The following is a 57,352-nucleotide window of genomic DNA, read 5'->3' as shown; positions in this document are numbered from 1 at the left end:
CAAGGCGGGTGCTGACGTGCTGGTGGCCCATATGGGGCTGACCACGGGCGGCGCAATCGGCGCGGAGACGGCGCTGACGCTGGATGACTGCATTACCCAGATCAACGCGATCATTGATGCCGCGCGCAGCGTGCGCCCCGACATCATCACGCTGTGCCATGGCGGCCCGATCGCCATGCCCGCCGATGCCCAGAAAGTGCTCGCCGCCTGCCCGGACTGCCACGGCTTTTATGGCGCATCGAGCATGGAGCGCCTGCCGGTTGAAGTCGCGCTGACCGAACAGACCCGCAACTTCAAGGCCCTTACGCGCTGATGATAAAATAACAAATGTTTTTGGGTGCCGCCTTTTTTAAAAAAGCTTCACCAAAAACTTTTATCCGTTTTCAGGTGGTCCCATGGTCCATGGCTGGTGCTCGATTGCAGGGGGGCTCCTGGCGGGGCCGCACAGGGCATAGGCAAAAGCGTGCCGCACCCGCCCGTGCCGCAGGGGCAGCGCAAGCGTTGCCGGCGTCATGCATGCGCCGGGGTCAAACACATTGCCAGAGACCCAGCGCAGGGCGGTTTTCATCTGCCCGCCCGCAGGCAGCACCTTGACAGGCGCGGGCACGGCCTGCTGCCACGTTACGGCAACGGGGTGGTGATGCACATCCTCGAACGAGGGCGGTCCCATCCCCGCAACCGAGCAGGCGCGCGCGCCGGTGTTCCGCACGACAAGCCATGTGCCGCCATGCATCATGCCATTGAATGCGCCCTGCCCGTCATCAAGGCTGACCACCATCTGCGGCACCTTGCAGTCAGGCACTGGCGTGGCCCGCGCCTGTGGCGGCAGGCTCCATGACATGAGGGCCATCAGCCCCGCTATCTTGCCCTTCATGGCCCGACCTGCGCCGGCCCGGTGAGGCTCACGTCAAAATGCGTCGCATGCCCGGTAGCGGGATCAAGATGGCAGGCCCACGAAAAACCCGCCCACTCAAGGCCATTACCCACCCGCAGGAACTGCCCGCGCCCCGATACCAGCGCGGCACTGGCCACGACCTGGCTGCCCGGCCCCACATCCTGCAGGAAAAAACGGTGCGGCTGGCTGCCCATGCGCACCAGCACCGTGCGCGCGGCGTTCTGGCACAGGAAAGTGGTCATCTGCCACGCCATGTCCTGCCCCTGCACGGCGCGCCGCGTGGCGGGATCGGCAATGCGGCTGATCTGCCGGTCAATGATCCGCTTTTCAGCGGCGGAGGGGCCTGCCGTGACCGTAGCGCCCCAGGCCGGGCGCAGCATGGCCAGCAGGCCCAGCATGGCGCACAGGCCGCGTATCGTGTTCATGTTTCTGGTTTCCCCATGCGGGCCTGCCGCAGCGCCAGGCCAATCATGCCGCCCGCCTGATGCCGCTTGGGCACGGCCACGCGCTGCGACAGGTAGATGCCCGAATGGCCCGAGCACATATAGGCCACGAAACAGCCCGTGGCGAAATAGACGATATCCGCCGTGCCGAACAGTTCCACCCCCATGAGCGTGCAGGCCAGCGGCGTATTGGCCGCACCCGCAAAGACCGCGACAAACCCCACCCCTGCCAGCAGGTCCGCCGGAGCGTGCAGCAGGGGAGCCAGTGCATTGCCCAGCCCCGCCCCGATGAAAAACAGCGGCGTGACCTCGCCGCCCTTGAAGCCCGCGGCCAGCACGACCACCGTAAAGACCAGCTTCCACGCCCATGCCACCGGGTAATGCCCGGCTCCGAAGAAATCGATAATGGACGCTCCGCCCACCTCGGGTGCGACAATGCCCAGCCCCAGATAGTCACGCGAGCCGCACAGCCACACCAGCGCTATGGTCGCAATCCCGCCCAATGCGGGCCGCAGCCCCGCAATCGGGCAGACCTGCCGCAGGCGGGCTGCCAGCCGGTGCACCGATTCTGCAAAAACGATGCTGGCCAGCCCGAAGGCAACCGCCGCCACCATGACCTTGCCCAGAAGCAGCAGGTCGGCATGAAAAAAATGCCCATCCGCCCCCGCATAACCCTGAAAGGCCAGATGATAGGGCACATGCTCCATGCCCCATGCATGGCATGTCCAGTCCGCCACGATGGCGCTTACGGCTACGGGCACCAGGGCATCGTAGTCAATGCGCCCTACGCGGATCACTTCCATGCCGAACACGGCACCCGCCACCGGCGTGCCGAACACGGCGGAAAATCCCGCCGCGATGCCTGACATGAGCAGGACCCTGATTTCGTAAGGGTTGGTCAGGCGCCACACCCGCCCCACCGTGCTGGCAATGCTGCCGCCCATCTGCACCGCCGTGCCCTCACGCCCCACCGATGCCCCGAACAGGTGGCTGACCACCGTGCCGATAAGCACCAGCGGCACCATGCGCAGGGGCACGCCGCCCCCGGGTTCGTGGATCTGGTCCACGATCAGGTTATTGCCGCCCTCGGCAGCGCGCCCCCAGACGGAATAAAGCAGCCCCACGGCAACGCCTGCCACCGGCAGGCCGTAAAGCAGCCACGGGTGCAGCAGGCGTGTCTGCGCTGCCCGGTCGAGCAGCCACAGGAACAGGGCGCACAGCGTGCCCACGCAGGCCGCCATGGGCAGCAGCAGGCTGGCCCATCTGAGCAGCCCCCCCGACTGGCGGGCCACGGCCCGCGCAAGTGCAACAATATTCATGATATTTCGGTCAACCCGGCATTCAGGATGGAACAGCAGGCCAGTCCTGTCTGGCCGTGGATCATGGCTGTACGATACGCTACACGGACTCCTCCCCTAGTTGCCATAAAGGCAGTGGGCAGGAATCATCAGCGCCCTTGCGGGCAGCGGTTCGACCAGCATGGTCCGGCAGAATCCATTGCCGTGTTCGTTTAAAAAAGCCTGTATCGCCGTAAGGGTCAACCAGGCAGATACGTGACACGAGCGCATCCATGCCCGCGCCCATAAACTTTTGTTATTTTCCTGACATTTCCCGCAGGCTTCAGTATCCCCGCCGGGGATCGCACAGCAGGGCAGGCCGCTCGTTGCGTTCCATCTGGCCGATCACCTCCACCACATAGCGCGCCTGCGCCTCCCGCGAGGCCTCGGAGGCGACATGCGGGGTAATGGTCACGCGCTCATGGCGCCATAACGGATCATCGGGCGGCAGGGGTTCGGGCACCACCACATCAAGCACCGCGCCGCCGAGCACGCCCTCATCAAGCGCGCGAAGCAGGTCAGCCTGCACGACATGGTTGCCGCGCCCGACATTGACCAGCCCCGCCCCGCGCGGCAGTTGCGCCAGCAGGGCGTAATCGATCATGCCGCGCGTCTGCTGCGTGCTGGGCAGCAGGTTGACCAGAATATCCACATCGCGCAGAAAATCAGGCAGTCCCTCCGGTCCGGCAAAGGTGCGTATGCCCGGCGCCACCTGCGCCGAACGCCGCCAGCCTGAAACCTCGAAGCCGACCTGAAGCAGCACGCGGCCCACATGCGCGCCAAGATGCCCCATGCCCATTATGCCCACGCGGGTCTGGCTGCTGGTGCGTGTGCTGGTGCGCGGGTTGTGCCAGTGATGCGCATTTTGCTGCACCGCCCATGTCCGTGCCCCACGCAACAGGCCAAGCGTGGCCCACAGCACGTAATCAGCCATCAGCACCGCTGTCTGTTCGCCCCCCATGCGCACAAGGGGCACATGCAGCGGAAAGCCAGGGTTATCAAGCAGATGATTGACCCCTGCCCCCGTGCAGATGATGGCCCGCATGCCACCCATGCGGGCAAGGTCATCTGCCGTAGGGTTCCATACCAGCGCATAGTCATCCGCCGTAGTCTTCAACGCCGGGTCATGCCAGTCGGCAAGAAGCAGATCGGGGGCGACATGCGCAAAGGCCGCGCGCCATGTGGCCATGGCGGCGGGTCCGTCCGCGCTGATGACAAGCCTTGGCATTTCTTCTCCCGTTTTGTGTCCCGTAGCCCTTCAGCCGGTGAGAAGAGACTTACGGCGCAGGGGCATGGTCATGCAATGAATACTGCCCCCCCCCTGCGAGAACTGGTCAAGCGCCGGGTCAAGCACACGCAGGCCCTCGGCACGCAACATCTGGTTGATGCGCGTGCAATGGAGCGGGCTGACCACGCGCTCGCGGCCAAGGGCCAGCACGTTGCAGCCCATGTCGCGCATCGCCTCCTTGTAGCTGACCGGCAGCACGCGGATGCCCTGGGCGCGGAACCAGTCAAGGTCTTCATCGGCAATCACATCCACCACTGCTATGGCGAGGTTCTCGGCCACCATGGTGAAGATCACGTCAAGATGGAGGAAGTGTTCGGGGAAGCGGATCATGCGGCACGTCCACCCTGCCGCCTCGAACCAGCTTATGAACTCGGCCGCACCCGCCTCGTCCGTGCGGCCCCCGCTTACGCCCACCGCCAGCAGGCCGGGGCGGATGATATGAATGTCCCCGCCTTCGATATGGCCTGCGGTGCAGGTTTTCCATATCTCATCGGGGGCATAGAATTCATGGATCGGTGTGATCTCGGCCCTGCGCTCGGGGCGGGCAAGGCGGGTGACAACGGTGCCGAATGGCGTGGTCTGTGAACTGTCGCGGGTATAGACCTCGTAGGGCATGCCCTCATGCGGGGTCAGGTAATGGCAGGCGACCTGCTCGCCTTCCAGCGCTGCCACGAGTTCGCGGAACTGCGCGCCCAACGCGGCCTGGTCGAGACGTGCGCCACGGGCCATGCTGCTGATGGCGATGTCATTGCTCGGTATCCACGCATAATGATCGGGTGGGCAGAGCAGCACGTCAGCCAGTTCGCCTGTTTCGCTATCGATAAACCAGCGATTTGCCACCATAATTCCTGTTATCCTGTAACGTACCGTTCAAACGTTACGATAGCGGATAAATCTGCATCTTCAAGATACCAATAATCCGGAGTTGACTTTAGCCGCAGCCAAACTGTGCCCCGGTGCGCAAGACAGGCCGGCCATAAACGCCTGCCTGCCGGGCCGCTACGGGGCGCTCAGCTATTCGCGCCAAAGGCCGGGCGGGTTGCTTCGAACAGGAACCATGTGCGGCGCTCGGTCTCGTCGATCCAGTTTTCAATCAGGCTGGCGGTTGCCACGTCATTGCCTTCGTCGCACACGGCATGGACGGCGCGCAGGCGCGCGGTCAGGGCCATGTTATCCTCGCGCAGTTCGGCGAGCATGTCCTCGGGTGTCACATAATCGGCATCGTTATCGGCCACTTTGGTCAGGCGCGCGATCTCGCCTACCGAATGCAGGGTATTGCCGCCAATCTTGCGCGCGCGTTCGGCCAACGGATCGGTCATGGCGAAGATCTGGCTGCTCTGCTCATCAAGCAGCAGGTGATAATCACGGAAGTGGCGGCCACTCATGTGCCAGTGGAAATTCTTGGTCTTGATATAAAGCGCAAAAACATCGGCCAGGACCGCCTTCAGTCCTGCCGCGATGTCACGCACCGCCTCATGCGCGAGGTCGGTCGGCGTGCCGAGATAGGTCCGCACATGGGCTGCGCCTGCTGCAACTGCCTTGTCTGTCATCATGCTCTCCGTGGTTTGCAATCGGGCCGGACACGCGCTGCCTTGGCCCGTGCGCCCTCAACGCATGCGGCGTGACAGGGTTCATGCCTGCCGTTTTTGTATTGCAATTGATATTCGTTTGCATTATCGATCGGTTTACTCACGGCGTTATCAGGCAGTTTTCCCAACCGTCGATTTCCCAGCACAGAGCCGTGAAAACTCATGCGGCATCGCCACCACATTCCGGCGATGCCGCCCCTTTTCTTTCCCGCAGGGATCATGCCATGAGCGAGACAACAGGCTGCACGGCCGATTGGCACCTCGAACATTCCGCCCCCGAGCAGTTGCTGCATTATCTTGACCCCCATTACCCTTTTGCCCGGCAGGCCAATATGCTGGCCCGGCGCTTTCAGGATGTGCAGGCCCTGTGCGATGGCGGCGAGGCCACGCCCGCGCTGACCCGGCTGCGCAATGCGCTGGCGTTTCATCTGATCAAGCTATCACGGTGGTGGCGGTTTGATTTCTGTCCGCGCGGGGTGACGGGGGTGAACAACCCGCTGTTCCTCACCTACGTCAAGAACCATGCCGAACGCAGTGTTGATGATGAAACCCTGCTCGACGCCTTTACCGCGCAGCGCTACATGCATGCGGGCGACGGTGGTCACATCGTGATGCTGGGTTATGATCCGCTGACCGACCCCACGATTTCCATTCTCTATGGCGTGGACGGGCAGCGTACATTCCGGTTTGCAACCGGCTCGCATGGGGTCGAGCCGTTATGGAACGGCCAGGGCTATCCTGATTTCGCCTCAGCGTGGCTTGCGGCGCGCGCGGTGCATGCGCTCATATGCGATGACAGCACGGACATGCATGAATTCGAGACCGCGCAGCGCGAGCATATGTGGGCACGCGCCTGGCACCGGCAGCACTTTCACCGCAGCCGCAAGCTGCCGCTCATCCAGCTTTATGCACAGGCACAGGCGCAGCTTTCCAACTGCCAGTCGGCTTTTGGCCGCGCGGAAATGAAAACCGTGACTGACCGCCTGGCCTTTACCCTCGCGCAGACCGCCTTCCAGCGGCGCATGACCGTGGCGGACCTGATTGAAGAGAGCGACATGCTGGCCATCAACCTGCGTGCCGCCAACACCATAAAGCAGCATGCGCGGGCCTATGTGGCAACGTGCATCGACCCCCTGCTACGGCCCGAGATGGATATCCTGCTTGACCGCGTGGTCTCCTACGTGCCCCGGCGGTGCCCCTGAGCCCATGACAAAAAACGCTGCCTTTTTAGAAAAAGGCAGCATCCAGCAGCTTTTATTTTACGCGATAGAGGTTTTACTGCGCGGTATAGCCGCCATCAATGACCAGTTCGCTGCCGGTCATGAACTTTGATTCGTCCGATGCAAGAAACACGATGCCGTAGGCAATGTCATCGGGTTCACCCAGATGGCCAAGCGGGTGCAGGTCAATCAGCTTCTGCCGGGCGGCAAGCTGGTCGGAGGTCGCGGCGGTCAGGCCCTGCACCATGGGGGTCCAGATATAGCCCGGGTGCACGGAGTTAACGCGGATCTTGTAGCCCGACTTGGCGCAGTGCAGCGCGGCTGATTTGGTGAACAGCCGCACGCCGCCCTTGCTGGCATTATAGGCGGCAAGCGTGGGGTCACCCACCAGCCCCTCGATCGAGGACAGGTTGATGATCGACCCGCCGCCATGCGGCTTCATGGCCTCGATGGCGTAGCGCGTGCCCAGAAACACGCCATCGAGATTGACCGACTGCACACGCCGCCACTCTTCAAGGCTGGTCTGCTCGACCGTACCGGTATAGGCAATGCCAGCATTGTTGACCGCAATGTCCAGCCGCCCGAAACGGGCCTGCACGGCGGCCATGGCCTGCTGCCAGCTTGCCTCCTCGGTCACGTTGAGTGTTGTGAACATCGCCTCGCCACCGGCGGCTTCAATCTCGGCCACCACGGCCTCGCCTTCGGTTTCCTTGAGGTCGCCGATGACAACTTTCGCCCCCTCGCGGGCCAGAAGCTGGGCGGTGGCCCGGCCAATGCCGAGTGCGGCCCCACTGACAAGGGCGACTTTTCCCGATACGCGTCCCATGAATACTCTCCTGCTTCCATGAACCTGCGCGCAGGCGGCTCAGACATCGAACCACCCTGCCCGCCAGGTTTTCCTTACCCTGCCGGATCTGCCCTCACGCCTCAATGATACGCATCAGGCTCTTTTTAATATGAACGATGGCCTGAACAGCCAGCCCAAAAGAACACCGCCCTTTTTTTGAAAAAAGGGCGGCATCCGAAACCTCTTGTCCTTTATGATCGCATGCCCGTTCAGGCATTATCCCTCGCCATGGGCAATGGCCATGAGCGCCTGGCCCAGTTCGGTCTTGATCATGCGCCTGGCATAGGCTTCAAGCCCCGCGGCATCAATGAACCCCATGCGGAAGGCCACCTCATGCGGCGAGCCAACGAGCAGCCCCTGCCGGGACTGGATGGTCTGCACGAACTGCCCGGCCTGCATCAGGCTGTCGGGCATGCCGGCATCAAGCCACGCACAGCCGCGGCCAAGGCGCTGCACATGCAGTTCATCCGACTGCAGGTAAAGGCGGTTCAGGTCGGTAATTTCCAGTTCGCCACGCGGCGAGGGCCTGAGGCTGCGCGCATATTCACGCACGCGACCATCATAAAAATACAGCCCCGTTACTGCCCAGTTTGACTTGGGTTCGGTGGGTTTTTCAACAATATCGATTGCATGCCCGTCCTCGCCAAAACTTACCACGCCATAACGCTCGGGGTCACGCACCTGATAGGCAAAAACGGTGGCCCCGCTTGGCCGGGTGGCGGCTGCACGCATCTGCTTGCCCAGATGGTCGGCAAAGATCAGGTTATCACCCAGAATAAGCCCGCACGGCGAATCATCCAGCCAGTCATCGGCAATGACAAAAGCCTGGGCAATACCATCGGGCGCGGGCTGCTCGCGGTAGGTGAAGGTAACACCCATATCCGCCCCATCGCCGAGCAGCCTGCGGAACAGCGGCAGGTCGGCCGGGGTGGAAATGATCATGATATCGCGTATCCCCGCCAGCATGAGCGTGGAAAGCGGGTAGAAGATCATCGGCTTGTCATAGACCGGCAGCAACTGCTTGCTGACTGCCAGTGTCATGGGGTGCAGGCGCGTGCCCGACCCGCCAGCCAGAAGAATGCCCTTGGTCGGCTTTGCGCTACCGTGTTCGCTCATGCTGCTGTTCCCATCTTGTCACCTGCCTGGCCAAGGCGCTTGCCATCGTAGCGGGCGGCGCGGATGCCCTCCCACCAGGCGCGGTTATCGAGGTACCACTGCACCGTGCGGCGGATACCGTGCTCAAAATCATGCTTCGCCCGCCAGTCCAGTGCCTGCTCGGCATGGGTGGGGTCGATCTCGTAACGGAAATCATGGCCCGGACGGTCATGCACATGCCGGATCAGGCGTGCATGCGGGCCAGCGAGATCGGGGCGCAGTTCATCAAGAATGGTGCAGATCGCCTCGACCACCTGCATGTTGGTGCGGGGCTGGCGGGCGCCGATGGCGTAGGTCTCGCCAGGCTGGCCGCGCTCGACCGCACGGACCAGCGCTTCGGCATGGTCCTCGACAAACAGCCAGTCGCGCACGTTCTGCCCGCTGCCATAAACCGGCAGTTCACGCCCTTCGATGGCGTTGATGGTCACCAGCGGGATCAGCTTTTCGGGGAAGTGCCACGGGCCGTAATTATTCGTGGTGTTGGTGACAAAGGTCGGCAGGCCATAAGTATGGTACCATGCCCGCACCAGATGGTCGGATGATGCCTTGGAGGCGGAATACGGGCTGCGCGGGTCATAGGGGGTATGCTCGTTGAAGGGCGGGTCACCCGTCTCGAGCGCGCCAAAGACCTCATCGGTCGAGATATGGTGGAAGCGGAAGGCCTTGCGGCGACCCTCGTCCTGCTGCGCCCACCACTGCCTTGCCGCCTCGAGCAGCGTGTAGGTGCCCACGATGTTCGTGCTGACAAACGTGCCCGGCCCATCAATGGACCGGTCGACATGGCTTTCAGCGGCAAGATGCATGACCGCATCGGGCGCAAACTGCTCGAACACCCGGTCCATGGCCTGCCGGTCGGTAATATTGGCCACCTCCAGCCGGTAACGACCGCTATCGGCGGCATCTTCCGTTGCTTTTATACTTGCGGCATAGGTCAGGGCATCCACGTTGAGGATCTCATGCGTGGTGTGCCGGACCAGATGCCGCACGACTGCCGAACCAATAAATCCGCAGCCTCCCGTTATCAGTATACGCATTGCCTACTCCTTCCCCTTGCCACGAGCGCAGGTACGGATACCGCGCGCGACAGGCCAATTATTTCGCATGGACACACCAGATGGAAATATTGGCAATCATATTAAAAACACCATAACTTAACGCGACAGTTAAAGGCGTTTATATGTCATAAATATGAACAAACTTTATTCACCTGTTCAGATTTTGACCGCACGCCGGATCAGGCCATATGCCGCGTGGCCACCATGGCCTCCCGCGCATCAATCCGCTGCATGATACGCCGCCCGAGGCGCTGCGATGGGCGCTCGACCAGATGGTAGCAGACCATCCCCACCAGCAGGCACAGGGCGAATATGGCCACGACCGCCACAAGCCCTGCGGCAGGATCCAGTTGCCGCAGCCACGGTCCCATGCACCAGGCCAGAATGCCGATGATGAGGTAATGCGTCAGGTAAAACGAAAATGATATGCGCCCCAGCCACACCACCGGCGCCGAGGCCAGCAGCGTATTGACCACGCCGCGCTGGTAGGCCAGGCCAAAGACCAGAACAGTAAACCCGAACACGTCACACACCGGCAGGACCGGAAAGAACAGGGTTGCGGCAATGAACCCAACAGCCCCCAGTGTAAGGCCCGCCGCATAACGCTCCGTGCTGTCAGGTGCAAGATGATAGACGCGGTACAGCACGACCCCGGCGGCAAAACAGAAGAACATGCGCACCGCGCCAAACGTGCCGGTGGGATTGTTATTGGCGTGATGCGCCGCAAACAGGATCACCACCAGTGCGGCCAGGCTTGCCGCGCACAGGGCTGCGGCACTGCGCACCGATGTAATGCGCATCGCCACCATGGCCAGCATGGGGAACAGGATGTAGCCCAGCACTTCCGCACTCAGCGTCCATGATACGATATTCCACTCCCCCAGTTTCAGCACCGTCCAGCTCTGCACCAGCAGCAGCGTCTGCACGAAGCCGGGCCAGGACAGGTTATGCGCCCTGTAGGCAAAAGCGGGGTCGGTATAGGCGCGCTGCATGGCCACGTAACTCGGCGCAAACAGCACCAGCGGCACGATGGCCAGCAGAACGACCGTATTGAGCGGATAGACGCGAAAGAAACGGACAATAAAAAAGTCCCGTATCACGCGCCATGTGGGCACGCGGAACTGCGCCTCATGCACATGCATGAGAATGAAGCCCGACAGCACGAAGAACAGGTCAACGCCCCGAAAACCGTTGAACAGGAAAAGCGAGTGTAGCAGCCACGGCATATGCAGAATATCGGCAGCCAGACCGTAGAAATGGGTGGTGAAAACCCATAGCGCCGCAACACCACGCACTCCTGTCAGGCTGGGGATGGAACGGGCCCTGGGCATGTGATTCCCCCTTCAGAGATTGCCTGAACAGCAACTCATCAACACAAAAACTATAAAAGTTTCCGGGCGCCGCCTTTATTTTAAATCAGGCGGCCTGCCCTGAAGCCGCAAGGCACGGACTTCCCCGGAAACTGAATTATGCTGGCACAATGCTTCCGGGCAGCCCCCGGAAACATCCTGCACCCGCCTAGAAGAAGCGTTCTTCAACCGTCACGACATCACCGGGCAGCAGCACCGTCTCGCGTGAGATGCGGCCCTCATGCGCGGGGGTAGCGAGGTCTTCATGGCGCACGTCGGTCGCGTGCCCCGTCACGGCGCGGTAGGTAAAGCCGCCCGCAAGGGCCACGGCGGTGAGCATGGTCATGCCCGGCTGGTAGGGGTACTGGCCGGGATGATTGACCTCACCCAGGATGTAGATCGGCCTGTACTGCGCAATCTCGACCGAAACGCTGGGCTGATACAGAATGCCCTTGCTGGCCAGGTCGGCGGCGATGCGCTGCGCAAGCGCCCCCGGCGCCGAACCCGCCGCCGGCACGACCCCAAGCAGCGGAAAGTCGATATTGCCGTTGTCACTGACCGTAAAGGTATTGCTCAACTGCGGGTCATTATAGGTAATGACACGCACCTGGTCGCCCGGCCCAAGGTGATAGGCCCGGCCATCCACCGGGGCAAAGGACTGTTCCCGCCCCGATGCGCATGAGCCGAGCGCCAGCAGGGCCGTGGCACCGATTGCGTGCAGTATTCCAGGCCGACACGTTTTCCGTATCATTGCAAACATGGCCACTCCCAAATCATTCAATGCTGTTTTTCCTCTTTCCGGGCGCGGGCCATGCGGCTCCCTTAGCCGGAGATGGAAAAACCCAATAGTACCGTATTGCTCGTAAACGTCGAAAGACGCCCCGGGATGTTCAGGTAATTCACGTTTCCGCCCGATGTGGCGTTATTGACATAGTTATAGGTAAGTGAGGCACGCACATGGCGATCGATGTTCCAGAACACCGTTCCGCCAAAATGAATCTGTTTTTGCAGGCGGCTGCCCTCAAGGCTCGCCACGGTCGAGCCCTCCGTCTGCTGGCCGGACTGTGAACTGCTCTCGCCAAACTCGCCATAGGCGCGCACGAACACATTGTGCCGCAGTTCATGATCCCATTGCAGCCGCACGTCGGTAATGACCTGGTTGCGGGCGAAGGGGGTTTCGGGGTCACTGATATGGCGGGCGGCGGTCAGGGTCACGGTATCGATACGGCGCGGCATCCACGCCACGTTGGCCTCGAACGTAGGCGTGCTGACCGAGGGGCTGTAGCCATTCTTGAAGCTGCGCGTCTCGCCACCCACAAGCAGCCGGTACTGCCACACCTGCCCCCGGCGGAAGTCAACGCCCACAAACCCCGCCCCATCGGCATAGTTATTGGTCGATGCCTGAACCGCCTGATCGAACTGCGCGGCCGATCCGCGCAGGACGGCAACAAGCGCATCCCCGCGCGAGAACTCGTAGCGCGACGTCAGCGATCCGGTCTCGACCTTGTGGCTGATCGAATCATAATCAATCGAAATCGGCCCCGGCGCCGTGCCGAACGAGAAATCCTGATAGTCAAATGCCGGGATCAGGCTGAAGCGCCCGAACACCTTGGTATAGCTCAGCCGCCCGTCATTGACCTGGTAGGGCACGGGATAGACCACCCCGTACACGCCCAGGTTGGTGGCCGAAAGGTGGTACTGATAGTGCGAGAATGCAGCGCTGAGCGTGTCACGGCCCAGGTTGAGCGAGCCGCCAATACTGCCATGCCAGTTGGTGTAGCTGGCAATGGACTGGGTGGGGTAGCGGTGATCATCCATCCCCACCGAGGCCCCGAGCGCATGCCGCCGCCAGCGTGAACTGGCGCTGACATTGGCCGAGGTCTGCACCGCCGGGCTGCCGGAGCCGGGAATGCCCAGCGTATTGGTGTTGTAACCCACGTTTTCTGAAGCACTTGGCCTGAGCAGCCAGCTCCCCATGCCGATCCCGTCGCTCTGCTGGCCCATCATCTGGTGGGTCACGACCGAGCCGGTCAGGTCGGTGGAATAACCCGGCACATCGGAGGGAAAAAGCTGCTGGATCAACTGGGCATGGGCCGCCTGCGCATGCAGCCCCACCCCCAATGCCACCATGCTACCCACCGACCCATACCGCAGGCCACGCCGCACCCCGCCGCGACCACGCAACCGCACTACCTTCATACCCTGCCCTAACCTAACCTGTAATCGTAACACGGGGCTTGCCCCCCGCGCGTGGGACCAACCGGTGCACCATGTCATGCAGCCCCGGGTCCAGCCGGTAGGCGGCAAAAGCCATTGCCAGCCCCACCACCGCCGCGGCTCCAGCCGAGACCAGCAGGGTCATGGGAACAAGCAGACTCACAATCAATGCCCCTGTCATAATCATCATACCTGGCACAAGGCGCCAAGTCTGCCGTGACAGGCAATCCGACAACAGGTAAAGCGCAATTAAATTAATCGTGACCCGCAGGGTCCATGCCGCTGCGGCACCCGGCAGCCCCCACCATTTGATGAACAGCCACAGCACGCAAAAGAATGGCAGGATCTCCACCATAGACACCTTGGCCGTGATATGCGGTCGTCCCTGCCCCTGCAAAAGCCCATAGGGCAGGAAGGCAATGCCGTTGGTCCAGGCGCCAAACATCAGGATCTCGGCCACCGGGCGCGACACATCGGCAAAGTTGCCGCCCACCCACATGTGCAGGAACGCGCCCGAAAACACGATGCCCGGCGCGCAGATCAGCCCGAAGCCATAGGTCAGCGACGACGTGGCCCGGCGCGTCAGGTCCACCGCCTCGCCACGCTCGGCGCGTGACAGGCGCGGGAACAGCGTGCGGGCCAGGGCGGTCGCCACAACCTGCGAGCGCATGGCCAGGTTCATCGGCACGGTATACTGCCCCACCGATGTCACACCCAGCGTCGCACCGATGATAAGCTGGTTGGACGTATCAAGCAGCGGGTTGATCAGGCTCGATATGCTGACCCACGAGCCATAGCCCAGCAGGCGCTTGAGCCATGTCACGTCAAAGTCGAGCGGGCGGATGGGCCATTCCAGCGCCATGACCACGCAGTAGGAGAGCATGATCATGCCCAGCCGTGACAGCACGATGGAAGGCAGCACAACCGTAAGCTGTGGCCCCCATATATGGATGCAGATCAGCGGGATGATCTGCCCGGCCATGGTGGTGGAGGAGTTGAGCATGTTGGACAGCAGGAAGCGCTCGCGCGATTCCATCGCCCCCGTGGCCACGCCATTGATCATGCCCAGCGGCAGCATCACCGCCATCCACGGGTAGGCATGCCTTGTTTCGGCCATCAGGTCGGGCGGTATGCGCACGAAATGCAGCAGCACCATGTCGCCAATGGGATACAGGATCAGCCCACCCAGCGCGCCGAGGCCAAGATTGCTGTAAAACGCGGTCATGAGCACGGGCGAGCGCTGGCGCGAGGTGGCCTGCCCCAGCTGCGCCAGCGCATTGGCCGAAGCGCGTGACAGCCCGAAATCAAGAAACCCCAGATACCCCAGCAGGATCCATGAAATGGCGACAATGCCGTACCGGTCCGTGCCGATCAGGTGCAGGTAGAACGGCACCGTGCCAAGCGAGACGATAATGGGGAAGATGGAGCCAAAGACATTGAACAGGAAATTGGTGGAAAACTTGTTCCTGGCCATCACTCCGCCCCTGCTGCGGCCATGTTGGCTTCGGGCAGCGCGCGCCCGAGCACCTGCTGGTACAGCCGCGCATATTCATGCGCCACGCTGTGCCAGTCATAACGGCTGGCCACATCCATGTTGCGCGCCCGCAGGGCGTCCGCCGTCTCGGGCAGGGCGGCGGCCATGTCCTCGGCCTCGCGCGCCCCGGGGGCGAGGTTGTCGGGGTTTACCATCACCCCCGCAGCACCCTGCTGCATGAGCCGCGCGAAGGGCGTGATGTTGCTCAGGATGGGCACAAGCCCCGCCGACATCGCCTCCACCGCCGCAAGGCCAAAGCCTTCATGCGCGGACAGGCAGCCAAAGAAGCTGGCCTCCCCCATCAGCCCGCGCAGTTCGGCGTCCGACGGGCCGGACACGATGCGCAGGCTGTTCTCGATGCCACAGGCGCGGGCCTGCGCGCGCAGGTCATCTGCCGTGAGGTTGGAATCCTGCCCCGCCACGATGATGTTCCAGCCGGAATTATAGGCCCGCAACAGGGCCACAAGCTGGAACAGGAGCTTGAGGCGCTTGTGCACCGCAAAGCGGCCAAAGGCGAGAATGGTGCGGTTGGGCGTACGCGACGCCGCATCACGGAAGCGGGTCTGGTTGATGCCGTTCTCGATGGTAATCAGGCGGCCCGCCGCCACATGACGGAACAGGTCGGCATCGCTGTAGCTGCACGCCACGATTTTCTTATACGCCCGCACCGAGATGGGGGTGATGGTGCGAAACCAGATTTCCTTGATGCGCCTGAGCGCGCCGGTATGAAAAAAGCCGCCATGGGTCGAGGCGATCATGGTCTTGCGGTGCAGTGGCCATGTCCAGGCCAGAAAGTCGAAAAAGAAGTCGATCGCATGCACATGCAGCAGGTCAAACCCGCCGATATGCCGCAGCACCTGCGGCGCCAGCGGGTATTTGGTCGAACCCCGCCACGCCAGGCGGGTAACGGGTATGCCATCGACCACATCGCGGTGCGGCAGCGTACCGGGGCGGCCGAACACCGTGTCGAGCGTCAGCACCTCGGCGTCGATGCCCAGCCGCTGGCGCTGGCTGCGGGCGAGGTTGAGCAGGGAGTCTTCCAGCCCACCGACCGAAGGGCTGAACTGGCGGCAGATATGCAGGACTTTCAATGTTTCATCCCCCCGTTTTTTACTGTTCATCAAAACGGCTCAGGATCCTGATATCCCTGTTGCCGTAACTGTAGCCCATCACGTCCATCGCATTATCCTCCACCATGGTGGCCACCACGCCGGCGAGGTGCGCGCCACAGGCTTCAAGCCGCTCCAGGCAGGCCATGACGGCACGCTGGGCCGTGCTCTTCCACCGGCACACGAAAATCACCTGATCGGCCATGTTCGCGTGCACCAGCGCATCGCTCAGCCCCAGCAGCGGCGGGCAGTCGATGATGATGAGTTCATAGGAATGCTTGAGTTCGACCAGCATCGCGCGCAGGCGACGGATCTCGACGGGGCTGAAGGCGTGCTCGATGGTCCGCCCCGCCGGGATGTAGTCAAACCCGGCCTCGGGGTCGGTGCGGATGACATCGGCCACCCGCGCGCCACTTGTCACAAGGTCGCTCATGCCCAGCGAGGGGCGGCCCGTGGTGCCATCGGTCAGGTAATGGTCGAGCATGCCGCGCCGGTGATCAGCGTCGATCACCAGTACTTTCTGGCCGCCACGCCTTGCCACGGCGGCCATCCACAGCGCCAGCGTGCTCTTGCCTTCCTCCGGCCCGGCCGAGGTAATGGCAAGGCACAGCGGCTGGCCACCTTCATGCACCCGCATGGAAAGCTGCATGACAAGGCTGCGCACGGCCTCGGTCGCGCGGGAATAGGGGTGGTCGAGCACATGGTGGCGCACGGTCTGCTCGCTGCGCCCGCCCACCTTGGGCACCACGGCCAGCAGCGGCAGCGGAATGGCGGCGCGCAGGCGCTCGATCTCGGTAAAGCCCGCCGTGAAGTAATCACGCAGCAGCACAGCGCCTGCTCCCGCGGCAAGGGCCACGGCAATCAGCCCGATGCCAAGCTTCTTGCGGTTGGGGAAGCTTGGCACATCCGGTGCCGAGGCATGCGACACCATGGCGATGGGCGGTTGCAGCAGGGCGGCGCGGTCCACCACTTCCTTGGCGTGCTCGAGGAAGGTTTCATACACCGTGCGCGCGCTCTGCGCCTCCTGGTCGAGCGTGCGGTATTCCGCCTGCGGGCCGCTCTGCCCGCCTGCCTTCTGGCGCAAAAGGTCCAGGTTTTCGTTCAGGCGGTCCACCTCGGCGCGGGCGGAGATCTGGTCCTCGCGGATGGTGTTGAGCGCGGCCTGCGTCTCGGCGGCAAGACTGGCCTTCGTGGTTGCGATCTGCTGGTCAAGCGCGCGCAGGCGGGGGTGCTGGGGGCCGTAGGTGGCCGCCTCCTCCTGGCGCGTGCTTTCAAGCTGCATGAGCGAATTGGCGGTGGCCACCAGGATCGGCTCCTGCGACAGGGCGACGGCTGCACGCGCATCGCCCCGGGCGGCCGCATCCTTCAGGGCATCGGCGCGGGCCTGGGCTGCGGCAAGGCGACCCTGCGCCTGGCTGAGATTGGAGGCCGTATCGGCAATCTGGCGCTCGATCAGCGGGCTTGAGGTGCTGCCCTCGTTCGTATTGGTCAGGCCGTGGGCATTATCAAAGGCGTTGGCCTTCTGCACCGCATCGAGCCAGCGCTGGCGCAGGGCGGCGGTGCGGCTGTCAAGCCACGCGGCCACGCGGTTGATGTCCGCTGTCTGGCGGGCCAGCGCAATGCGCTGGTAGTTGGTCACCACCGCATCGGCCAGCGCCGCCGCGCGCGCCGGGTCGCCATCGACCACGCTGATGTCAAGGATCTGGGTGCGCGGCTCGGGCGTGATGGTCAGGCTGTTGAGGAAGGCGTCCTCCTCATGCATGCGCTGCACCTGCGGGTCCACCGGTTTTGCCACATGGCACATAAAACCCAGCCCCATGTGGCACAGCCGGTCGCGCAGGCCGACATGGGCAGGCTGGGCGGGGGGCGGAAGTTGCGCCAGCACGGCGGCGGCCACATCGCGCGAGTGGATCATCGCAGCCTCGGTCGAGACCAGTTCATCATCCGGCGGGGCCTGGTTCTGCTGCTGGCCGTTGGGCGCAAGCGGATCCTGCTGCGCGTGGCCCGCCACCACGACCGTGGCCGTGGCCGTGTAGCGCGGCTTGAGCGAGAGCGTGACCGCCCCCCCTACCCCCACCACGCCAAGCACGGTCAGGGCAAACAGCATCCGGTGCCGCAGGAAGGCGCGGCATGTCTGGCGAATGACGAGGCCGACATCCTGTGCGGTCCATGACATTGAAGGGTTCCGTCCCTGTATGGAAACATAATTCATGCTGCTTACCCGGCGAGTTTCCGTGAGAGGGGGGAGGCTGCCCGCAGGCGGAGCCTGCGCTGCAGGTAGACAAGGACATAGAAGCCGAACACCGGCAGCCCCAGCACGTAACGCCGCCACAGCCTGCGCGGCTCGCGCATCAGGCGCACCAGCCATTCCAGCCCCATGTTGGCCACCCATCGCGGCGGCCTGCGCACCCGGCCCGCCGCATGGTCAACCAGCGCGCCCGCCGTAACGAACACGCCGGAGGGCAGGTGGTCGATATTGTCACGCAGCCAGATTTCCTGCCGGGGCATGCCCATGGTCAGCAGAATGATGTCGGGCTTTGTGGCCAGCAGGCGCCCGAGCAGTTGCGTTGATTCGCGCGAGCCGGGGGTGAGGTCAAAAAAACCATGCTGCGTGCCTGCCGTGCGCACGCCGTAGCGTGCCGAGAAGGCATCCGCCGCCTCATCGACCACGCCCGGCCTGCCCCCGATCCAGAACACCGAAGCCTCTGGCCCCAGGCGCTCGAGCACCGGGCCGATCCATTCCGGCGGCGTGGTGCGCGGCAGGCGGCGCCCGGTCAGCACGCGGGCGGCGAGCTGCACGCCCGCGCCATCGCAGAACGCAATATCCGCCCGGCGGAACAGCCCCCGCAGCCACGGGTGTTTTTGGGATTCGACCGCCATGTGGGCATTGGCGTTGACAATGGCCATCTTGCGCCCGCCCTTTACGGCGTCGATCACGCGCGTGACAATTTCCGCGCGCGTGATGTCGTGCAGGGGCAGGCCCATGACATCGACAATGGCATCATCCAGTTTTATTTCCGTATTTGCGTTCATTTTGAATACACCGTTCATCATTATTGCAGTTCAGGAATTCAGAACGCATTCCGTGAGAAAATCTCGCGCTTGATGGTCAGGAAGATGATTTTCATATCCAGCCAGATCGACCAGGCGCGTATGTATTCCAGGTCCAGCACCACGCGGCGGCGCAGGTCCTCGCGCGTGACAAGTTCGCCGCGCGAGCCGTTGATCTGCGCCCAGCCGGTAATGCCGGGCTGCACACGGTGGCGGGCCACATATTCTTCCATTGCCTCGTGCAATAGCTGCCCGCCCGCGCGGGTCTGGGGCGCATGCGGGCGGGGGCCGACGAGCGACATCTCGCCACGCAGCACATTGAAAAGCTGGGGCAGCTCATCAATGCTCAGCCGCCGGATCACGCGGCCCACGCGCGTAACACGGGGGTCGGTGCGCGAAGTCTGGCGCGCGGCACCGCTATCGGCCATGTCGGTATACATGGAGCGGAACTTGAACACGTTGAAATAGCAGTTGTTGAAGCCCTGCCGCGGCTGGCAGAACAATACCGGCCCGCGGGAGTCCAGCTTGATGGCCAGAGCCACGAGCGCAAGGACGGGGGCGATCGCAATCAGGATCAGCACGCTGGCGCTCAGGTCAAACGCACGCTTTTCCAGCATGTCCCACTCGCTCAGGGGCCTGCGCTGCAAGACCGTGAGCGAAAATGGCCCGAAGCGCTCGACGGGCCAGAAGTGGCTGTCCTCCGTCATGAGCGTGGGCACGACATACACATCGGCCAGCACGCCGCGCAGTCGCCACAGCACGTCCATCACATGCTGCTGCCCGCCCTCGGCGGGGGGGAAGCTCATGATGACGGCATCAATGCCATCCTCGCGCCCACGCTGCACGAGTTCATCAATCGTGCCGTCAACATTGCTGCCCTGGTCATCAAATATGCCAACAAGGCGGAACATGCGCTGCATGCGGGTATTGATGCGCGCGGCCATCTGGGCTGCTTCCGCGCCTGAACCGATAATCGCCACCTTGCGCGTCAGGCGATGGGCCATCGCCTGCGTATGCAGCACATAAGTGCCGATGATCCGTTCAGCCGCCAGCGCCACGGCAACAAAGACCAGCCATTCAGCCCCCATCCGCACCGCAACACCGACCGGCCACGACAGCATGACCAGAATGGCGCAGAACACGATCAGACCGAACACAACGGGGGGAGCAAGGTAGCGGAGCTGGAAAGAAAGCCTGGTGATGTCGGGAATGTCGAGCAATGGCACATTCTTGGGGAACAGGAAGAACGCGCCGCCGGCCATGACATTGGCCAGCAGGAGTGCGCCGGACAGTTCGGGCGTATCAAAAATACGCTGCCAGGCGATGCAGGCCACGACGGCAAGGAACACGCACATCGCATCCGACAGCACGACTACCTGCGACACGACGGGGTGGCGATAGGAAAAGCTGCTTTCAGCTGCCCGGTGCATCAGGCGCCACCGCGCAGAGATGCCATCGCCCCCCGTTGATGGCGACAGGTCGGATTCACCATTTTCCAAATGCCTGAGTGCCTCGCTCATTTTGAAACATCTCCTGTCAACGCGGGCCGCAGCCTGCCACCGGATACAGCTTCCCTTGCCATTCCCCGCATTACGCAACACGGGCACCAAACACTCTTCTGCCTTTTATTGTTTTTATGACTTTCGGGACTCCAGTTCCCGTAGCGGCATTATTCTGGGTATTTTAGGGCCAAAATATGTCATTGCCACAGTACGGAAACATGATTTAACCGTCACATCTTATTTATTAAAAAATTAACGAATTAATGAAACCGTTCTTATAACGAAACGAATATTCCCCATCCCTGCCCCAGGCTTCGTGCATGGGGCATTCAGGGGCATCCGCCCATAAATGCCCCATGGCTGCATGTTACTGCCGTCCGTATGTATCCTCGAAGCGGACGATGTCGTCTTCCCCAAGGTATGGCCCGGACTGCACCTCGATAAGCGTCAGGGGAATGCGGCCAGGATTTTCCAGGCGATGCATACAGCCTAACGGCAGATAGACACTTTCGTTTTCCTGTATCAGCAGATTTTCCGCATCACGCGTGACCAGGGCCGTGCCACTGACCACGACCCAGTGCTCGGCACGGTGAAAATGCTTCTGCAACGAAAGTTTCTGCCCCGGATAGACCACGATGCGCTTGACCTGAAACCGCTCGCCCTGAATCAGCCCTTCGTAAAAACCCCAGGGCCGGTAACAGCGATTGTGAATTTCGGCTTCCGTCCGGCTGGCCTTTTTCAACTGGGCCACAAGGGCCGAGACATCCTGCGCGTAATCACGATGGATGGCGAGCACCGCATCCGTCGTGACAACCAGCACGATATCGGTCAGCCCCGCCACCGCCGTCAGCATGCCCTCGCTGCGCACGTAGCAGTTATGGGACTGCTCAAGCACCACGTCGCCCACGACCACGTTGCCGTCTGCATCCTTGTCGCCCAGTTCCCACAGCGCATTCCAGTTCCCTACATCCGACCAGCCAAGATCGGCGGGAATGACCAATGCGCGGTCGGTGCGTTCCATCACGGCATAATCAATGCTGACACTCGGGCAGCGCAGGAAGGCTTCCTCATCAAGCCGGCAGAAGGTCAGGTCATGCTGGCTTTGCTCCAGGGCGATGCGCACGTTTTCAAGCACTTCGGGCTCGTGCCGGGCCAGTTCGGCCAGCATGACCGAGGCAGGCGCCACGAACATGCCCGAGTTCCACAGATACCCTCCTTCACGCAGCATTTCGGTCGCGCGCAGATGGTCCGGTTTTTCAATAAACCGGGTGACATGGTACACGCCCTCATCAGGCCGGTCCGGGTGCGCCGGCGCGCCGGTGCGGATATAGCCATACCCTGTCTCGGCCGCGTCGGGCTTCATGCCGAAGGTGACAATATAGCCTTCCCGCGCCACTTTCTCTGCTTTTTCCAGCACGGCGGGCAGGCGCTCGGGGTAGCGGAAGGCGGCATCGGCAGCCATGATCCACAGCAGGGTTTCGGGGTTGTCCTGTGCGGCCACGAGGGCGGCGGCAGCAATGGCGGCGGCGGTGTTGCGCACGGCGGGCTCAAGGATGATGCGGCCATTCTCGCAGCCGTTCTCGCGCAGTTGTTCGGCCACGAGAAAGCGATGCGCCTGGTTGCATACAACGACGGGCGGGGCAAAGGCCTCGCCCGTGGCGCGCTGCAGGGTCTCACCGATCATGGTCTGGCTCGAGGCCAGCGCCCAGAACTGCTTGGGGTGGCTGGCGCGCGAAACGGGCCACAGCCGCGTGCCCGTGCCACCCGAGAGCACGATGGGCGTAATGGGGGGCAAGGGGGTTTCGGGCCTGGGCACGGTTACATCCGTCGCTGTCATAAACGTCATGGATCGTGTCTCCGTCCTGCGGGTTTCATGTCACGCCAGCCCGCAGGCCCCCGGTTGCGGGTGGCCCTGGCGCTGCGATAAGGCGGACATTCATGTGGTGAACGCACTAAGCCAGAATTTTTTTGTCAAGAATGTGGTGCGCAAACATATTTTTGTCGTGTTCATGCCTTTGTGTGTCACTGGCATGAAATATTCGGTACGATGGAACCGACATGCCTTATTACTTTTTCATTGTTTCAAGCTGATTTGAAAAACGCTACACGCGGGCCTGCAAGTGACAGGCAGGTTCACAGACAGACCAGGGAGGTCCAGGTGCGAATTGCTATGATCGGTGGAGGCTACGTGGGGTTGGTCTCCGGTACATGTTTTGCGGAGTTCGGCACGGATGTTGCCATTGTTGAAACCAACCCCGACCGTCTGACCGCCTTGCGTGAAGGGCGGATCCCGATTTACGAACCCGGCCTCGACCGCCTGGTGGCGGAAAACGTGGAGGCGGGGCGCCTGACATTTGGCGATGACATCGCCGCTGCCGTAAAGGGTGCTGATGCCGTGTTCGTGGCCGTGGGCACGCCCTCGCGCCGGGGCGACGGGCAGGCCGATACGAGTTACGTCTATGCCGCGGTCGAGCAGGTCGCGCGCGTGGCCGAGGGTTATACGCTGATCGTGACCAAATCGACCGTGCCGGTGGGCACCGGGCGCGAGATTGCCAAGATCGTGCACGCGACGCGGCCGGACCTCGATTTCGATGTTGCATCGAATCCCGAGTTCCTGCGCGAGGGCAACGCCATTGTCGATTTCATGAAGCCTGACCGCGTCATCATCGGCACCGACCAGGCAAAGCCGGGTGGCACGCAGCGCGCGCAGGACATCCTGCGCAAGCTCTACCGCCCACTCTACCTGCTTGAGCGCCCCATTGTCTTTACCGGCCTGGAAACGGCGGAACTGATCAAATACGCCGCCAACTCCTTCCTGGCCATGAAGATCACCTTCATCAACGAGATTTCCGACCTGTGCGAGAAGGTGGGCGCTGACGTGAATGATGTCGCCCGCTCCATCGGGCTTGACGGGCGCATTGGCAAGAAGTTCCTCCACCCCAGCCCCGGCTTTGGTGGCTCGTGCTTCCCCAAGGATACGCGCGCGCTGACCGCCATCGGGCGCAATGCCGGTTCGCCCGTGCGGCTGATCGAGACGACGGTTGCCGTGAATGAACTGCGCATGAAGGCCATGGGCGAGCGCGTGATCGCGCTGGCGGGCGGCGATGTGAAGGGCCTGACGATTGGCGTGCTTGGCCTGACCTTCAAGCCAGAGACCGATGACATGCGCGAGGCGGCTTCAATTGTCGTGCTTGACCAGCTTGACAAGGCGGGCGCCCAGATCCGCGCCTTCGACCCCGCAGGCATGGAAACCGCGCGCGCCGTGCTGCCCAAGGCCGTGACCTACTGCAAGGACGCGCTCGATGCAGCCACGGGGGCGGATATTCTTGTGGTGCTGACCGAGTGGAATGAATTCCGCTCCCTCTCGCCCGAGAAACTCAAGACCCGCATGACAGGCCGCAAGGTTGCTGACCTGCGCAATATCTGGGATCCCGAGAGCCTGAAGGAAGCGGGCTTCGATTACATCTCGCTCGGCCGGCCGGACATGGTGCACACCGCCTGAAACACAATCCGGGCCATGCAGGCATCTGCATGGCCCGGAAACCGCGTTCAGTCCTGTTTTGACAAAATCAGCCCAGAAACCATCCCGCAATCATAAGAAGTTTTGATAAAGCTTTTTATTATTTCACGAATGGCAGAGGCGACGCCGCAGGGCCGCGCCAACCTGGCGCATCATGGCAGGCAGGAAGGCCGGGCGGTCCATGGCGCGCCGCATGATCGCCCCCACGGCGCCCGCGCGCAGGGCGACCGATACAAAGTGGGAATCATCAAGCCGCTGCAATCCCTCCGCGCGCTGGCGCAGCAGGTCAACAAGCACGGGGTCGGTGCTGATGCGCGGGTCACGCGCCAGCGCCAGCGCCATATCACGCATGTCACGGTAGGCGATGACGGTGCGCGACATGCCGGAGGCCCGGCCGCTCACGCTGCCCTGGCGCTGGGTGTAGAGATAGGTGGGCTGGTCAATCAGGCACAGCCGCCCCCCCGCCAGCAGGAACGAGACCACCAGCAGGAAGTCCTCACCATGCCGCACCAGCGGATCGTATTGCAGGGCATGGGCGGCAAGAAACGCGCGCCGGAACATCGGCTTGAGCAGGCCCCAGTCAAAACCGGCACCCCCTGCACGGTTATGATGCACGTAATCACGCAGGCTAATGGTCTGGAGTGGCACCTGCCCTGCCCCCATCGCGCGGCCCGTCACCTGGCCTGCCATGGCGTCGTAATAGCCCAGATCATCGGCCACGGCATCGCAGTCATCCTGTGCTGCGCGCGCCATGAGCACTTCAAGCCGGTTGGGCGCAAAGGCGTCATCGCCATCAAGAAAGGCGACCCAGTCCCCCCTTGCCACCGCCAGGCCGGTATTGCGCGCAACCGATGGACCGCCATTGGCAGGCGTGGAGACGACGCGGATGATGTCATGCGCGCGCGCCACCCGGCGCAGCAGGTCGGGCGTGCTGTCGGTGGAGCAGTCATCCACCACCACGATTTCAAGCGGCTTGCGCGTCTGCTCAAGCGCCGAATTGACGGCCCGCATAATGAAATCCTGCGCGTTATACGCCGTGATGATCAGGGTGACGGACATGGGAGCGGTCATGAGGTGCGTCCTGTCATGCTATCATAAATCTTCTCAAGCATGCCTGCCCAGTAGGACAGGTCATGATGCTTCGCCACGAAAGCGGGGCCTGCTTCCGACATGCGCGTGGCCAGCGCATCATCACGCAGCAGCCGGATCAGGTAGGCGCTGAGTGCCGCCACGTCGCCCTCGGCAAAGGCGAAGCCGGTCCTGCCATGCTCGATGCCCTCGGTGGCGCCACCACGGGCGGATGTGACCACCGGCACGCCACAGGCCTGGGCCTCGAGCAGGACAAGGCCCATGCCCTCGGCATCGCCATTGGCCGCCGTGACGCTGGGCAGGCAGAACACCCGCGCCTGCGCCAGAAGCGGCTGCATCTGTGCCGCGGAATAGCGGCCATTGAACGTAATGCCCCCGATATCGGCGGCGAGGCCCGCCAGCATGTCGCGCTCCGGCCCGTCGCCTGCAATGAGCAGACGGGCATCAGGCACCTGCGCGCGCACGCTGCGAAAGGCCTCGATCAGGTAGCGGCACCCTTTTTTCTCGACCAGTCGGCCCGCGAACAGGATGACCGGCCCACGTTCGGCCATGGGCGGCCCGGCGGGGTGAAAGCGGGTCAGGTCGATGCCTATGGGGCAGACATGGATGCGCGCGTCGGGCAGCCCCGCGCGGATCGCCGCCTCGCGGATGCTGTGCGACACCGCGACATAATTGACCTGCTTAAGGCCAGCCAGGTGTTTGAGCCTGCGCGGATAGGCCCGCCAGCGCTGGCCACCGCCGCCGCGCGCGAACCACTCCATGCGGGTGGTAATGTCCGATCCGTGCAGGGTGACCAGCAACGGCACGCCCAGCGCATGCGCAAGGGGCCACGCCTCCACCCCGTCAAAGCCGAAATGGGCATGCACCAGCCGGGGGGCGAAGCCACGGGCAAGGTTCAGCATGCCCGGCACAGGGCGCTCGAGCATGCGGGCCGCCATGCCGGTCAGGCGCTGCACGAATGTGGGCGGCCCGTCATGCAGCGCGCGCACATCCATGCCATCAAGCGGCAACTGGCCTATGGTGCGCTCGCCCAGCAGCACGGGCCGCCAGCGCCGCAGGCCACGCGCCTGGTCGCGCACGAATGTCTCGGACAGGGGCAGGATCTGGGTGCGGTAGATCGCAACCGTGGGCGCGGTTGCATCCGCCATAACCGACCCCGCACCTGTTCCGGCCATACCGTTCATGCCGCCACGGCCTCGCCGGGGGCAGGACAGGCCTGGCCGCGATGGCAGGCGCGGTCCGTGCGGGAGGATTCATGGCCAAAGCGGCGCACGAGCGGGGCGAGCAGCACGCCAAGCACCGCATCCTTCTGCATGGCACGGGGGCCGAAGGTCCAGAATGAACGCTCGCTATAGCCCCCCGCGCGCACCAGCCGCACGAAGGCGGCAATACGGCGCGGCAGGCTGGCGGAACACACCTCGGCGCGCGCGGCGTAAAGTGGCTCAAGCGCCCCCCACGCCCTTGCCGCGGTGCGGGCGCGCATGCGCAGGGTTTCAGGCCATGAGGGGGTCAGGGCCAGATCGGCAAACAGGTTGCTGTCCTGCACCGTCATCCGCGCAAGGTAGCGATAGGTATCGGCCCGGTCTTCCAGCCGGTAGCGCCAGCGGTCAAGAAAAGTGGGCTGCGTGCGCTTGCCCGAGCCCACAGTGTTACCCCCGTGCAGGCGGTATTCGGTCAGTTCCTCATCAATATAGGCAATCGAGCCCACGCCTGACGCCACAAGGAAGTAGAACAGGTCATGCCCCATTTCCTTGCCGGGGTTGTAATGGTCGCGCATGCGCGACCACAGGGCGCCAGCAGGCTTGAGGTCGGCACGGAAGGTCTGCATGTACCCGTAGGAGAAGCTCCACGGCTGCAGGGTCAGCGCCCGGGCCACGGGCGGCATGGGCGGCGTGGCATAGAAGGTGGAGATGGATCTGCGGTCTTCATCGACGAGGCGCGCGTTGTGATAGACCATCATCACATCGGGGTCTTTGACAAAGACATCGCGCACGCGGGCAAGATTGTCGGGCTTCCAGTAATCATCCTGATCGCAGAACGAGATCAGGTCGCCTCCGCTCAGGGTGACCGCATGCATGAAATTGCCCTTGTAGCCCAGCCGCGTGGCATTGCGGTGCACCTGCACGGGAAAAGGCGCATTGCGGGCAAAATCGGCCACGATGTCGAGCGTTGCATCGGTTGAGCCATCATCGGTCACGATCAGTTCGGCAGGCAGGCAGGTCTGTGCTGCCAGGCTGTCGAGCTGTTCGCGGATATGGGCTGCGCCATTATAGGTCGCCATGACAACGGAAATACGGGGACCAGGGTCACCTGCCTCACTCATGTTCTCGCTCTTTCCTGTGCTTGTGCAGGGATCAGCCTGCGCTCAGACATGTGTGTCGGGATATGCTTCGGGTGTAAGGATGCGCTGCACGATCTCGGGCCAGCCGTGGGCCTCGAGTTCGATCACATCCGATGAATGCAGGGCATCATTGATGGCCTGGCCGATCGAATGCGCATCGCCCGGTCGGTAGCCATACCGGCCGGGCGTGTCATTGAGCGCAAAATCGGGGCAGACGGCAGGAATGCCGAACAGCGCGAACTGCCGCAGCTTGAGCGATGTATCGAGCAGGTAGCGCGGCGTGTTGGCATCACGGTAAGGCGCCACGCCAAAAGCCGCGTGCTGGAGATAGGACAGCGTGCGCTCGAACGCCATCTCGGGGTGAATGATGATGTTGGGCGCATCCAGCCCTTCGGTTGCGCGCCCCGCGCCGATGATGTGAAAATCGATATCGGGCCGCAGCCTCGCCGCAATCTGGAAAAATGTTTTATCAAACAGCATCGAGCCGATCGAAACACAGCTTATGCGGCCGGGCGTGTAGGGATCGGGATAGGTTTTATCGGCAATGCTGCGATCAATGCCATGCGGCGCAAACACCGCTGAACGCGCATGGGGCAGGCGCTCAAGCAGATAGCGCGAGGGCATGCGCACGGTGTCGATCATATCGAAATTACGCACGAAATCATTCTTGATGGTATCCGCACAGCCCACGACCTCCAGGTCATCGGACATCAGGTAGATAATGCGCGCGGTGGGATTAAGTTTCCTGACATCGCGGATAAATACTGGCGCCATGCCCGATTCAATAAAAACCGTATCGGCGCGGCGTATCCACCGGCGCGCAATGGCGGGCAACATCTGCCGGTAAAGCCAGAACAGACCGCGCTCAAGGGGTGCAAGCGCCTTTTTGCGCATGTTGAAGGGGTGCCACTTCATGCGCCACAGGTAGCATTCCACGCCATCGACCGTTTCCACCCTGTTGGCGCGGGGGGCAAGGTTGGCGCGCGTATCGCCGCGCCGCAGCGACAGGTCGCTCAACCCGATGGACAGGAAGGCCGTTGGCCCGCGACGCGCCATTTCCGCTGCGATGAAATGAATACTTGCCTTGCGCAGACTACGAAAATCATGAACGGAAATGAACAGCGACCGTGTCATGGAAGGGTGTACTCCTGCCTTGCAACCATTCTTCATGCTCCTGCACGCGCAACGACAGGCAGGCCCGCCGGTTCATTGTGGTGGCGTGAACATATGCGAGAGCACCAGCGGCCCTTTTCACGCAGGCGCCAAATCCACCCGCACATTGCGGCAGGATCATGACATGATCGTGCCTTGAAAAAGGCGTTTGGACAAAGAATTGTGTAGGGATATTTCTTGTGTTTTCTACATTTATAGTCTGATACGCTGTGCCCGCCATAGCAGAATCACTGTATTGCCTTGATCACACCATGCCGCGCATGCACCGGGGGAACCGACAATGTCGTCTGTGACAGAAACTTCGGGAACGGAACGACATTACCTGCACCAACTGACCTCCCTGCGCGGCATTGCGTGCCTGGTGGTGCTGTTTGGCCATGCCATACAGGTCTTCCGTTACCACAGCCCGCAGCGCGCGCCGGTGCAGGGTGGCGTGCATGACCTCATTACCTACGCCTTCAATGCGGAGGCGGCGGTGGTGCTGTTTTTCGTGCTCAGCGGGTGCGTGCTTTCGCTGTCGCTGCGCAAATACGCGCATATGACGCCGCGCATCGTGGGCAGCTTTTACATCAAGCGTATTTTCCGCATCTATCCGCTGCTGTGGTTTTCCATCGGGCTTGCCGTGCTGAGCATGGTGGTGGCGCGCGGGCTGGTGCCTGATGGCGTGTTCGTGGGCTGGCTTTCACGCAACCTGCACACGCCGGTGTCGATGCGCAACACCATCGCCTCGCTTGCAGGGGTGTTCACCCGCTATAACGGCCCGATGTGGTCGCTACGGGTCGAGCTCATGTACTCGGTCGTGTTCCCGCTCCTGTTCGTGCTGATGCGCGGGCGCACGGCGCGGGTGGTGACGCTGCTGGCGCTTGCGGCCATCGCGCTGCTGCCGGTGCCGCACGAGGTGGGCACGGTGTTTGCCCTGTCGTTTGGCCTTGGCGCGCTGATCCCGCTGCTGCCGGGCACGCTGGGCAGACACCACGGATGGTATGCGCTGGCGGCCCTCGTGGTGCTGCTATACGACCGTTACGCGCTGGCGGGCCTGCACCTGCCCGAGCGCATTGCCGACATGATCGAAACCCTGGCCGCCTTTGTCGTGATCCGCGACCTGTATGCATCGGGGCGGCAGTACCGCATCCTGCTCAGCAGGCCGGTCATCGTGGTGGGGGAACTGTCCTATGGCATCTACCTCATGCACCTGCCGGTCATGCTGATCGTGTTCACGCTCGCGGGCCACCGCATGGGCACGGCAACGCTGCTGGCCCACCCGTCGCTGACCCAGTTTACGCTGGGTATCGTGACCGCCGTGCTGACCACGGCGCTGGCCGGGCTGACCTACCGCGTGCTTGAACTGCCGCTGCACAATATCGGGCGCAGGCTGGGCCGCGCCATGCTCGATGTCGCACCCGCCCGCCCCCTCCCCTCCACGCAGGATGCGGATACCCATGCCTCAAGGATCTGATACCTTTTCTTTCCTGCCTGCCAGCGCGCCTGCCTTCCGGGTGGCGCCCCGCGTCAGTGCGCACGCGCCCGCCCTGTCGCGGGCCGATGGCATATCGTGGCTGGTGGTGGCGGGAGCGGTGTTCAACCTGGCGCTATGCTTCATCAACACCCGGCATGTCGTCACCGTGCATAATTCGGAAATCGTGCTGTGCGAGCTGTTCATCATTTTTCTCGCCTTCCTTGAGGTGCGCAACACCATCTCGCCCGCCGTCGTGCGCATAACCGGGGTGATGGTGTGTTTCGAGGTGGGGGCGAAGCTCATCAATCCTGGCCTGGACATGAAGATTTTGCATGATCTGGCCATTGCCTATGTCTTCTACCAGCTTGGCACGCGCTCCACCCCGCGCGCGGGCGAACGGACGATCTGGGTGATGATGGCGATCATTTTGTTCATCGGGTTTTTCGAGCTGATGTTCACCAACCTGTTCGGCATGGTGTTCGATGTCTGGACCTATTACGTGAACAAAGGCGTCATCGCCAGCACCACGGTCAATTACAGCAACACCAACCTCTTCATCAGCGGCAATCGCGGGGCTGCGGCCTCGCGCACGTTCTTCCAGTCCATATTCGGCTCGCATCGCGTATCCTCCATCTTCCTCGAGCCGGATTCACTGGGCAATTTCTCGGCCATCGGGTTTGCGTGGTGCCTGAGCACCCATCTCGGCTCGCGGCTGCGCCATGCGTGCCTGTTCTTCCTGTCGGCCCTGTGCTTCGTGCTGGCGGATTCCCGCTTCGCCTCGGGCTGCACGGTGGCGATGGTGCTGTTGCGGCTGACCCCGCTTTACCGCTCGCGCTTCGTGGTGTTCGCCATGCCGGTGGCGGTGATGCTGGGCCTGATGATCCAGGGCGCCAACCACGAGATGCCGGGCATCCTGCCTTCCATCATCGGCGATAACTTCTCGGGCCGCCTGCTGTTTTCAGGCCGGCTGCTTGATTACTGGAACCTGCCGCAATGGTTCGCGCTGGCCCCCTCGCAGGTCTATACGGCGGATACGGGCTATGCCTACATCATCAACAACCTCGGCCTGCCGCTGACCCTGTTCCTGCTGGCGCTGTTCACCATGCACCCTGCCCGCACCGAAGCCGCCGTGTCGATAAAGGCGATGATCTCGCTCTATTTCTCGACCTCGCTGTGCATCGGGGCCTCGGTCTTCACCATCAAGACAGCAGCGCTGCTGTGGTTCCTTTACGGCACGACCAACAGCGTAGCGCCCGTGGCCGATACGGTACGCCAGGTGCCCGAGCGCCTGAAATCCTTTCGCTTCAACCGCTTCTCCCCTTCAGCGGAGCATGTGACATGATCGCTTTCCCCTCTTCCCTGCGCTGGCCTGCATGGGCCATGGGCTGCATCGCGGGAGCCGGGCTTGCAATGGCCTCCCCTGCGACGGCCCAGACCTATCGGGGCGTGAACCTTGCGGGGGCGGCCTATTCCTCCAACAAGCTGCCGGGACGCTACGGGTATGACTATCTCTACCCCAAACCGGCGGAGGTGGATTACTTCACGCAGGCAGGCATGAACACGTTCCGCCTGTCGGTGCTGTGGGAGCGGCTGCAACCCACGCTGAGCGGCCCGCTTGATGAAAAGGAACTCCAGCGCGTCAGCCAGTTCATTGCCTATGCGCAGGCCCACAATGCCTCAACCGTGCTCGACATCCACAATTACGGGCGCTACCGGGGGCAGGAAGTGGGCGCGCCCGGCGTGCCTGACGCCGCCTTCGCCGATCTGTGGGCGCGGCTGGCGCAGGCTTTTGGCAACAATACGCATGTGCTGTTCGGCCTGATGAACGAGCCGCAGCAGCATGACGCCGATGCCTGGAAAGGCGCCGTGCAGGCCGCGATTGACGCCATACGCAAGGCAGGCGGCCACAACCTGATTCTGGTGCCCGGCATTGGCTGGGATGGCGCGCACAGCTTTACCAAGCTCAACGGTCCCGCCCTGAGCCAGCTCCATGACCCCGATAACAAGCTGATTTATGAAGTGCATGAGTATTTTGATACCGATGCCTCGGGCACGAAGCCGGACTGCATCACCGCTGACAAGGCGGTTGAGCGCCTGCGCGGATTTACCGACTGGCTGCACGCCAACCATGCCCGCGGCTTTCTGGGTGAGTTCGGGGTCAGCCGCCAGCCCGAATGCGTGAAGCTGCTCGCCCCCGTCCTGTCGCACCTGCGCGACAACGCCGATGTATGGGCCGGATGGACCTATTGGGCGGCTGGTCCGCTGTGGGGCAACTATATGTTTACCCTTGAGCCCGACCATGGTGCCGACCGCCCGCAGATGACAGCCATCAGGCCCTTTCTTGCGGACGGCACGCACTGACCATTTATTGCAACGGCCATAACCGGAATTTCAGGAGCCCTTTCATGGATATAAAGACCTTCAACATCGCGGGCATGATGCTGATCACCCCGCCGCGCTTTGGCGATGAGCGCGGTTATTTTTCTGAAACCTTTAATGCGACGCGCATGAAGGAAGCTGGCCTTACCGCTGCTTTCGTTCAGGATAACCACAGCCTGTCGCGCCAGCGCGGGGTGGTGCGCGGGCTGCACTGCCAGTTGCCGCCGCATGCGCAGGGCAAGCTGGTGCGCTGCACGCGTGGCAGCATATGGGATGTGGGGGTGGACATCCGCACCGGCTCGCCCACCTTTGGCCAGTGGGTGGGTGTGACCCTGTCGGAGGAAAATGGCTCACAGCTCTGGATTCCGCCCGGCTTCCTGCACGGCTTCTGCACGCTGAGCGAAAATGCCGAAGTGCAGTACAAATGCACAGACCTGTGGAACCGCGAATGCGAACGCTCCGTGCGGTGGGATGACCCGCTGCTCAACATCGAATGGCCGGTGGCCCCCGGCGCCGCCATCCTGTCTGCCAAGGATGCGGCGGCGGAAGCGTTCTCCAACGTCGATAACTGGTTTCAGGTCTGAACGCCCCTCACCTGCCCTTTTCCTCCCGTAAGAAGAACATGCTCACAATGCAGAAATCGATCCTGGTCACCGGTGGTAGCGGCCAGCTTGCCAGCGCCCTTGCCGCCCAAGGCAATGTAAAACGGACGGGCCGCCCCGGTTTTGATTTTGAACGGCCTGACACGATTGATGCCGCCTTCCGCGCGGCAACCCCCTCCATTGTTGTCAACGCCGCCGCCTGGACCGCCGTTGACGCCGCCGAGACCCATGAGGCGGAAGCCGAACGCGCCAATAATACTGGCCCTGCCCATCTGGCCGCCTTGTGCCATGAACGGGGCATTCCCTTCATCCACATCTCGACCGACTACGTTTTCAGCGGCGACAAGGGCAGCCCCTATCTCGAGACCGACCCGGTCGACCCGCGCTCGGTCTATGGCCGCACCAAGGCGGAAGGCGAGCAGGCCGTGCTCGCGGCCCACCCCGGCAGCATCATCCTGCGCACGGCCTGGGTCTATTCGCCCTATAACCGTAATTTCGTGCGCACCATGGTCAATGCCGCCGCCCAGCGCCCGGTGCTGCGCGTGGTGAGCGACCAGATCGGCAACCCGACCAGCGCCGACCAGCTGGCCGATGTCATTTTCAGGATCATCGCCCGCATTGAGGAAAACGGCTGGAAAGCTGAATATGGCGGTATTTTCCATGCCGTGGGCGAAGGGGCTGCAAGCTGGTACGAACTGGCCCGCACCGCCATTACGGCTGCCGCCCGCCGTGGCAACCCGCTGCCCGAGATCGAGCCGATCACCACGGCGGACTGGCCCACACCGGCCCGCAGGCCACCCGATGCAAGGCTGGACTGCACGCGCCTCAAACAGGTCTTTGGCTGCGCCCCCGGCCCGTGGGCACCGGAGGTGGACCGGGTTGTGGGCGAGATCATGAAGCAGGGATAACAGTTTTGGGGTGCCACCTTTTTCCAGAAAGGTGGCATTCTTCGAAGCTTTTGGAAAAAGCTTCACCAAAAACTTCCTTATGATTTCGGAATTTTTTCTGAGCTAAACTTTCAAACAGTCTCTTATAAAAGATCGCCTTTTTTCAAAAAGACGACACCCGGAAAATTCTTATATATTCAGGAAAAACTACAGGCCACCACGGGCTATATGCAGCCTCTGGGCCGCACGCGTGCAGGCCGCGCGATAAAGCTGCCTGCGTGAAACCATACCGGGAAAGCGCCTGAGTTCGCGCCGCAAATGGCTACCGGGCATGAAATAATGCCGCACGAAATGCGTCTGCCGCAGCAGGCTGGCAACATAGCGCTTCTGGTCCAGAACCGGGTGCAAGAACGTATGCCCGCCCGCAGGCAGCACCAGATCAGCCTCGAGAATGGGCGGGAACCACGTATAGCGCGAGACATCGCCATACCGGCCAAGCGGCACGAAATTAAATCCGGCCTTTTCTATTTCCGATGCCACGAAGGCCTCGCCAAGCGGCCAGAATTTGAGCCCCTCACCCGGCGCCGACATGGCGCGCCGCCGCGCGGCAAGATGCACGAGTGCACGGCGGGAAAAAAAGGAAATACAGTTAAGGGAAGCACGCAACTGCCCATCAGGATAGATCCCGGTATGAAACGCCGTCCAGTACCATGACAGGTCAGCCGTAATCGGGTGGGCCACGAAATCAGCCTCATCGGCAATCATGTCAGCGAGCAGGCGGTTGCCGTTGCCCCCAATGCAGGCGTCGTATTCAACAAACAGATAATACGCATAACCGGGAATGCAGGCCTGGACCTGATAGTGGGTGTAGTCGGCATTCCACCACAACAGGCTGCCTTTTTCAAAACGGTTGGCAAACCCTGCTTCCACCATATCGGCATTGCAGGTGCGCAACACGTTGGGGTGGGGAATATTGCCTGCAAAGCCGTTTGTCTCATCAATGGAAATGAAGATGTCCGTATCGGGAAAAGTGGCCTGCAGGCGCTGCAACTGGCGCTGCACGAAACTGTCCCAAGCATAGGTTTTCAGTACAATAGCGCATGTTCGTGCAGCATTCATGTCGGTCGCGTTCCCTGGTTCATTGGCATTATGACCTAAATTGACCGAAGGATATTTTGGTTTTTCCGTTTTTTATGAATATATCCTATAGGGAAAAACACTGGCCATTTTTTTTCGGTGCATGAATTTTTATTTTCTCTTTCATTTATCGTATACTTACACCGCACATGCGATCACTTAAACGTGTGGTAAACAATATGCCTCTGTGCGCGTTAAAAATGTACATGTTATGTAATTTTACAGGCGCTCTGGGGACAGATGGCATCCGGGCGCTGCAATCAGGGCAATACTTGCGCTACTCACCGAATTCAGTGAATCGGAATGTAAAAAATGACAGAAATGTCGCTCCCGGAAATATCGTTCATCCGTTCCAACATTCCGAAGATCAGCCAGTTATCCGAGAGCGTCATCGCCCTGGAAAACTCGGGCATCTATACCAATTATGGCCCGATCAACCAGAAGTTCGAAAAACGCCTCGTCGAGCAGATGTTCGGTGGCGTGGGCCAGTGCGTGACGGTGTGCAACGCTACCATCGGCCTCATGATGGCGCTCAAATACGCAACACGCCACACCAGCCCTGAGCGACAGCGCTATATCATCATGCCATCCTTCACATTTGCCGCGGCAGCGCATGCCGTGCTGTGGGCGGGCTTCGTGCCGCTTTTGTGTGATATCGACCCTGATGACTGGATGGCATCGCATGATGCGGAACAGGCGCTCCTGCACCAGTACAAAAACCAGATTGCCGCAATATTTCCCTACGCCACCTTCGGTAATGTAACCGACATGGCATACTATACGGACCTTGAAAGGCGCACCGGCATTCCCGTGGTGATTGATGCCGCAGCCTCACTTGGCGCGCGCGACGGGCAAGGCCATGGCTTTGGCCAGGGCTCGCCGCATGCCATTATCTGTTCATTGCACGCAACAAAAACAATGGGCATTGGCGAAGGCGGTTTCATCTACGCCAATAATCCCGAGATGATCGACGCCCTGCGGGCCATGGGCAATTTCGGTTTTGGCCAGGTCCGCCATGCCACCATGCCCGGCCTCAATTCCAAGCTGCCTGAAATCGGTGCGCTGCTGGCCCTGTCGGGGCTGGAGCAGCTTGATGCCGTGGTCGAGAAAAAATGCAGCATAGAACGACTGTATTACGACCTGCTGCCCGAGTTCACGTTCCAGCGCCAGCGCGGCACGCGCACCGCCTATCAGTTCCTGCCCGTGCGCCTGCCCGCGCAGTACGCCCCGCACCGCCGCGCGATACTGGAACGCATGAAGCAAAAGCGCATTGGCACCTCCACCTATTTTTCGCCCCATCTGCATGAGCAGAGCTATTTCGCCGCCAATAGTGTGGCGGGTGACCTGAGTGCGACTGAAGCCCTGGCCTCATCCATCGTGTCGCTGCCGCTATGGCATGAAATGACCCCTGAAATGGTGCATTACGTGTGCCGCGAATTCAGGGCTGCCTGCCATGCCCAGATAGCCTGAGCCCCCGTCGTTCCCTCCAACCACGGATAACGGACCCATGCCTCATGTCCACCCACGCGACAACGCCCATCCTCATTGCTGGCGGCGGCCCCGCGGGCATCGCCATCCTGCTTGCCGCCTCGCGCATCGGCCAGTTGCCCCACCTCCTTGATGCAGGCGTGACCCTGGTTGAACAGGGCAGCACGATCGGCTCCGGCATGCTGGGGCGCTATGTCATCAATTCCGACAGTGCTGCCGAAACCTTTGTCGATGCGATTACAGCCAACCCCGTGCCGGAACTGGCCCGCCTGACCCACCACCCCCTGGTGGAAATGATCCGCAGCCAGGGCAGGCAGCCCCTGCCGCTGCGCATCGTGGCGGATTTTCTTGATGTGGTGGGCCATGTGCTGACCGAACTCATCGCAGCCCATCCCGCCTCCCGCCTGCTCACCGGCTGGCGGCTTGAAACCCTGACCCGCCAGGACGATGGCGGCTGGCTGGCCGATCTTGCCACAACCCGCGGGGCACACAGCCAGCAGGTTGTTGCGGGCAAGGTGGTTCTGGCCCTTGGTGCCTGCCAGCCCCAGGCGCGCCTGTATACCGAGAACGTGGCCGGCCGCCCCCTGCTGCCGCGTTACAAAGGGCGTATCGTGCAATCCGATGCCCTGCTGGCCCCCGAAGGCATGCACACGCTGCGCGCCATGCTGGCGGGATGCGAAAAACCCAGGATCACCATCATTGGCGGCGCCAGCAGCGCCCTGTCATCGGCCAATGTCATCTTGCGCGACATGGGCGAGCGCATCGCCCCGGGGCACCTCACACTTCTGCACCAGTCCCGGCTCAAGCTGTTCTACCGCACGGCGGAGGAAGCAAAAGCCGACGGCTATGCCGATTTCAACGATGGCGACATTTGTCCGGTCAGCCAGTTCGTGCATCGCTTTGGTGGCCTGCGTTATGATTCGCGCACCCTGGCCATGCGCCTGCTCGGCATTGCAGGCGCAGCACCCGAGCCGCGCCTGCACGCACTGCAAATGACACCGGATAATACAGCGCGAATACAGCACATTCTGGATCATTCCGATGCCATCATCGCCTGCCTCGGTTACAGCCCGCGCCGCGTGCGCGTGCACAACACCAGCGGGCAGCCTGTCGCCCTTGCGGTAGATGAACCCCACGGTGCCCTGACCGGGCCGAACTGTGGCGTTCTCGATCAGGCAGGGCACGAAATTCCCGGTCTGTTTGGCATTGGCCTGGCCTCGGGCTTCAGGCCATCGGGGGCCATGGGGGGGGAAGCCAGCTTCCGCGGGCAGGTCAACAGCCTGTGGCTGTGGCAGAACGCCATTGGCGAGCGGATCCTGACGCAAATCCTGCCCTTCTCGGCCCGTGCGCGTTCATCGCCCATTCCTGCACGTCCGTTCGACCTCGCGCGTGGGCATGTGCATCTTTAAAATAAAAGCTTCAAAAGACGTCGCCTTTTTGAAAAAAGGCGACACCAAAAAACTTCTATACTTCAGGTTCAGCGCAACCGGTCGAAAGCACCCGCCTTGAGCGCGGTCTCGATTTCCTCAAGCGAGCGCCCCCGGGTTTCGGGCACGTAACGCCAGATGAACACAAAGGCCAGCACGTTCAGCCCGGCATACATCCAGAACGTGCCCGCAGCACCCAGCGCCTGCACCAAAGAGAGCGTGGTAAGCGAGATCAGCAGGTCCGCCGTCCAGTGGGTCGCGGCCACAAGGCTCATGCCCTTGCTGCGGCATGAAAGCGGATAGACCTCAGCACCCACCAGCCAGATCGCCACCGACAGGCTGCCTACGTTGAAAATGGCGTAACAGACCACCGCCGCCGCCGTGATCCATGTATTGATTCCATGCGTCGCGCCTTGCGCAAACATTGCGCCCAGCACCATGAGCGAGACGGCAGCGCCGGGCACCAGCCGCAGCAGCAGTTTGCGCCGCCCCCACGCATCGACCGCCCAACTGCCGAAAGCCGTGGAAATGACCATGGCCACGCCAATGGCGATCGAGGTCAGCAGCGCCGAACCCTCGCCAAACCCCACGCCTGCAAAAATGGTGGGCGCGTAATACAGCACCGCATTGATGCCGGTAATCTGGCAGAACAGCGCCACACCCACGGATGCCACGACCGCGGGCCGCACCCAGGGTTGCAGCAGGGCCGACCACGGGGCCTGCTCATCATGCATGGCCACGATGGCATCGAGTTCCGCGCGCGCGGCCACCGGGTCACGCCGCAGGCGCTGCAGCACGTCGAACGCGCTTTCCAGCTTGCCCTTCATGGCCAGCCAGCGCGGGCTGCGCGGCAGGAGCGACATGCCGCCGAGCAGGATCACCGCCGGAATGATCCCCAGCCCGAACATGAGCCGCCACGACTGCGCGCGGAACACATAGCCCACGATAAACGAGACCAGAATGCCGGTCACAACGGCAAGCTGGAACAGCACCACCATCTGGCCGCGTTTTTCACGCGGGGCAATTTCCGCGATATAGACCGGCACGATCTGCGAGCACATGCCCACGGCCAGCCCCAGGATGAAGCGCGCTGCAACCAGCACCCCCACGCCTGGCGCAAACGACGCCACCAGCGTGCCGACAATAAAGACAAGGGCTGCGAACATGATCATGTAGCGCCGCCCCAGCCGGTCCGATAGCGGGGCCGCCATCAGGCACCCCGCCAGCGCCCCGGCCACGATGGCCGAGGTCACCACCTGCTGTCCGAGCGTGCCCAAGGCAAAGGCCGGGGTAATCTGCAGCAGGGCGGCTGAAATGATGCCGGTGTCATACCCGAACAGAAGGCCGCCGGTCGCGGCCACGCCTGCAATCAGGTTGACAATGCCGGAGCCGGAAACCGTTTGACTGTGATGCGCCATTATTATGCGTTCTTTCAGCTGCGCCGGGTCAGGGCGGGGCGGCGGCGCGCCCGGGGTTATTGCATCGGTATCTTCACCACCAGCCAGGGGCGCTCTTCCATGTCGTGCCCATCATGGAACACGGGCAGCCGCCCCCACTGGCCCACGGTCAGCCACAGCGCGTTATCCTTGATGGTGAGGCCATCGGGCGCGATCAGGCGCGGGTCATGGGCCACGACCGAAAGCTGCCCGTCAGGCAGGCGGCGCAGTACGGCGTGGCGTTCGATATCGGTCAGGTAGAGGGAATTGTCCGGTCCGGTCGCCATGCCATCCACTACGGCGTCCTCCCCTTCATCGCGCACGGCGTGTTCAAGCTGCGCGGGCTTGGTGGCAGGGTTGGCCAGGAGCGCGGTGGGCGCGCTGTACAGCCTGCGGCTGGACAGGGGCTGCCAGTACAGCGTGCTGGAATCCGTGCTCAGCGTAACACCATCGATCCCGCCCTGCCCCATGGCCGGATGCACCATGTCATAACGCAGCATTTTGCCATCGAGTTCCATGGCAAACCCGGTCTCGGCACGGACGGAGGGCGCGTTTTCAAGCACGCGGCGGGCATGGCCGGTGGCAATATCGACCACGATGATGGCCGGGTGATCCATCTGCGAGGTATCGCTGATGAAGGCGGTGCCCTTCTCGCCATGCGTCAGGTCCACGCGCACGTCGTTGACGTGGCTGTCCGTGCGCGTGGCGCCGGCGTCCGGGCCGAGCGCGATGGTGGCGATGATCTGGCCGCTCCTGGGATCCAGCCCGATCAGCGCCGGGGTGGCGGGCGCTGCCTGCCCGGCCACGGTGCCTTCATCCACGATCCACAGGTGGCCCGCTGTATCCACCGTCATGCCAAGGGGAGAAATGAAACGCGCCTGTGTCGCCTCATCAGGGAAAGCGACGGCCTTGCCCTTGACCAACTGGCCAAGGCGCGGCCCCTTGTGGTCAGCCGCACTGCGGGGGAAGGCAATGACCAGCCGCCCATCGGGCAGGGCTGCAATGCCGGAGGGCTGCATGTCGGCAAACCGGGCCACCACGGTTATGTTGCCACTCGGCGCAGCACCATGGTCCACGCTATCCCTGGCATGGGCGCCAAGGGGTGCGAGAAGGGCCAGCAGCGCAGCCCCGCAGGCATAATGGTGGAAAAGGCGGGAGAACAGGCGTGTTTTCATCAAACTCTATCCATTTCCTTATTCTTGCCCGACATGCCTAACATGATCGCCATACGGTCATAACCATCTTTTTCCACACCCTGCCCCGCCTTTACTTTCAGGCGGGGCATGCGGCCATCGCCCCGCGCAGGGCGGGATAGAGCGCGCGGTAGCGGGCCAGCGGGGCTGCGTAGGCCTGGGCCATGCCCGCATCGGGCACGAGCGTCTCTTCACGCTGCGGCGGCTGGCATACTGCGCTGACCGCCTCATCCGTTACAGCAATTCGGGCCAGACGCGCCGCGCCAAAGGCCCCGCCCTGCGCCCCATGCGCCAGGCGGTGCAGCGCAAGGCCGGTAACATTGGCAAGGATCGAGACCCACAGGCGGCTGTGCGAGCCACCGCCAATCACATCCGCATCGTGCAGCTCGGACCCCGCATCGGCCAGCGCATCGACCACATCGCGAAACGAGAAGGCAACGCCTTCAAGCACGGCCTGCGTCATCTCTGCCCGCGTGGTGGCATCCGACAGCCCGGCAAACCCGCCACGGATCTGCCCGTCATTATGCGGCGTGCGCTCGCCCGACAGATAGGGGAGGAACATGACCGGCGAAGGCCGTGTGATCTCGGGCGGCAGTTCGGCCAGCAGGGCCGTTTCCGTCATGCCGGTAACGCGCGCCCACCACGCCAGCGAGGACGCGGCGGAAAGGGTAACCCCCATCTGGTGCCACGTAGCAGGCACGGCATGGCAGAAGGCATGGATGCCGCCCTGCGGGTGCGGGCGAAACCGGTCGGTCGTCACCCACAGCACGCCCGACGTGCCCAGCGACAGGAAGGACGACCCCGCCTGCACAGCCCCCAACCCCACGGCACCGGCGGCATTGTCGCCTGCGCCGCCTGCCAGCACGGGGCGGTCCTTCATGCCCCAGCGCCGGGCCAGATCGGCATGGAGCAGGCCCGCCCGCGCCGTGCCCTCGACCACTGCGGGCATGGCGTCACGGCCAAGGCCGGTTGCCGCCAGCGCCGCATCCGACCAGCACCGCCCCCCCACATCGAGCCACAGCGAACCGGCGGCATCCGACATGTCATCAATCATCTCGCCGGTCATGCGGTAGCGCAGCCAGGCCTTGGGCAGCAGCACGTGGCGGGTGGCGGCAAACACTTCAGGCTCATGTTCCGCCACCCAGATCAGCTTGAGCGCAGTAAAGCCGGGCATGGCGATATTGCCACACACCTGCCGGCTGTAGGGAAAACGGCGCTCGAATTCAGCGCATTGCGCAACGCTGCGCAGGTCATTCCATAAAATACACGGTCGCAGCACGCCGCCATCAGCGCCCAGCAGCACCGCACCGTGCTGCTGGCCCGACAGGCCAATGCCCACCACCTGCGCCATCTCGCGCGGGTTTGCCGCCGCCAACGCATCCATGGTGAGCAGCAGCGCCTCCCACCAGTCCTGCGGGGCCTGCTCGCTCCAGCCCGGCTGGGGGGATGTGACGCGCAGGGGGTGGGCATGGCTGGCAACAACCTGCTGCCGGTCATCGACCAGCACGGCCTTGAGAGATGATGTACCCAGATCCAGTCCGACAAACATTATTGTTATTCCCGTGCCACAACTGGCAGTGCAGTCGCGGCATTGCTGTTTTCTGCTTGTTCAGGACTTTACTCAAGACATACTGCCTGCCTTGTGGCAAGCACCGGATGGACACCTTATGGTGACCGGAACACGGCAGGACAGAATATTGCTGCTGAAAAGGAACGTGCCCGGACCTGATGGTCCATGAAGCTTTAAAAAAAAAGCTTCACCAAAAAATTTTCAGGATTTGCACCATAAATATGGTTCAGAAAAAGTTCCTGAATAAAGTAAAAGTTTTCGGGCGCCGCCTTTTTTAAAGGCGGCATTCCCGTTGCCCATACAGGCGTTACGCGGTCGCCACCTCATGCCCGATAAAGGCTTCCACAACCTCATTGACTGCCGTCGCACTTTCAAGCTGCGGCATATGCCCGATGGCGGGCAGGATGTGGCGGATCACGCTGCCCGGCAGGCCATCAGCCTGTGCCACCGGCAGGATTTCATCCGCCTGCCCCCAGATCAGGGTCACGGGCATGTCGGCGCTCGCAAGCACGAAACGCAGGTCATCGCCCTGCTTTCCATCCGGAAAACACGCTGCCGCCACCTTGCGCAAGGCAGCCTCCGCCCCGTCCAGCCGCTTGTAGCGCAGCACGTCATCGGCCATGCGCCGCCCGATCAGCGCCTTGTCATGCACCAGGTATTTCAGCACGTCCTGCACGCCGCGCACACAGTCGGCCTCGATGAAGCCGTTGATGAAATCCATGTTGATCTGTGGCCCCAGCCCGGCAGGGGCAATGAGGGTCAGTGACGCCACAAGCGCGGGCTGGGTGCATGCCAGTGTCAGCGCAATGCCGCCGCCCAGCGAATGGCCCATCACATGCACGCGCGAAAGATCGAGATGCGCCAGCAGTTGCGCCGTGACATCGGCAAAGAACGCCAGCGTGCCGGGCCCCACGTCCTTTGACGAGCCGCCATGCCCCGGCAGGTCGAACGCAATGACGCGCCGCCCGTGCGCGAGGGCCGCGTGATTGAGCATCCAGTTCTTGAGGTCGCCACCAAAACCGTGAATGAGCACAAGCGGCGTGCCGTCGCCCGTCCCCCGGTCATGCACGCGCAGGCTGTGCGCGCCCACCTGCATCATTACCGGCTCATCAGCGGCCTCCGCCCCGTCAGCCTGATCGGAAGCGGCGGCAAAATCGGCCTGGAAGCGGGTGATGAACGCATCAATATCCGCATCCGCCACCGCTGCATCGGCCACGATGCCAATCAGCGCGCCCACGGGCAGCATCTCGCCATTGGCGGCCACATGGCGGCGCAGCAGGCCAGCGACCGGGCTTTCGAAGGTGTTGGTGATCTTGCTGGTCTCGATATCGACCAGTTCCTCGCCAGCCGTGACCTGCGTGCCGGGTTCGACCAGCCAGCCCGCAATCTTGCCCTCCGTCATGGCAAGGCCGAATTTGGGCATGGTGATGGGGGTGATGTCGGGGGTCATGTCACACTTTCTCCGTTACGCGGTGGTTCATGGTCGCGGTGACGGCGGCCTCGATCTTTTCAACGCTGGGCAGGTACAGCGTTTCCAGCACGGTGGCGAAGGGCACCGGCGTGTGCGGTGGCACCACGCGGCGGATGGGCGCGCGCAGGCTATCAAACGCCTGCTCCGCCACCAGGGCTGCAATATCGGTGGCCATGTTGCAGCGCGGGCTGGATTCATCAACAATGACCAGCCTGCCGGTATCGGCCACGCAGTCCAGTATGGTCTCGCTGTCCAGCGGCGATGTGGTGCGCGGGTCAATGACCGTGCAGCCTATGCCCTTTTTGGCCAGCCGGTCGGCGGCCTCGTTGGCCATGCCCACCATGCGGCCAAAGGCCACGATGGTCACGTCATCGCCCTCGCGCGTGAGGTTGGCCTCGCCGAAGGGGATGGCGTAGGGCTCATCGGGCACCTCTTCTTCCACGTCATACATCACCTTGTTTTCAAGGAAGATGACCGGATCATCATCGCGTATGGCCGAAATGAGCAGGCCCTTGGCCTCGTAGGGGGAGGACGGGATAACCACCTTCAGCCCCGGAATATGCGTAAACAGCGGATACAGCGCCTGGCTGTGCTGGGCAGCGGCATTGAAGCCCGCGCCGTACATGGCCCGGATGACCAGCGGCGTGCGCGCCTTGCCGCCAAACATGTAACGGAACTTGGCAGCCTGGTTCATGATCTGGTCAAGGCAGCAGCCCACGAAATCGACAAACATCAGTTCCGCCACCGGGCGCAGGCCGGTCACGGCAGCGCCCGCCGCGGCACCGATATAGGAGGCCTCGGTAATGGGGGTGTCGAGCACGCGGGTCTCGCCAAACTCCTCATACAGTCCCTTGGTCACACCCAGCACGCCGCCCCAGGCATCTTGCGTGCCAGCCGAGCCGCCACGGCCGCCGGCCACGTCCTCGCCCATCAGGATGACGGTGGGGTCACGGCGCATTTCCTGGCGCAGGGCCTCATTGATCGCCTGCCGGAAGCTTTTCTTGCTCATTGGTCGTCTCCTTGGTGCCGTGGGGTGGGGTCAGTAACGCACATACACATCGGCCAGCAGGTCGGCTGACTGGGGCAGTGGGGCATCCTTGGCCTGCAGCACGGCGGCCTCGATCTCGTCGGTGACGGCCGCATCGACCTCATCGAGCACGCTGTCCTCGAACAGGCCCGCCTGTGTCACGCGCTCGCGGAACAGCTTGAGGCAGTCATGGTCACGCTTGGCCTCGGCCACTTCATTGGGCGCGCGATAGGTCATGGCATCACCTTCAAAATGGCCATACCAGCGCTGCAGGTGCACATGCAGCATGACCGGCCCCTTGCCCGCGCGGGCATGGGCAATGGCCTCGCCCGCTGCCTCGTGCACGGCAAAGTAATCCGAGCCATCACATTCGATATACGGCATGCCAAAACCCGCCGCCCGCGCCTTCTGGGTGCCCGCACAGGCAAAGGAGGCCGCCGTGGCCTCGCCATAGCCGTTGTCTTCCACCACGAACACGGCGGGAAGCTGCCAGACCGAGGCAAGGTTGAGGCTCTCGAGCGTGGTGCCTTCATTCGAGGCGCCATCGCCATAGAACGCCACCGCAACCCCGCCATCACGCAGGGTCTTGTGCGAGAGGGCGGCCCCGCAGATCAGCGGCGGCCCGCCGCCCACGATGCCGTTTGCGCCCAGCATGCCACAGGCCAGATCGGCAATATGCATGGAGCCACCCTTGCCCCGGCAAACGCCGGTGCTGCGGCCATAGATCTCGGCCATCATGCCCGCCACTTCCACGCCCTTGGCGATGCAGTGGCCGTGGCCGCGATGGGTGCTGGCAATGGTGTCGTTATCGGTCAGGTTGGCGCACACGCCCACGGCGGAGGCTTCCTCGCCGCAATACAGATGCACGAAGCCGGGTATCTCGCCGGTTGCAAATTCGACATGCAGACGCTCTTCAAACATCCGGATGGTCCGCATCGCCCGATACGAGCGCAGCAGCGTTTCACGCGCTATTTGCATGGGTCTTTTCCCTGTTTCTTGCCTGGTCCAGTCGCGCATGCCATGCGGCACGCAACCGGGCTGTGGGCAGCACACACGCAAGGCCACCATATACGCAAGCATGCGGCCCCGGTGCTTCACGCCCATGTGACGGCGGTGGTACGAAGTGTCGCGAAACCGCGCCATGTGGCCGCGTGTTTAGCCGCCACCCCTCCCCACCTGGCAAAGAGACAACATGCCGCATGGTTCCGGTTTTCCGCCCGCCTTCCCTGCCCGGCCTGCCCTTTCCGTAATCGGCACAGGGCTTGAAGCCTCCTGGCGGCGCTGCCAGCATGACTACGCGCTCGACCCCGGCACGCCCGCGCTGCCCGATGTGCTGTCCGGCATGGAGCTGCGCCATGCCTGCCAGCACGCAGGCCGCATGCTGTATTTTGCGGGGCCGGAAATGGAGCGGCTGCACCATGCGCTTGAACCCGTAGGCTACACCGCCCTGCTGGCTGATACGGATGGGGTGGTGCTGGCGCATAACGTGGCGGGCGCGCTGCAACGTGGCTGCCGCCGGTGGAACCTGTGGCCCGGCGCCGTGTGGCACGAGCGCCATGCAGGCACCAACGGCATTGGCACCTGCCTTGCCGAACAGCGCAGCATCAACGTGCACCGCAATGAACACTGGCGCAGTTTCCTGCACGGGCTGACCGGCATTGCAACGCCGGTCTATGACGCGACGGGGCGCATGGCGGGCGCGCTCAATGCCAGTTCCTACCGCCCCTCGCCCGATGGCAGCCTTGGCGCACTCATCGCCTCAAGCCTGTTGCAGGCCGCGCGCCAGATCGAGCAGGCTTTCTTCATGGACCTGTATCGTGGCCATACCATCATGCTGCTCGGGCCGCCGCAGGGGGCATCGGCGTCCGTGCCCATGATGGCGCTCAACCGCGAGCGGCATGTGGTGGGCGCGAGCCACGCCGCGCGCGTGCAGATGGGCCTGCCGCCTGCGGGCGATGTCAGCCTGTGCCTGCTGGAGGAAACCGCGCAGCACTCGCCCCTGCGCGAGGCCCAGGCCATGGCCATCCGCACCACCCTTGCCAGCGCGGGCGGCAAGGTGGCCGTGGCGGCAAGGATGCTGGGCATCAGCCGCTCGACCCTGCACCGCAAGCTGCGCGTCCTTGATGGCACACGGGCGGGCATGCGGCCCTGAGCCGCCCTTCAGGTAATCCGTTCACACACGTTGAAATTCGGCCCACCGGTGGCCTGCCACAGTTCATACCATGGCTCGGCCTCGCGCAGGGTCAGCACCGCGCGCCGCATTTCCAGCGGCATGTAAAAATCATCCTCGGGCCAGGACTGGTGCCATCCGCCCACAATAGCATCGACATTGTCGCGGAACAGGTCGCACCGTTCGGCATAGGCATCGTCATAAGCCCTACCCAATGGGGTAAGGGCCGCGCGCGTGTATTCATGCCGTTGCAGCCCGAGACTTTCGAGCCATGCCGCCACTTTTTCACTGCCATAAAGGCAGACTGCCTCAAGGGGCGGGAAAGACGTGTCGGCCGTGGCATAAAGCGGCTGGCCGGTACAGCCCAGTGCCGTGACTGGCTGCTGTGAGCGCAGCACGTTGTACAACCTCTCATCCTCCACCTCGCTAAAGCCGATGCTGGCATAGCCCATGGGCATGCCCATCTGCACGAGCAACTGGCTGTCGAGCGTCATGACATGCCGCCGCAGCGCCGGAGGGGTATAATCGGGGCGTTCGCCGCGCCAGTATCCGGCAATGTCGCCTTTACCTTCCACACTGAGCGTAAAGCACGGGCGGCGCAGGTTTTCGCCTTCGGCCAGCAGGTCATCAAGTATCATTGGGTTAATGTTCCTATATCAGGCTCGGCGTCAGGGCGATCATCCTGATATCAGGGTCCACAGCCCTATGGTCCTGCACGCCCCATGCGGGCACGGGCTACTGACACGGCCCGCCACACCACCATGGCCATCAGGGCCGCCGCGTAGCTGACGCTGGTGGCGTTATAGGTCTTGAACGCCAGCAAGAAATGCACTGCAACCAGCACGGCCACGCCATAGACCAGCCGGTGCAGCCTGCCCCAGCGCCGCCCCAGCCTGCGAATGGACCAGTTATTTGACGTGAGTGCGAGGGGCAGCAGCAGCATGAAGGCCGCAAACCCCAGCATGAGAAAGGGCCTGCGCGTGATGTCATGCCACAGCACGGCCAGGTTGCCCTGCTGGTCGAGCGCCACGTAAACGCTCACATGCATCAGCGCATACCAGAAGGCCAGCAGCCCCAGCGTGCGCCGGTAGCGCAGCAGGCTGATGCCACTCACCACCCGCAATGGCGTGACCAGCAATGCCGCAAGCAGGAAGCGCACCGCCCACAACCCCAGCCACCGCTCGAACACATTGACCGGGTCCGGCCCCAGCCTGTCATGTGCGCCATACCAGAAATAGAGTGCTGCAGGCAGCAGCCCTACCGCCATCAGCACCATTGTCTCGCCACGCCACGGCAGCAGCGTGCGGGTGCGCCCCGCTCCGGTCAGGCGCGGCATGCTAGTAAAAGCTGCGCAGGTTCATGGTGCCATACAGCCCGGCCACCTGTGCGCCATAGCCGTTGAACATGAGGGTTTTCTTGCGCCCGCCGCCAAAAAATCCGCCCGCGCCGATCACCCGCTCCGAAGCCTGGCTCCAGCGCGGATGGTCCACCTCGGGGTTGACGTTGGCGAAGAAGCCATACTCGGCGGGGTTCATCTGGTTCCATGTCGTGGGCGGCATCTTTTCCACCAGCCGGATGCGGGTAATGGACTTGATGCCCTTGAAGCCATACTTCCACGGCACGACCAGCCTGAGCGGCGCGCCGTTCTGGTTGGGCAAGGTCTCGCCATACAGGCCCACGGCCAGCAGGGTGAGCGGGTTCATGGCTTCATCAAGCCGCAACCCTTCCACATACGGCCAGGCCAGGCTGTCGAGCCCGCCGGTCTGGCCCGGCATCTCGGCGGGGCGCACGACCGATTCAAACGCCACGTAGCGCGCGCTGCCCAGAGGTTCGGCCAAGGCCAGGAGGCTGGCCAGCGGAAAACCATCCCACGGGATGACCATCGACCACGCCTCGACACAGCGCATGCGGTACAGCCGCTCCTCAAGTGGCAGGGCCGCGATCAGCGCATCAATGTCCCACACGCGCGGACGGGCCACCAGCCCTTCGACCGATACGGTCCATGGGCGCGGCCTGAACTGCCCGGAACGGGTTGAAGGATCGGTCTTGTCCAGACCGAATTCATAGAAATTGTTGTAATGGGTCACATCTTCCAGCGGGGTTGGTTTTTCCGCCGCCTGAAAGGGGCCGGGCCGGGTATGCAGGGCCGCGGCAAAGGCGCGCGGCCCCGCGCCGACCGCCATGCCCAGCGTGGCCCCGGCCAGCAGGCTGCGCCGCGACAGCCAGACCCCGCGCGGCGTAATCTCGCTTGATGACGGACGCGGATAAGACCATCGGGCCATGCAGACCTCTCCCCCTGTATGTGTTTGCAACACGTCAAACGCATCGCACCCTGCGCGGTATCCCACCTATCCGCAAGACGGCCTGCAGGACAGGGTCAGCCTGCCGCCTTCAGTCCTGCTCCGGGCACGGACGGGGCGTTACGGGGCCTGCATGTTTTTCAAGGCAGGACGGGCACAGGCAGGTGGCCCCGGCCTGCATGGGCACGGGATGCACCGGCGGTTGCTTTTTGCACCAGCAATCGCCGTGCGGATCGCACCCGAACGGTGCCTGACAGGCAGCGCAGTCAGCCAGCTTCTCCTCCTTCCTGCCCGGTATCCGGCATTTCAGTTTTGTCGTTGAGAAGTGCATATATCAGTCCGGACAGCGCCACCCCTACAAACCAGGACATGGAACTGATCACTGCAGACATATGGAACACCTGTGCACCGTAAAGAAAAAACAGGGTAATCAGCATGGCGGCAACAGCCGACATACGCCACCCGTTCTGGCCATAATAAGGACCGGAAAAAACATACAGCAAGTTCAATTGCAATTTCTGGTGCCGGATAAAATAATAATCGGCCAGCATGATGCCGGTAATGGGCGCAAGCGTGCTCGCTATGATATTCAGGACCATATAAATGTTTTCGGGATGGTCAAACCACAGCCAGGGCACGGCGCCGATCCCCAGGAACAGGACCATCTTGCTGCCACGGTTGAAATCAAACTGACGCGGGAAGATACTCAGCAGATCATAGGCCGCCGGCATGATATTACCCGCTACGTTGACGGAAAGCGCCGCGATAATGATCGTGGCCCCCCCGGCAAGCGTGAGCGCGGGATTGTTGATTTTGATCAGGATATCGACAGGGTTCCATATCGGATATCCGAACTGCACCACCGTGGCTGATGTAATGAGAATGCTCATGGGCGTAAACAGAATGGCCGTGAGCGGCAGGCCGATGGCCTGACCGATCACCTGATCGCGCTGTGAACGGACAAAGCGCGAAAGATCGGGAATATTGACGGCATAAGACGCCCATATCCCGATAATGCTTGTCACGGCCGCCCCGAATTTCAGCCACAATGTCGTACCATGTAACTGTGAGGGCTGGTCAAACAAGGGGCCAACACCATGGCAGACATATATGGCCCACCCCGATGCCACCCCGGCCACAATCAGAACGAGGGGACCGGCATATAACTCAAAATTGCGGATGCGGTGAACGCCATGGGCACCGATTACGCCATGCAAGGCCCACATCATGGCCATTGCCAGCCACATCTGTATGGATTGCCCGGCAATGTGCTGGTCAAGATCGGCCCAGCCCGGCCACAGGGTGGAGAGGATGGCATTGAGGGCCTGTGATGCCGCATAGGCCTGCACGGAAAACCAGAAAATGGCGCATATGGCCCGCAGGCCGATCGGGAGCATGGCCCCTCGTGGCCCGAAGGAAGAACGGATGATGACACAGAAGGGAATGCCATAGCGCGTGCCGGAGCGGGCATTGAACCACATGGCCACACATAGTGCCAAATAGGCCGTGCCAATAATATAAAGGCACTGTAATGCCGAAAAGCCGATGGCCATGAGCCCTGCCGCGGCTTCATAAGCCACGACATTATGCACCATACCCATCCATACGGTCGCCATGTTGAACCAGTTCCAATCCCTGCGGGCGGCGGGCATGGGGGCAAGGTCGGCATTATACAGAAGAGGGTCGTATCTGAAATTATCGTGCTGGTTAGATACTCGTTGTTTCATTTAACTTGCGCCCCGGGATGAATATTCTCTTGTCATGGGTCGGTCGTCCGATAATTCCCTATCGGGCGCGCCCTGCCTGATGGCACTGCCGACTGCAACAGCACGTTATGGCAGACACGGCAGGACAATCCTGACATGCCCGGACAGGCAAAAATAACCGTCAGCATATCCAATATCCATGTTTTATAGCACGCCCATATTGGCTGACATATTACTCATGCGCAACAGGTTCACGGCTCCAATGGCATTACGGAACCAGCCACGGGGGGCGTGGCAGGCATGGAGCCTTTTCTCACCAAAAAACACATCCATGCCGATGGGCACGCAAGAAAGAAGTTCTTCGCCTCTGCCGATCGGCACGAGATGGATCGCGTTCCTGTCAGCAGCAGGGTAATGCCGCCTCCCGGCATACATACAAAAACGCTTTGGCACGCCACTTATGGATGCAGCTGCCCTTCTGGCCGGATATATTAAAACCTAAATAATAATATTAAGTTATTTATTTTTTACCATATTTATGGTCGTATATATTCTTTGCTGCCAGAACGGCTTCCACTATATGATCAGCCCAATATTTTATAGACTTTTCATCACCTATCAAATCCTGTCGTATTTCGAATTCAACGTATGGGATATTACGGCCCTCCGCATGTATTGGAATTGTGTAATCTTTTTCCATGTCAACCTGATACGGGGCATTACCCGCCACCCTTTTTTCTCCCAATACATCACGCAGGCATTCAAGAACAATGGATGAAAACCTGCTATCATCCCCCCATAATATACCAATATCCATATCTCTCTTTACGCCATTATATACTGGCGTAAAACTATGAATTGACAGTATAATAGTCTCCAGGCCCAGCCTGGCACGTGTGTCGAGACAATTTTCAATAATATCATGATAAGGGATCAGGAACGTTTCCTCGCGCAACCGTCGCTCTGCGGAATTCAGGCCATAATTACCCGGAATTTCATAGATTTCACTGACCTCCAGAATGGACTCCGCAGAACCGGGCAGGCGATTGCAATCAATGACAAGGCGCGAGTATGCCTGCGCAATCAATGGGCTTTTCAACCGGTCTGCCACCCGTCTGGCAACGGATAACGCACCGATATCCCACCCCACATGCTGCTTGAGGTGTTCGGGGTCCAGACCGAGGTTATGCAGCGAGGCTGGCACCCTATTGCCTGCATGATCCACGATGATTACAAATTCTCCCATATCAGCCGAATTTATGAATATGGGCGGCGAAGGTTCAGTATCACGAATCATGAATGTTATCCTCTAGTATATATTTAATAGACGCTCATATAACGATCACAGATTTCTTTTTCTGAAAATCCATCTAATGCTTCAATCTCGGATCGTTTGAACATAACATATGCATTTAAAAACGTACTGCCGAACCAGTCATGGGCACACGTATCTTTTTCCAGGCAATCAAGGGCCGCACCCAATGACGTTGGCAGACGTTTGATGCCGGCAGTCTGTAACCGGGCGTCATTACCTTGAGGGTGCTGCAGGAGGGCGCGTTTTTTACGCACGCCTTCAAGGCCTGCATACACAATACAGCCAAGGGCAAGATACGGACTGGCAGTCGCATCAGCAACGCGATATTCAATATTATACTGTTTGGCTATTTCACGGGAATCCTGTGAAAAAGTAGGACATATCCGCAAGGATGCACCCCGGTCCCTGAAACCGACATTCGCCCATGTGGGCGCCCATTTTCCAGGTCTGAGCCGATAATAGGACGCAACGCTGGGCGTTGTGAGCGCTGTCAGGGCAGGCATATGTTCCACCACGCCCGCAAGGAACGATGCGGCAAATGCACTCAGGCCCCAAAAGCCATCTGGATCATATGTCTGCGGGTTGCCGGCCCTGTCTACAAAACTGAAATGAACATGCGTGCCGTTGCCCATGCCCTCAACACTCACAACCGGGCTGAGGCTGGCCCTGTATCCGTTTTTCGCCGCGCAACCACGAATGATTTCGCGTAATATAACGGCCTGATCGGCAACAGCGAGACCATCGTGCGGCTTGACTGTCACTTCAAACTGCCGGTCACCGGCTTCGGGCAGAAAGGAATCAGGCACGATACCGGCTCCTTCCAGGGCCGCGAGAATATCTGCCCCGAGCGGACCAGATCGTCGGTACAGATCGAATGTGTAACTTGCCGAAGCCCCTTCCTCTACACCAGTATAGATGAACTCCTGCTCAAAAGCAGCACGCAGGCAGAGTCCATATTCCGCCTCCAACTGTGCCAATGCCCGTTTCAGGAACGCCCGGGGACAGCACTCCCAGGCAGATCCATCTTCAGTATGACAGATGTCACCCAGCATCAGGGTATTGCTCATCCCGTGCTCGCCGGGAATATGCGCGCGCGTTTGGGGATCGGGAACCAGTTTCAGATCACCCTGTGTACCAAAAGGGGTTTTGTAAATCGGCCCGAAGGGAGAAAGCATGATATTGCTGTATGCATACCCCACACCTGTCACAGACCGCTTGGCAAGATCAGTAGCAGGGAACGCCTTGCCCCGCACCAGGCCTGCGAGATCGCAGGTCGCGGCAAATATCAGTTTGTCAGAATGCATGGCCTACTTTTCATCCCTGCCCATTTTGTCATGACCGGCTGCGTATACAGCCTTCATTTCACGCAGCAGGTCAGCTGTTGTAACCTGACGGGCATAGCCCCGATTATTTTTCAAGGACCAGTCATGCCGGTCCTGTGTATGGGTGGCGCAGGCATCGGTTACGATTGTTACAAGATAGCCCAGGTCACATGCATCCCGGGCAGCAGAATCAATACACTGATCTGTCAGCACACCAGCCAGAATGACGGATTTTATTCCCATATTGTTAAAAATATAATTTATATTAGTTGATATGAACACTGAAGATGAACTTTTCTTGAATACCATTTCATCATCCAGGGGTTCTATCGCATCAATCACCTGGCCATCGCGGGAATTTTTAGGAATATTAAACCCTGAAATCTTATAATCCAGACTGCGGTCACGCCCATCCCTGGTCAGGCTTTCAATCACCGTGAATGTCGTTTCCATGCCTATTTCACGCGCGCATTGCGCCAGTGCAGCCCAATTATTGATAACCTCGCCTTCAAGCCTGCGAAAGAAATAACCATATCTGCGCTCAAACTCCGTGGCATCCAGTCCGGAATATTGCTTTCCTTCACGGGTACAATTATATTTTTGCGCATCAACAAATAAAATTGCCGTTTTGTGAAGCAATATAGGGCATTCGCGTGTTGTTATTTCATTATTGTACATTTTTACCATCCTGAAAATCGACAAACATGGTCATAATTAACAACTCCCGAGAGGGAATCTCTGATGGCGTTATAGAGTGTATCCGCTGCCAGTTCGATCTCGCACTCGCTGATTGTCATGGGGGGCGTAATTTCGAGTACATGCCCGCCCACATAAAACAACACGACACCCAGTTCCCATGCGCGGTACACGACCATCTGCGCCAGTTGGCGATCCGGTTTTCCCTCGCCATCCAGCAGTTCAAGACCAATCGCCAGCCCCTGCCCGCGTATATTGCCTACCCTTTCCATATGCTGCGTAGCCTGACGTAAAGCCTTGATCAGCCTTTCCCCGGCCTGTTTTGAACGTGCTGCCATATCTTCTTCCACCAGCACACGCAGTACCTCGCGCCCAGCGGCAGTACAGATCGGATTGCCAGCCGTTGTCAGCAATGCTGCTGCTGGTGGTCCATCAAGGATTTCGCGCGGGCCTACTGCTGCCGATAGCGGCAATCCCCCACCAAGCACTTTACCGAAAGTGACAATATCCGGCACGATGTGGTCAGCTTCGAAGGCGTGCATCGTGCCGGGACGGCACAAACCAACCTTCACCTCATCACAGGCAAGCATTACCCCGTATCGCCGACATAATGCCTGCAATCCGGCCAGAAAACCGACCGGCGGTATGATCAGGCCACCATCTGACAAAATGGGCTCAACCATAAGGCAGGCAATATCGCCACGCGCAAGTTCGCGTTCCACCTCCAGCAAGGATGCATCCCGTTCAGCCTCGGGTGTCGCATCAGGGCCGGCATGCGGATGAACGACATTGGGATAACGGGCGAGATAAAGATCCGGGTCCGCCTGGACACCTGCATCAATCTGCACGCCCGATACGCGCATCGCGGTGCCAATACCGCCATGATAACCATGCCGGAATGCAAGGATACGCCGTCTACCTGTTGCATGACGGCACGCACGAAGAACGACATCATTTGCATCCGAACCCGCGTGGCCCAGATAGACCCGCCGCTCTCCCGTGCCCGGAGTCAGGGCCAGCAGCTCTTCCGCCAGCCCCACGGAATCACGATGCACGGCTGACAGCCCCCCGGCACCTGCGGGGGCCTGGGCTGCACGACAGATTGCTGCGGTAATGCGCGGATGACCATGTCCCAGCCCTGCCGCAGTCCAGGTTGAGGTCAGATCCAGCAGCTTCCGGCCACCTTCCTCAACCAGCCATACGCCGCTTCCGCTTTGCAGGGCTAATGGAAAGAAACGGAGTTTTTCAATTCCAGCCACAGCCTGCATGTCACGTGCGTATAATAAATCCGAAGCATTCATTTACACAGCCCCTTTTCCTGGCCGAGGGTACCGGACACATAACCATATCCACCCAGTAAAAACCCGACAGAACACCATGCGGCGCCCATCAGGGTGGACAGAAGGCCAGCCTCGCTTTGCAGTAAATTGGTCACAAGCACGACGCATATGATGACCATGCACACGACCGGCACGATCAGTTCAATCCTGGGGCCTTTGACTAGACCCCGTATTAATGCGCGTATGAATGCAATCTGTATCATCTGGTAAGACACCATGATACAGACTGCGGCCGCGGCCCCGAAAAGCCCGTACAATGCTACAGGAGATCGCGGCATATGAGGAACCCACGGAATAATGATCTGGCTGAGGGCAATGAACAGGAACACAACGATGTTGCAGTTCACCCGACGCCCTTCCTCCGCGAATAAAGACGCGGCAATATTGCCTGCGGCTGTCAGCGATGCCATGAGACAGGCAAAAGCCGAACAGATCGCGGCCACGCCAAACCCAATGGCACACCAGACCGAAACATAGGCACCAGCCAACGCGCTGAGGGTATTCTGTGTCTGGGCAAGAAACGGATTTCCACCAAGACGGTCGGCAAAACCGCGCTGTATGATCCATGACACGGCTATGAACAGGATCGATGTAATAAGGATGTTGCCATAAAGTGAAAGTAGCGTCCGCCGTGTTGCGCCTTCCCCGCCTGCATGAACCGACAGGCAACTCTCAAACCCGGCCCATGACAAGAAAGCCACCACAACTCCAGCCACCAGGCCAGAAATATGGTGCGTGTGCATCGCCGTGGCCGTAACTGCTGGCGGCCCGGATGGCCGAACAAAGACAATAGCGCCACACAATACGAACATCAGCATGATCCCGCCGCCTTCTATGGCAAGCAGGACCCAACTGACCCGCCTGCTGCTCAGGCTCACGATCCCACCCGCAAGGCAGACGAGACCAAACCCGAGCAGAGACCTCCATAACGGTTCCTCAAAGACCGGCGCATGGAGCAGATCCTCAAGGAAACCGATGGTTGCAGACGGGGTGGCCAGTGCAAAAAACATATAAGCGCCACAGAGCGAGAACCCCACGCAGCGCCCCCAGTGCCGCCCGAGAGCAACCGTGGTGATGTGATAGGCGCTTGCCCCCGTGCCCAACGCGCCAATAAGCCGGGATATACTATATGCCACCAATGCAATTGAGCCTGCACCGATAAAAAAGACCGACCAGATTGGCCAGTCAGTTACACTGACAATGGCCTGTACGTTTGCGGCAAGCACCAGGGTCGGGCCAACAAGCGCAAGGGAGATGGCAACAAGCTGGACAATGCCAAGTTTTCGTTTCTCGGAAATATTCATTTATGCCACTACCTTACGCTGCCGACATACCCCGGTGCACGGCATCCGGATCGTGACTATGGTTACCAGAGCATGCATGACCATTTTATACTTTATTTTTCGTATAAGTTCCTAAAATGCCCCCCATTATCAGAAATGCGCCTTGACCGTTCCGAAGTATTGACGTGGCGCACCGATAAACAATGTCGGGTAATACCCTGAAACAGGATAGCCCATCATACCCATTCCACCAATATATACTGTATTAAACAAGTTATAGACGCCGAAATTCACTTCCAGATTTTTGGCAAATCCGACCTTCCCGAACTTGTATGTGGCAGACAGATTAGCAAGCCAGTAAGACGGCACATAAAGATCATTGGTATATGATAGCGCACGCCTGGACATATAATTCGCGCTAAACGTAGCACTT

51 protein-coding genes and 1 riboswitch (1 of these 52 cut by a window edge) are annotated in these 57,352 nt (G+C 61.3%); of the genes, 11 read left to right on the top strand and 40 right to left on the bottom strand.

Annotation, left to right across the window (positions count from 1 at the left end; genetic code table 11):
* Window positions 1-313: the final stretch of a phosphoenolpyruvate hydrolase family protein gene (locus tag GXY01S_RS03355; RefSeq protein ID WP_061271978.1), read on the top strand. It extends 518 nt beyond the left edge of the window; only the last 313 of its 831 coding nucleotides appear in the window; its start codon lies beyond the left edge, outside the window; the stop codon is at window positions 311-313.
* Window positions 314-373: 60 nt separating this feature from the next.
* On the opposite strand, the gene GXY01S_RS03350 is transcribed toward GXY01S_RS03355, so the two are convergent.
* The 6 genes from GXY01S_RS03350 to GXY01S_RS03325 form a co-directional block, all read right to left on the bottom strand.
* Window positions 374-874 (bottom strand): DUF4232 domain-containing protein, encoded by a 501-nt coding sequence (locus GXY01S_RS03350; RefSeq protein WP_061271977.1) that lies wholly within the window; start codon window positions 872-874, stop codon window positions 374-376.
* A complete protein-coding gene (locus GXY01S_RS03345) occupies window positions 871-1,320 on the bottom strand; it encodes a hypothetical protein (protein WP_061271976.1) in 450 nt (149 codons plus the stop codon). The genes GXY01S_RS03350 and GXY01S_RS03345 overlap by 4 nt, the downstream gene beginning before the upstream one ends.
* Window positions 1,317-2,657 carry a voltage-gated chloride channel family protein gene (locus tag GXY01S_RS03340; protein ID WP_061271975.1) on the bottom strand — a complete coding sequence of 447 codons (1,341 nt, stop codon included), beginning with the start codon at window positions 2,655-2,657 and terminating at the stop codon, window positions 1,317-1,319. Before GXY01S_RS03340 ends, GXY01S_RS03345 begins: the two co-directional genes overlap by 4 nt.
* A gap of 112 nt (window positions 2,658-2,769) precedes the next feature.
* Window positions 2,770-2,849: riboswitch (Fluoride riboswitch) on the bottom strand.
* Between the two features lie 109 nt (window positions 2,850-2,958).
* Window positions 2,959-3,903: a 2-hydroxyacid dehydrogenase gene (locus GXY01S_RS03335; protein ID WP_061271974.1), complete on the bottom strand. Its 945-nt coding sequence runs from the start codon at window positions 3,901-3,903 to the stop codon at window positions 2,959-2,961.
* A gap of 30 nt (window positions 3,904-3,933) precedes the next feature.
* Entirely contained in the window at window positions 3,934-4,806 is an 873-nt protein-coding gene (locus GXY01S_RS03330) for a dimethylarginine dimethylaminohydrolase family protein (protein ID WP_061271973.1), read from the bottom strand.
* Between the two features lie 167 nt (window positions 4,807-4,973).
* Complete coding sequence (locus GXY01S_RS03325; protein ID WP_110570348.1) at window positions 4,974-5,516, bottom strand: Dps family protein; 543 nt, start codon at window positions 5,514-5,516, stop codon at window positions 4,974-4,976.
* Window positions 5,517-5,776: 260 nt separating this feature from the next.
* Between GXY01S_RS03325 and GXY01S_RS03320 the strand changes: the two genes are divergently transcribed.
* The gene (locus GXY01S_RS03320; protein WP_061271972.1) at window positions 5,777-6,754 is read left to right on the top strand and encodes a hypothetical protein; all 978 of its coding nucleotides are present in this window, start codon (window positions 5,777-5,779) and stop codon (window positions 6,752-6,754) included.
* Window positions 6,755-6,827: 73 nt separating this feature from the next.
* Here the strand turns inward: GXY01S_RS03320 and GXY01S_RS03315 are convergent, their stop codons facing one another.
* From GXY01S_RS03315 to GXY01S_RS03260, 13 genes are all read right to left on the bottom strand, one after another.
* Window positions 6,828-7,598, bottom strand: coding sequence for a glucose 1-dehydrogenase (locus GXY01S_RS03315; protein WP_061271971.1), 771 nt, complete (start codon window positions 7,596-7,598; stop codon window positions 6,828-6,830).
* A 94-nt stretch (window positions 7,599-7,692) separates the two neighbouring features.
* Window positions 7,693-7,836, bottom strand: coding sequence for a hypothetical protein (locus GXY01S_RS17915; RefSeq protein WP_156470286.1), 144 nt, complete (start codon window positions 7,834-7,836; stop codon window positions 7,693-7,695).
* Window positions 7,836-8,735 (bottom strand): glucose-1-phosphate thymidylyltransferase RfbA, encoded by a 900-nt coding sequence (rfbA, locus tag GXY01S_RS03310; RefSeq protein WP_061271970.1) that lies wholly within the window; start codon window positions 8,733-8,735, stop codon window positions 7,836-7,838. Before rfbA ends, GXY01S_RS17915 begins: the two co-directional genes overlap by 1 nt.
* Window positions 8,732-9,808: a dTDP-glucose 4,6-dehydratase gene (rfbB, locus tag GXY01S_RS03305; RefSeq protein ID WP_061271969.1), complete on the bottom strand. Its 1,077-nt coding sequence runs from the start codon at window positions 9,806-9,808 to the stop codon at window positions 8,732-8,734. Before rfbB ends, rfbA begins: the two co-directional genes overlap by 4 nt.
* A 200-nt stretch (window positions 9,809-10,008) precedes the next feature.
* Entirely contained in the window at window positions 10,009-11,160 is a 1,152-nt protein-coding gene (locus tag GXY01S_RS03300) for an acyltransferase family protein (protein ID WP_061271968.1), read from the bottom strand.
* A 187-nt stretch (window positions 11,161-11,347) separates the two neighbouring features.
* The gene (locus tag GXY01S_RS03295; RefSeq protein WP_061271967.1) at window positions 11,348-11,938 is read right to left on the bottom strand and encodes a polysaccharide biosynthesis/export family protein; all 591 of its coding nucleotides are present in this window, start codon (window positions 11,936-11,938) and stop codon (window positions 11,348-11,350) included.
* 62 nt (window positions 11,939-12,000) lie between these two features.
* Window positions 12,001-13,377 (bottom strand): outer membrane beta-barrel protein, encoded by a 1,377-nt coding sequence (locus GXY01S_RS03290; protein ID WP_082770703.1) that lies wholly within the window; start codon window positions 13,375-13,377, stop codon window positions 12,001-12,003.
* A 13-nt stretch (window positions 13,378-13,390) separates the two neighbouring features.
* Entirely contained in the window at window positions 13,391-14,869 is a 1,479-nt protein-coding gene (locus GXY01S_RS03285; protein ID WP_061271965.1) for an oligosaccharide flippase family protein, read from the bottom strand.
* The gene (locus tag GXY01S_RS03280) at window positions 14,869-16,020 is read right to left on the bottom strand and encodes a glycosyltransferase family 4 protein (RefSeq protein ID WP_061272042.1); all 1,152 of its coding nucleotides are present in this window, start codon (window positions 16,018-16,020) and stop codon (window positions 14,869-14,871) included. The genes GXY01S_RS03285 and GXY01S_RS03280 overlap by 1 nt, the downstream gene beginning before the upstream one ends.
* Window positions 16,021-16,039: 19 nt before the next feature.
* On the bottom strand, window positions 16,040-18,214 hold the full coding sequence (locus GXY01S_RS03275) for a GumC family protein (RefSeq protein ID WP_061271964.1): 2,175 nt from the start codon (window positions 18,212-18,214) through the stop codon (window positions 16,040-16,042).
* 41 nt (window positions 18,215-18,255) lie between these two features.
* A complete protein-coding gene (locus GXY01S_RS03270) occupies window positions 18,256-19,071 on the bottom strand; it encodes a WecB/TagA/CpsF family glycosyltransferase (RefSeq protein ID WP_174520900.1) in 816 nt (271 codons plus the stop codon).
* Between the two features lie 38 nt (window positions 19,072-19,109).
* Entirely contained in the window at window positions 19,110-20,609 is a 1,500-nt protein-coding gene (locus GXY01S_RS03265) for an exopolysaccharide biosynthesis polyprenyl glycosylphosphotransferase (protein ID WP_255210350.1), read from the bottom strand.
* Window positions 20,610-20,958: 349 nt separating this feature from the next.
* Window positions 20,959-22,437 (bottom strand): mannose-1-phosphate guanylyltransferase/mannose-6-phosphate isomerase, encoded by a 1,479-nt coding sequence (locus GXY01S_RS03260; RefSeq protein WP_061271962.1) that lies wholly within the window; start codon window positions 22,435-22,437, stop codon window positions 20,959-20,961.
* A 324-nt stretch (window positions 22,438-22,761) separates the two neighbouring features.
* Here GXY01S_RS03260 and GXY01S_RS03255 point away from each other — a divergent pair, with 324 nt between their 5' ends.
* Window positions 22,762-24,093 carry a UDP-glucose dehydrogenase family protein gene (locus GXY01S_RS03255; RefSeq protein WP_061271961.1) on the top strand — a complete coding sequence of 444 codons (1,332 nt, stop codon included), beginning with the start codon at window positions 22,762-22,764 and terminating at the stop codon, window positions 24,091-24,093.
* A 123-nt stretch (window positions 24,094-24,216) separates the two neighbouring features.
* Here the strand turns inward: GXY01S_RS03255 and GXY01S_RS03250 are convergent, their stop codons facing one another.
* The 4 genes from GXY01S_RS03250 to GXY01S_RS03235 are packed head-to-tail and all read right to left on the bottom strand — an operon-like array spanning window position 24,217 to window position 28,675.
* Window positions 24,217-25,182, bottom strand: coding sequence for a glycosyltransferase family 2 protein (locus GXY01S_RS03250; RefSeq protein WP_061271960.1), 966 nt, complete (start codon window positions 25,180-25,182; stop codon window positions 24,217-24,219).
* Window positions 25,179-26,384 carry a glycosyltransferase gene (locus tag GXY01S_RS03245; RefSeq protein WP_082770702.1) on the bottom strand — a complete coding sequence of 402 codons (1,206 nt, stop codon included), beginning with the start codon at window positions 26,382-26,384 and terminating at the stop codon, window positions 25,179-25,181. Before GXY01S_RS03245 ends, GXY01S_RS03250 begins: the two co-directional genes overlap by 4 nt.
* Complete coding sequence (locus GXY01S_RS03240) at window positions 26,381-27,523, bottom strand: glycosyltransferase (RefSeq protein ID WP_061271958.1); 1,143 nt, start codon at window positions 27,521-27,523, stop codon at window positions 26,381-26,383. Before GXY01S_RS03240 ends, GXY01S_RS03245 begins: the two co-directional genes overlap by 4 nt.
* 42 nt (window positions 27,524-27,565) lie before the next feature.
* Window positions 27,566-28,675 (bottom strand): GumK N-terminal domain-containing glycosyltransferase, encoded by a 1,110-nt coding sequence (locus tag GXY01S_RS03235; protein WP_061271957.1) that lies wholly within the window; start codon window positions 28,673-28,675, stop codon window positions 27,566-27,568.
* Between the two features lie 319 nt (window positions 28,676-28,994).
* Here GXY01S_RS03235 and GXY01S_RS03230 point away from each other — a divergent pair, with 319 nt between their 5' ends.
* The 5 genes from GXY01S_RS03230 to rfbD are packed head-to-tail and all read left to right on the top strand — an operon-like array spanning window position 28,995 to window position 34,059.
* Window positions 28,995-30,170 carry an acyltransferase family protein gene (locus GXY01S_RS03230; RefSeq protein WP_061271956.1) on the top strand — a complete coding sequence of 392 codons (1,176 nt, stop codon included), beginning with the start codon at window positions 28,995-28,997 and terminating at the stop codon, window positions 30,168-30,170.
* A complete protein-coding gene (locus GXY01S_RS03225) occupies window positions 30,154-31,512 on the top strand; it encodes a hypothetical protein (protein WP_061271955.1) in 1,359 nt (452 codons plus the stop codon). The genes GXY01S_RS03230 and GXY01S_RS03225 overlap by 17 nt, the downstream gene beginning before the upstream one ends.
* Entirely contained in the window at window positions 31,509-32,531 is a 1,023-nt protein-coding gene (locus GXY01S_RS03220; protein WP_061271954.1) for a glycoside hydrolase family 5 protein, read from the top strand. The genes GXY01S_RS03225 and GXY01S_RS03220 overlap by 4 nt, the downstream gene beginning before the upstream one ends.
* A 44-nt stretch (window positions 32,532-32,575) precedes the next feature.
* Window positions 32,576-33,133: a dTDP-4-dehydrorhamnose 3,5-epimerase gene (rfbC, locus tag GXY01S_RS03215; protein WP_061271953.1), complete on the top strand. Its 558-nt coding sequence runs from the start codon at window positions 32,576-32,578 to the stop codon at window positions 33,131-33,133.
* A gap of 47 nt (window positions 33,134-33,180) precedes the next feature.
* Window positions 33,181-34,059: a dTDP-4-dehydrorhamnose reductase gene (rfbD, locus tag GXY01S_RS03210; RefSeq protein WP_061271952.1), complete on the top strand. Its 879-nt coding sequence runs from the start codon at window positions 33,181-33,183 to the stop codon at window positions 34,057-34,059.
* A gap of 186 nt (window positions 34,060-34,245) precedes the next feature.
* Here the strand turns inward: rfbD and GXY01S_RS03205 are convergent, their stop codons facing one another.
* Entirely contained in the window at window positions 34,246-35,157 is a 912-nt protein-coding gene (locus GXY01S_RS03205; RefSeq protein WP_242501244.1) for a hypothetical protein, read from the bottom strand.
* A 330-nt stretch (window positions 35,158-35,487) separates the two neighbouring features.
* Here GXY01S_RS03205 and GXY01S_RS03200 point away from each other — a divergent pair, with 330 nt between their 5' ends.
* Both GXY01S_RS03200 and GXY01S_RS03195 read left to right on the top strand, forming a co-directional pair.
* On the top strand, window positions 35,488-36,645 hold the full coding sequence (locus tag GXY01S_RS03200) for a DegT/DnrJ/EryC1/StrS family aminotransferase (RefSeq protein WP_242501243.1): 1,158 nt from the start codon (window positions 35,488-35,490) through the stop codon (window positions 36,643-36,645).
* 44 nt (window positions 36,646-36,689) lie between these two features.
* On the top strand, window positions 36,690-38,072 hold the full coding sequence (locus GXY01S_RS03195) for an FAD/NAD(P)-binding protein (protein WP_061271950.1): 1,383 nt from the start codon (window positions 36,690-36,692) through the stop codon (window positions 38,070-38,072).
* Window positions 38,073-38,140: 68 nt separating this feature from the next.
* On the opposite strand, the gene GXY01S_RS03190 is transcribed toward GXY01S_RS03195, so the two are convergent.
* The 6 genes from GXY01S_RS03190 to GXY01S_RS03165 form a co-directional block, all read right to left on the bottom strand.
* Window positions 38,141-39,508, bottom strand: coding sequence for a sugar porter family MFS transporter (locus GXY01S_RS03190; RefSeq protein ID WP_061271949.1), 1,368 nt, complete (start codon window positions 39,506-39,508; stop codon window positions 38,141-38,143).
* 56 nt (window positions 39,509-39,564) lie between these two features.
* The gene (locus GXY01S_RS03185) at window positions 39,565-40,701 is read right to left on the bottom strand and encodes an L-dopachrome tautomerase-related protein (RefSeq protein WP_061271948.1); all 1,137 of its coding nucleotides are present in this window, start codon (window positions 40,699-40,701) and stop codon (window positions 39,565-39,567) included.
* A gap of 97 nt (window positions 40,702-40,798) precedes the next feature.
* Complete coding sequence (xylB, locus tag GXY01S_RS03180; RefSeq protein ID WP_061271947.1) at window positions 40,799-42,268, bottom strand: xylulokinase; 1,470 nt, start codon at window positions 42,266-42,268, stop codon at window positions 40,799-40,801.
* Between the two features lie 328 nt (window positions 42,269-42,596).
* Window positions 42,597-43,739 carry an acetoin dehydrogenase dihydrolipoyllysine-residue acetyltransferase subunit gene (locus GXY01S_RS03175; RefSeq protein WP_061271946.1) on the bottom strand — a complete coding sequence of 381 codons (1,143 nt, stop codon included), beginning with the start codon at window positions 43,737-43,739 and terminating at the stop codon, window positions 42,597-42,599.
* A 1-nt stretch (window position 43,740) separates the two neighbouring features.
* Window positions 43,741-44,769: an alpha-ketoacid dehydrogenase subunit beta gene (locus GXY01S_RS03170; RefSeq protein WP_061271945.1), complete on the bottom strand. Its 1,029-nt coding sequence runs from the start codon at window positions 44,767-44,769 to the stop codon at window positions 43,741-43,743.
* Window positions 44,770-44,799: 30 nt separating this feature from the next.
* The gene (locus GXY01S_RS03165; protein ID WP_061271944.1) at window positions 44,800-45,765 is read right to left on the bottom strand and encodes a thiamine pyrophosphate-dependent dehydrogenase E1 component subunit alpha; all 966 of its coding nucleotides are present in this window, start codon (window positions 45,763-45,765) and stop codon (window positions 44,800-44,802) included.
* Between the two features lie 214 nt (window positions 45,766-45,979).
* Here GXY01S_RS03165 and GXY01S_RS03160 point away from each other — a divergent pair, with 214 nt between their 5' ends.
* Entirely contained in the window at window positions 45,980-46,939 is a 960-nt protein-coding gene (locus tag GXY01S_RS03160; RefSeq protein WP_061271943.1) for a helix-turn-helix domain-containing protein, read from the top strand.
* Window positions 46,940-46,947: 8 nt separating this feature from the next.
* Here GXY01S_RS03160 and GXY01S_RS03155 read toward each other — a convergent pair whose 3' ends face one another.
* The 10 genes from GXY01S_RS03155 to GXY01S_RS03105 form a co-directional block, all read right to left on the bottom strand.
* Complete coding sequence (locus tag GXY01S_RS03155; protein WP_061271942.1) at window positions 46,948-47,595, bottom strand: hypothetical protein; 648 nt, start codon at window positions 47,593-47,595, stop codon at window positions 46,948-46,950.
* A gap of 65 nt (window positions 47,596-47,660) precedes the next feature.
* The gene (gene msrQ, locus GXY01S_RS03150; protein ID WP_061271941.1) at window positions 47,661-48,293 is read right to left on the bottom strand and encodes a protein-methionine-sulfoxide reductase heme-binding subunit MsrQ; all 633 of its coding nucleotides are present in this window, start codon (window positions 48,291-48,293) and stop codon (window positions 47,661-47,663) included.
* 1 nt (window position 48,294) lies between these two features.
* On the bottom strand, window positions 48,295-49,239 hold the full coding sequence (gene msrP / locus GXY01S_RS03145; protein WP_061271940.1) for a protein-methionine-sulfoxide reductase catalytic subunit MsrP: 945 nt from the start codon (window positions 49,237-49,239) through the stop codon (window positions 48,295-48,297).
* Between the two features lie 284 nt (window positions 49,240-49,523).
* Window positions 49,524-50,909, bottom strand: a complete 1,386-nt coding sequence (locus GXY01S_RS03140) for an NCS1 family nucleobase:cation symporter-1 (protein ID WP_255210352.1) — start codon at window positions 50,907-50,909, stop codon at window positions 49,524-49,526.
* 574 nt (window positions 50,910-51,483) lie between these two features.
* Window positions 51,484-52,260, bottom strand: coding sequence for an N-formylglutamate amidohydrolase (locus GXY01S_RS03135; RefSeq protein WP_082770701.1), 777 nt, complete (start codon window positions 52,258-52,260; stop codon window positions 51,484-51,486).
* A gap of 23 nt (window positions 52,261-52,283) precedes the next feature.
* Window positions 52,284-53,582, bottom strand: a complete 1,299-nt coding sequence (locus GXY01S_RS03130; RefSeq protein WP_061271937.1) for a type I glutamate--ammonia ligase — start codon at window positions 53,580-53,582, stop codon at window positions 52,284-52,286.
* Between the two features lie 3 nt (window positions 53,583-53,585).
* Window positions 53,586-54,278, bottom strand: coding sequence for an isochorismatase family cysteine hydrolase (locus tag GXY01S_RS03125; protein WP_061271936.1), 693 nt, complete (start codon window positions 54,276-54,278; stop codon window positions 53,586-53,588).
* 2 nt (window positions 54,279-54,280) lie between these two features.
* Window positions 54,281-55,597: an aspartate aminotransferase family protein gene (locus tag GXY01S_RS16920; protein WP_082770700.1), complete on the bottom strand. Its 1,317-nt coding sequence runs from the start codon at window positions 55,595-55,597 to the stop codon at window positions 54,281-54,283.
* The gene (locus GXY01S_RS03110) at window positions 55,594-56,940 is read right to left on the bottom strand and encodes an APC family permease (RefSeq protein ID WP_061271933.1); all 1,347 of its coding nucleotides are present in this window, start codon (window positions 56,938-56,940) and stop codon (window positions 55,594-55,596) included. The genes GXY01S_RS16920 and GXY01S_RS03110 overlap by 4 nt, the downstream gene beginning before the upstream one ends.
* A 129-nt stretch (window positions 56,941-57,069) precedes the next feature.
* The coding region (locus GXY01S_RS03105) for a TonB-dependent receptor domain-containing protein (protein ID WP_156470285.1) at window positions 57,070-57,352 on the bottom strand (283 nt) is incomplete at its 5' end.

The sequence above is a fragment of the Komagataeibacter xylinus NBRC 15237 genome, assembly GCF_001571345.1.
Classification (GTDB): domain Bacteria; phylum Pseudomonadota; class Alphaproteobacteria; order Acetobacterales; family Acetobacteraceae; genus Komagataeibacter; species Komagataeibacter xylinus.
This window is presented reverse-complemented; position numbering and strand designations above follow the sequence as displayed.

What these genes read in the sequence shown, in the direction of transcription:
- GXY01S_RS03350 (WP_061271977.1), bottom strand. Translation starts at nt 874, where the DNA reads ATGAAGGGCAAGATAGCGGGGCTGATGGCCCTCATGTCATGGAGCCTG.
- GXY01S_RS03345 (WP_061271976.1), bottom strand. Translation starts at nt 1,320, where the DNA reads ATGAACACGATACGCGGCCTGTGCGCCATGCTGGGCCTGCTGGCCATG.
- GXY01S_RS03340 (WP_061271975.1), bottom strand. Translation starts at nt 2,657, where the DNA reads ATGAATATTGTTGCACTTGCGCGGGCCGTGGCCCGCCAGTCGGGGGGG.
- GXY01S_RS03335 (WP_061271974.1), bottom strand. Translation starts at nt 3,903, where the DNA reads ATGCCAAGGCTTGTCATCAGCGCGGACGGACCCGCCGCCATGGCCACA.
- GXY01S_RS03330 (WP_061271973.1), bottom strand. Translation starts at nt 4,806, where the DNA reads ATGGTGGCAAATCGCTGGTTTATCGATAGCGAAACAGGCGAACTGGCT.
- GXY01S_RS03325 (WP_110570348.1), bottom strand. Translation starts at nt 5,516, where the DNA reads ATGATGACAGACAAGGCAGTTGCAGCAGGCGCAGCCCATGTGCGGACC.
- GXY01S_RS03320 (WP_061271972.1), top strand. Translation starts at nt 5,777, where the DNA reads ATGAGCGAGACAACAGGCTGCACGGCCGATTGGCACCTCGAACATTCC.
- GXY01S_RS03315 (WP_061271971.1), bottom strand. Translation starts at nt 7,598, where the DNA reads ATGGGACGCGTATCGGGAAAAGTCGCCCTTGTCAGTGGGGCCGCACTC.
- GXY01S_RS17915 (WP_156470286.1), bottom strand. Translation starts at nt 7,836, where the DNA reads ATGCCTGAACGGGCATGCGATCATAAAGGACAAGAGGTTTCGGATGCC.
- rfbA (WP_061271970.1), bottom strand. Translation starts at nt 8,735, where the DNA reads ATGAGCGAACACGGTAGCGCAAAGCCGACCAAGGGCATTCTTCTGGCT.
- rfbB (WP_061271969.1), bottom strand. Translation starts at nt 9,808, where the DNA reads ATGCGTATACTGATAACGGGAGGCTGCGGATTTATTGGTTCGGCAGTC.
- GXY01S_RS03300 (WP_061271968.1), bottom strand. Translation starts at nt 11,160, where the DNA reads ATGCCCAGGGCCCGTTCCATCCCCAGCCTGACAGGAGTGCGTGGTGTT.
- GXY01S_RS03295 (WP_061271967.1), bottom strand. Translation starts at nt 11,938, where the DNA reads ATGTTTGCAATGATACGGAAAACGTGTCGGCCTGGAATACTGCACGCA.
- GXY01S_RS03290 (WP_082770703.1), bottom strand. Translation starts at nt 13,377, where the DNA reads ATGAAGGTAGTGCGGTTGCGTGGTCGCGGCGGGGTGCGGCGTGGCCTG.
- GXY01S_RS03285 (WP_061271965.1), bottom strand. Translation starts at nt 14,869, where the DNA reads ATGGCCAGGAACAAGTTTTCCACCAATTTCCTGTTCAATGTCTTTGGC.
- GXY01S_RS03275 (WP_061271964.1), bottom strand. Translation starts at nt 18,214, where the DNA reads ATGTCATGGACCGCACAGGATGTCGGCCTCGTCATTCGCCAGACATGC.
- GXY01S_RS03270 (WP_174520900.1), bottom strand. Translation starts at nt 19,071, where the DNA reads ATGAACGCAAATACGGAAATAAAACTGGATGATGCCATTGTCGATGTC.
- GXY01S_RS03265 (WP_255210350.1), bottom strand. Translation starts at nt 20,609, where the DNA reads ATGAGCGAGGCACTCAGGCATTTGGAAAATGGTGAATCCGACCTGTCG.
- GXY01S_RS03260 (WP_061271962.1), bottom strand. Translation starts at nt 22,437, where the DNA reads ATGACGTTTATGACAGCGACGGATGTAACCGTGCCCAGGCCCGAAACC.
- GXY01S_RS03255 (WP_061271961.1), top strand. Translation starts at nt 22,762, where the DNA reads ATGATCGGTGGAGGCTACGTGGGGTTGGTCTCCGGTACATGTTTTGCG.
- GXY01S_RS03250 (WP_061271960.1), bottom strand. Translation starts at nt 25,182, where the DNA reads ATGACCGCTCCCATGTCCGTCACCCTGATCATCACGGCGTATAACGCG.
- GXY01S_RS03245 (WP_082770702.1), bottom strand. Translation starts at nt 26,384, where the DNA reads ATGAACGGTATGGCCGGAACAGGTGCGGGGTCGGTTATGGCGGATGCA.
- GXY01S_RS03240 (WP_061271958.1), bottom strand. Translation starts at nt 27,523, where the DNA reads ATGAGTGAGGCAGGTGACCCTGGTCCCCGTATTTCCGTTGTCATGGCG.
- GXY01S_RS03235 (WP_061271957.1), bottom strand. Translation starts at nt 28,675, where the DNA reads ATGACACGGTCGCTGTTCATTTCCGTTCATGATTTTCGTAGTCTGCGC.
- GXY01S_RS03230 (WP_061271956.1), top strand. Translation starts at nt 28,995, where the DNA reads ATGTCGTCTGTGACAGAAACTTCGGGAACGGAACGACATTACCTGCAC.
- GXY01S_RS03225 (WP_061271955.1), top strand. Translation starts at nt 30,154, where the DNA reads ATGCCTCAAGGATCTGATACCTTTTCTTTCCTGCCTGCCAGCGCGCCT.
- GXY01S_RS03220 (WP_061271954.1), top strand. Translation starts at nt 31,509, where the DNA reads ATGATCGCTTTCCCCTCTTCCCTGCGCTGGCCTGCATGGGCCATGGGC.
- rfbC (WP_061271953.1), top strand. Translation starts at nt 32,576, where the DNA reads ATGGATATAAAGACCTTCAACATCGCGGGCATGATGCTGATCACCCCG.
- rfbD (WP_061271952.1), top strand. Translation starts at nt 33,181, where the DNA reads ATGCAGAAATCGATCCTGGTCACCGGTGGTAGCGGCCAGCTTGCCAGC.
- GXY01S_RS03205 (WP_242501244.1), bottom strand. Translation starts at nt 35,157, where the DNA reads ATGAATGCTGCACGAACATGCGCTATTGTACTGAAAACCTATGCTTGG.
- GXY01S_RS03200 (WP_242501243.1), top strand. Translation starts at nt 35,488, where the DNA reads ATGACAGAAATGTCGCTCCCGGAAATATCGTTCATCCGTTCCAACATT.
- GXY01S_RS03195 (WP_061271950.1), top strand. Translation starts at nt 36,690, where the DNA reads ATGTCCACCCACGCGACAACGCCCATCCTCATTGCTGGCGGCGGCCCC.
- GXY01S_RS03190 (WP_061271949.1), bottom strand. Translation starts at nt 39,508, where the DNA reads ATGGCGCATCACAGTCAAACGGTTTCCGGCTCCGGCATTGTCAACCTG.
- GXY01S_RS03185 (WP_061271948.1), bottom strand. Translation starts at nt 40,701, where the DNA reads ATGAAAACACGCCTGTTCTCCCGCCTTTTCCACCATTATGCCTGCGGG.
- xylB (WP_061271947.1), bottom strand. Translation starts at nt 42,268, where the DNA reads ATGTTTGTCGGACTGGATCTGGGTACATCATCTCTCAAGGCCGTGCTG.
- GXY01S_RS03175 (WP_061271946.1), bottom strand. Translation starts at nt 43,739, where the DNA reads ATGACCCCCGACATCACCCCCATCACCATGCCCAAATTCGGCCTTGCC.
- GXY01S_RS03170 (WP_061271945.1), bottom strand. Translation starts at nt 44,769, where the DNA reads ATGAGCAAGAAAAGCTTCCGGCAGGCGATCAATGAGGCCCTGCGCCAG.
- GXY01S_RS03165 (WP_061271944.1), bottom strand. Translation starts at nt 45,765, where the DNA reads ATGCAAATAGCGCGTGAAACGCTGCTGCGCTCGTATCGGGCGATGCGG.
- GXY01S_RS03160 (WP_061271943.1), top strand. Translation starts at nt 45,980, where the DNA reads ATGCCGCATGGTTCCGGTTTTCCGCCCGCCTTCCCTGCCCGGCCTGCC.
- GXY01S_RS03155 (WP_061271942.1), bottom strand. Translation starts at nt 47,595, where the DNA reads ATGATACTTGATGACCTGCTGGCCGAAGGCGAAAACCTGCGCCGCCCG.
- msrQ (WP_061271941.1), bottom strand. Translation starts at nt 48,293, where the DNA reads ATGCCGCGCCTGACCGGAGCGGGGCGCACCCGCACGCTGCTGCCGTGG.
- msrP (WP_061271940.1), bottom strand. Translation starts at nt 49,239, where the DNA reads ATGGCCCGATGGTCTTATCCGCGTCCGTCATCAAGCGAGATTACGCCG.
- GXY01S_RS03140 (WP_255210352.1), bottom strand. Translation starts at nt 50,909, where the DNA reads ATGCCCGCCGCCCGCAGGGATTGGAACTGGTTCAACATGGCGACCGTA.
- GXY01S_RS03135 (WP_082770701.1), bottom strand. Translation starts at nt 52,260, where the DNA reads ATGATTCGTGATACTGAACCTTCGCCGCCCATATTCATAAATTCGGCT.
- GXY01S_RS03130 (WP_061271937.1), bottom strand. Translation starts at nt 53,582, where the DNA reads ATGCATTCTGACAAACTGATATTTGCCGCGACCTGCGATCTCGCAGGC.
- GXY01S_RS03125 (WP_061271936.1), bottom strand. Translation starts at nt 54,278, where the DNA reads ATGTACAATAATGAAATAACAACACGCGAATGCCCTATATTGCTTCAC.
- GXY01S_RS16920 (WP_082770700.1), bottom strand. Translation starts at nt 55,597, where the DNA reads ATGAATGCTTCGGATTTATTATACGCACGTGACATGCAGGCTGTGGCT.
- GXY01S_RS03110 (WP_061271933.1), bottom strand. Translation starts at nt 56,940, where the DNA reads ATGAATATTTCCGAGAAACGAAAACTTGGCATTGTCCAGCTTGTTGCC.